55 protein-coding genes and 1 riboswitch (1 of these 56 running past the window's edge) are annotated in these 55,199 nt (G+C 59.8%); of the genes, 33 read left to right on the top strand and 22 right to left on the bottom strand.

Translation table 11 applies throughout. The annotated features are described in order from the left end of the window. From rplR to rplQ, 11 genes are all read left to right on the top strand, one after another. Positions 1-99 carry the 3' end of a 50S ribosomal protein L18 gene (gene rplR / locus BS627_RS14140; protein WP_003516127.1) on the top strand. Its footprint begins 264 nt before the window's first position, so only the last 99 of its 363 coding nucleotides appear in the window; the start codon falls outside the window, past its left edge; it ends in the stop codon at positions 97-99. Positions 100-218: 119 nt separating this feature from the next. Next, complete coding sequence (rpsE, locus tag BS627_RS14135; protein ID WP_003495208.1) at positions 219-788, top strand: 30S ribosomal protein S5; 570 nt, start codon at positions 219-221, stop codon at positions 786-788. A gap of 11 nt (positions 789-799) precedes the next feature. Continuing rightward, positions 800-1,006, top strand: a complete 207-nt coding sequence (gene rpmD / locus BS627_RS14130) for a 50S ribosomal protein L30 (RefSeq protein ID WP_003495212.1) — start codon at positions 800-802, stop codon at positions 1,004-1,006. A gap of 16 nt (positions 1,007-1,022) precedes the next feature. Continuing rightward, entirely contained in the window at positions 1,023-1,502 is a 480-nt protein-coding gene (gene rplO, locus BS627_RS14125; RefSeq protein ID WP_077983835.1) for a 50S ribosomal protein L15, read from the top strand. A gap of 218 nt (positions 1,503-1,720) precedes the next feature. Continuing rightward, positions 1,721-1,888, top strand: a complete 168-nt coding sequence (locus BS627_RS24585; RefSeq protein WP_165691255.1) for a hypothetical protein — start codon at positions 1,721-1,723, stop codon at positions 1,886-1,888. Then, positions 1,833-3,173 carry a preprotein translocase subunit SecY gene (gene secY / locus BS627_RS14120; protein WP_077983846.1) on the top strand — a complete coding sequence of 447 codons (1,341 nt, stop codon included), beginning with the start codon at positions 1,833-1,835 and terminating at the stop codon, positions 3,171-3,173. The genes BS627_RS24585 and secY overlap by 56 nt, the downstream gene beginning before the upstream one ends. Next, positions 3,170-3,760, top strand: a complete 591-nt coding sequence (locus BS627_RS14115; RefSeq protein WP_077983834.1) for an adenylate kinase — start codon at positions 3,170-3,172, stop codon at positions 3,758-3,760. The genes secY and BS627_RS14115 overlap by 4 nt, the downstream gene beginning before the upstream one ends. Before the next feature lie 302 nt (positions 3,761-4,062). Then, positions 4,063-4,431, top strand: coding sequence for a 30S ribosomal protein S13 (gene rpsM, locus BS627_RS14110; protein ID WP_035263425.1), 369 nt, complete (start codon positions 4,063-4,065; stop codon positions 4,429-4,431). A gap of 137 nt (positions 4,432-4,568) precedes the next feature. After that, entirely contained in the window at positions 4,569-4,958 is a 390-nt protein-coding gene (rpsK, locus tag BS627_RS14105) for a 30S ribosomal protein S11 (protein WP_003495225.1), read from the top strand. 195 nt (positions 4,959-5,153) lie between these two features. Continuing rightward, entirely contained in the window at positions 5,154-6,164 is a 1,011-nt protein-coding gene (locus BS627_RS14100) for a DNA-directed RNA polymerase subunit alpha (RefSeq protein WP_003495228.1), read from the top strand. A 118-nt stretch (positions 6,165-6,282) separates the two neighbouring features. After that, positions 6,283-6,708, top strand: a complete 426-nt coding sequence (rplQ, locus tag BS627_RS14095) for a 50S ribosomal protein L17 (RefSeq protein WP_003521014.1) — start codon at positions 6,283-6,285, stop codon at positions 6,706-6,708. Between the two features lie 305 nt (positions 6,709-7,013). On the opposite strand, the gene msrQ is transcribed toward rplQ, so the two are convergent. After that, positions 7,014-7,667, bottom strand: coding sequence for a protein-methionine-sulfoxide reductase heme-binding subunit MsrQ (msrQ, locus tag BS627_RS14090; RefSeq protein WP_077983833.1), 654 nt, complete (start codon positions 7,665-7,667; stop codon positions 7,014-7,016). Between the two features lie 2 nt (positions 7,668-7,669). Continuing rightward, positions 7,670-8,611 carry a protein-methionine-sulfoxide reductase catalytic subunit MsrP gene (gene msrP / locus BS627_RS14085; protein WP_077983832.1) on the bottom strand — a complete coding sequence of 314 codons (942 nt, stop codon included), beginning with the start codon at positions 8,609-8,611 and terminating at the stop codon, positions 7,670-7,672. Between the two features lie 313 nt (positions 8,612-8,924). Between msrP and ilvD the strand changes: the two genes are divergently transcribed. After that, the gene (gene ilvD / locus BS627_RS14080; protein ID WP_077983831.1) at positions 8,925-10,760 is read left to right on the top strand and encodes a dihydroxy-acid dehydratase; all 1,836 of its coding nucleotides are present in this window, start codon (positions 8,925-8,927) and stop codon (positions 10,758-10,760) included. A gap of 64 nt (positions 10,761-10,824) precedes the next feature. Here ilvD and BS627_RS14075 read toward each other — a convergent pair whose 3' ends face one another. Then, entirely contained in the window at positions 10,825-11,304 is a 480-nt protein-coding gene (locus tag BS627_RS14075; protein WP_077983830.1) for a GNAT family N-acetyltransferase, read from the bottom strand. A 230-nt stretch (positions 11,305-11,534) separates the two neighbouring features. On the opposite strand from BS627_RS14075, the gene BS627_RS14070 reads away from it, so the two are divergent. Continuing rightward, complete coding sequence (locus BS627_RS14070; RefSeq protein WP_077983829.1) at positions 11,535-12,536, top strand: serine hydrolase domain-containing protein; 1,002 nt, start codon at positions 11,535-11,537, stop codon at positions 12,534-12,536. Positions 12,537-12,551: 15 nt separating this feature from the next. Here BS627_RS14070 and BS627_RS14065 read toward each other — a convergent pair whose 3' ends face one another. After that, positions 12,552-12,902: a lysozyme inhibitor LprI family protein gene (locus BS627_RS14065; RefSeq protein ID WP_077983828.1), complete on the bottom strand. Its 351-nt coding sequence runs from the start codon at positions 12,900-12,902 to the stop codon at positions 12,552-12,554. 175 nt (positions 12,903-13,077) lie between these two features. On the opposite strand from BS627_RS14065, the gene BS627_RS14060 reads away from it, so the two are divergent. Continuing rightward, entirely contained in the window at positions 13,078-14,484 is a 1,407-nt protein-coding gene (locus BS627_RS14060; RefSeq protein ID WP_077983827.1) for a DegQ family serine endoprotease, read from the top strand. Next, entirely contained in the window at positions 14,481-15,797 is a 1,317-nt protein-coding gene (locus tag BS627_RS14055) for a replication-associated recombination protein A (protein WP_077983826.1), read from the top strand. Before BS627_RS14060 ends, BS627_RS14055 begins: the two co-directional genes overlap by 4 nt. Positions 15,798-15,909: 112 nt before the next feature. Here the strand turns inward: BS627_RS14055 and BS627_RS14050 are convergent, their stop codons facing one another. Further along, entirely contained in the window at positions 15,910-16,224 is a 315-nt protein-coding gene (locus tag BS627_RS14050) for a DUF1883 domain-containing protein (protein ID WP_077983825.1), read from the bottom strand. A gap of 242 nt (positions 16,225-16,466) precedes the next feature. Here BS627_RS14050 and BS627_RS14045 point away from each other — a divergent pair, with 242 nt between their 5' ends. The 5 genes from BS627_RS14045 to BS627_RS14025 all read left to right on the top strand — a co-directional run bounded on the left by BS627_RS14045 (position 16,467) and on the right by BS627_RS14025 (position 22,851). Continuing rightward, complete coding sequence (locus BS627_RS14045; RefSeq protein WP_077983824.1) at positions 16,467-18,281, top strand: methyl-accepting chemotaxis protein; 1,815 nt, start codon at positions 16,467-16,469, stop codon at positions 18,279-18,281. A 176-nt stretch (positions 18,282-18,457) separates the two neighbouring features. After that, positions 18,458-19,741 (top strand): extensin-like domain-containing protein, encoded by a 1,284-nt coding sequence (locus BS627_RS14040; protein WP_089153253.1) that lies wholly within the window; start codon positions 18,458-18,460, stop codon positions 19,739-19,741. Between the two features lie 498 nt (positions 19,742-20,239). Next, positions 20,240-21,061: a sulfite exporter TauE/SafE family protein gene (locus BS627_RS14035; protein ID WP_077983823.1), complete on the top strand. Its 822-nt coding sequence runs from the start codon at positions 20,240-20,242 to the stop codon at positions 21,059-21,061. A gap of 105 nt (positions 21,062-21,166) precedes the next feature. Beyond that, positions 21,167-22,093 carry an ABC transporter ATP-binding protein gene (locus BS627_RS14030; RefSeq protein ID WP_077983844.1) on the top strand — a complete coding sequence of 309 codons (927 nt, stop codon included), beginning with the start codon at positions 21,167-21,169 and terminating at the stop codon, positions 22,091-22,093. Then, entirely contained in the window at positions 22,090-22,851 is a 762-nt protein-coding gene (locus BS627_RS14025) for an ABC transporter permease (protein ID WP_077983822.1), read from the top strand. Before BS627_RS14030 ends, BS627_RS14025 begins: the two co-directional genes overlap by 4 nt. A gap of 156 nt (positions 22,852-23,007) precedes the next feature. On the opposite strand, the gene BS627_RS14020 is transcribed toward BS627_RS14025, so the two are convergent. From BS627_RS14020 to BS627_RS14000, 5 genes are all read right to left on the bottom strand, one after another. Next, positions 23,008-23,793, bottom strand: a complete 786-nt coding sequence (locus BS627_RS14020; RefSeq protein ID WP_077983821.1) for an SDR family oxidoreductase — start codon at positions 23,791-23,793, stop codon at positions 23,008-23,010. Between the two features lie 24 nt (positions 23,794-23,817). Next, entirely contained in the window at positions 23,818-24,777 is a 960-nt protein-coding gene (locus tag BS627_RS14015; protein ID WP_162520294.1) for a sugar-binding transcriptional regulator, read from the bottom strand. A 20-nt stretch (positions 24,778-24,797) separates the two neighbouring features. Next, a complete protein-coding gene (locus BS627_RS14010) occupies positions 24,798-26,267 on the bottom strand; it encodes an FGGY family carbohydrate kinase (RefSeq protein WP_077983819.1) in 1,470 nt (489 codons plus the stop codon). Between the two features lie 114 nt (positions 26,268-26,381). After that, positions 26,382-27,338, bottom strand: a complete 957-nt coding sequence (locus BS627_RS14005) for a transketolase family protein (protein ID WP_077983818.1) — start codon at positions 27,336-27,338, stop codon at positions 26,382-26,384. Next, entirely contained in the window at positions 27,338-28,147 is an 810-nt protein-coding gene (locus BS627_RS14000; protein WP_077983817.1) for a transketolase, read from the bottom strand. The genes BS627_RS14005 and BS627_RS14000 overlap by 1 nt, the downstream gene beginning before the upstream one ends. Positions 28,148-28,586: 439 nt before the next feature. Between BS627_RS14000 and BS627_RS13995 the strand changes: the two genes are divergently transcribed. From BS627_RS13995 to BS627_RS13980, 4 genes are all read left to right on the top strand, one after another. Further along, the gene (locus BS627_RS13995) at positions 28,587-29,567 is read left to right on the top strand and encodes an ABC transporter permease (protein WP_077983816.1); all 981 of its coding nucleotides are present in this window, start codon (positions 28,587-28,589) and stop codon (positions 29,565-29,567) included. Positions 29,568-29,700: 133 nt separating this feature from the next. Further along, entirely contained in the window at positions 29,701-30,630 is a 930-nt protein-coding gene (locus tag BS627_RS13990; protein ID WP_077983815.1) for a sugar ABC transporter substrate-binding protein, read from the top strand. Between the two features lie 119 nt (positions 30,631-30,749). Then, positions 30,750-32,228: a sugar ABC transporter ATP-binding protein gene (locus BS627_RS13985; protein ID WP_077983814.1), complete on the top strand. Its 1,479-nt coding sequence runs from the start codon at positions 30,750-30,752 to the stop codon at positions 32,226-32,228. A gap of 14 nt (positions 32,229-32,242) precedes the next feature. Continuing rightward, positions 32,243-33,031 (top strand): SDR family oxidoreductase, encoded by a 789-nt coding sequence (locus BS627_RS13980; protein WP_077983813.1) that lies wholly within the window; start codon positions 32,243-32,245, stop codon positions 33,029-33,031. Positions 33,032-33,227: 196 nt separating this feature from the next. Here BS627_RS13980 and ribB read toward each other — a convergent pair whose 3' ends face one another. After that, positions 33,228-33,869: a 3,4-dihydroxy-2-butanone-4-phosphate synthase gene (ribB, locus tag BS627_RS13975; RefSeq protein WP_077983812.1), complete on the bottom strand. Its 642-nt coding sequence runs from the start codon at positions 33,867-33,869 to the stop codon at positions 33,228-33,230. A gap of 120 nt (positions 33,870-33,989) precedes the next feature. Continuing rightward, positions 33,990-34,140: riboswitch (FMN riboswitch) on the bottom strand. Positions 34,141-34,423: 283 nt separating this feature from the next. Here ribB and BS627_RS13970 point away from each other — a divergent pair. Then, positions 34,424-35,026 (top strand): hypothetical protein, encoded by a 603-nt coding sequence (locus tag BS627_RS13970; RefSeq protein ID WP_077983811.1) that lies wholly within the window; start codon positions 34,424-34,426, stop codon positions 35,024-35,026. A 264-nt stretch (positions 35,027-35,290) separates the two neighbouring features. On the opposite strand, the gene BS627_RS13965 is transcribed toward BS627_RS13970, so the two are convergent. From BS627_RS13965 to BS627_RS13955, 3 genes are read right to left on the bottom strand one after another with little or no spacing between them, the layout of a single operon-like run. Then, positions 35,291-35,998: a TIGR02281 family clan AA aspartic protease gene (locus tag BS627_RS13965; protein WP_077983810.1), complete on the bottom strand. Its 708-nt coding sequence runs from the start codon at positions 35,996-35,998 to the stop codon at positions 35,291-35,293. Further along, positions 35,995-36,186, bottom strand: coding sequence for a DUF1289 domain-containing protein (locus tag BS627_RS13960; RefSeq protein WP_077983809.1), 192 nt, complete (start codon positions 36,184-36,186; stop codon positions 35,995-35,997). Before BS627_RS13960 ends, BS627_RS13965 begins: the two co-directional genes overlap by 4 nt. 19 nt (positions 36,187-36,205) lie before the next feature. Continuing rightward, positions 36,206-36,991, bottom strand: a complete 786-nt coding sequence (locus BS627_RS13955; RefSeq protein WP_077983843.1) for an adenosylcobinamide-GDP ribazoletransferase — start codon at positions 36,989-36,991, stop codon at positions 36,206-36,208. A gap of 152 nt (positions 36,992-37,143) precedes the next feature. Between BS627_RS13955 and cobT the strand changes: the two genes are divergently transcribed. Together cobT and BS627_RS13945 are read left to right on the top strand one after the other, a co-directional pair. Further along, positions 37,144-38,178 (top strand): nicotinate-nucleotide--dimethylbenzimidazole phosphoribosyltransferase, encoded by a 1,035-nt coding sequence (gene cobT / locus BS627_RS13950; RefSeq protein ID WP_077983808.1) that lies wholly within the window; start codon positions 37,144-37,146, stop codon positions 38,176-38,178. An 8-nt stretch (positions 38,179-38,186) separates the two neighbouring features. Next, on the top strand, positions 38,187-38,591 hold the full coding sequence (locus BS627_RS13945; RefSeq protein WP_077983807.1) for a diacylglycerol kinase: 405 nt from the start codon (positions 38,187-38,189) through the stop codon (positions 38,589-38,591). A gap of 13 nt (positions 38,592-38,604) precedes the next feature. Here BS627_RS13945 and pdhS2 read toward each other — a convergent pair whose 3' ends face one another. Beyond that, positions 38,605-40,140, bottom strand: a complete 1,536-nt coding sequence (gene pdhS2, locus BS627_RS13940; protein WP_077983806.1) for a two-component system sensor histidine kinase PdhS2 — start codon at positions 40,138-40,140, stop codon at positions 38,605-38,607. Between the two features lie 108 nt (positions 40,141-40,248). Here pdhS2 and BS627_RS13935 point away from each other — a divergent pair, with 108 nt between their 5' ends. From BS627_RS13935 to BS627_RS13925, 3 genes are all read left to right on the top strand, one after another. Beyond that, positions 40,249-40,842, top strand: a complete 594-nt coding sequence (locus BS627_RS13935) for a thermonuclease family protein (protein WP_077983805.1) — start codon at positions 40,249-40,251, stop codon at positions 40,840-40,842. After that, on the top strand, positions 40,835-41,479 hold the full coding sequence (locus BS627_RS13930) for a uracil-DNA glycosylase family protein (protein ID WP_165691253.1): 645 nt from the start codon (positions 40,835-40,837) through the stop codon (positions 41,477-41,479). Before BS627_RS13935 ends, BS627_RS13930 begins: the two co-directional genes overlap by 8 nt. A 70-nt stretch (positions 41,480-41,549) precedes the next feature. Continuing rightward, a complete protein-coding gene (locus tag BS627_RS13925; protein ID WP_003507846.1) occupies positions 41,550-42,038 on the top strand; it encodes an Lrp/AsnC family transcriptional regulator in 489 nt (162 codons plus the stop codon). A gap of 220 nt (positions 42,039-42,258) precedes the next feature. On the opposite strand, the gene BS627_RS13920 is transcribed toward BS627_RS13925, so the two are convergent. The 5 genes from BS627_RS13920 to BS627_RS13900 form a co-directional block, all read right to left on the bottom strand. Continuing rightward, positions 42,259-43,083: a class I SAM-dependent methyltransferase gene (locus tag BS627_RS13920; RefSeq protein ID WP_077983804.1), complete on the bottom strand. Its 825-nt coding sequence runs from the start codon at positions 43,081-43,083 to the stop codon at positions 42,259-42,261. A gap of 84 nt (positions 43,084-43,167) precedes the next feature. After that, positions 43,168-43,434 carry an usg protein gene (locus BS627_RS13915; protein WP_077983841.1) on the bottom strand — a complete coding sequence of 89 codons (267 nt, stop codon included), beginning with the start codon at positions 43,432-43,434 and terminating at the stop codon, positions 43,168-43,170. A gap of 169 nt (positions 43,435-43,603) precedes the next feature. After that, entirely contained in the window at positions 43,604-44,434 is an 831-nt protein-coding gene (locus BS627_RS13910) for an ABC transporter permease (protein WP_077983803.1), read from the bottom strand. Then, complete coding sequence (locus tag BS627_RS13905; RefSeq protein WP_077983802.1) at positions 44,431-45,234, bottom strand: ABC transporter permease; 804 nt, start codon at positions 45,232-45,234, stop codon at positions 44,431-44,433. Before BS627_RS13905 ends, BS627_RS13910 begins: the two co-directional genes overlap by 4 nt. A gap of 112 nt (positions 45,235-45,346) precedes the next feature. Further along, positions 45,347-46,120 carry an ABC transporter substrate-binding protein gene (locus BS627_RS13900; RefSeq protein ID WP_077983801.1) on the bottom strand — a complete coding sequence of 258 codons (774 nt, stop codon included), beginning with the start codon at positions 46,118-46,120 and terminating at the stop codon, positions 45,347-45,349. Between the two features lie 337 nt (positions 46,121-46,457). Between BS627_RS13900 and BS627_RS13890 the strand changes: the two genes are divergently transcribed. Continuing rightward, positions 46,458-48,674, top strand: a complete 2,217-nt coding sequence (locus tag BS627_RS13890) for an OmpA family protein (protein ID WP_077983840.1) — start codon at positions 46,458-46,460, stop codon at positions 48,672-48,674. A gap of 281 nt (positions 48,675-48,955) precedes the next feature. Here the strand turns inward: BS627_RS13890 and BS627_RS13885 are convergent, their stop codons facing one another. After that, the gene (locus BS627_RS13885; protein ID WP_077983800.1) at positions 48,956-49,879 is read right to left on the bottom strand and encodes a pseudouridine-5'-phosphate glycosidase; all 924 of its coding nucleotides are present in this window, start codon (positions 49,877-49,879) and stop codon (positions 48,956-48,958) included. Between the two features lie 29 nt (positions 49,880-49,908). Then, positions 49,909-50,850, bottom strand: a complete 942-nt coding sequence (locus tag BS627_RS13880) for a carbohydrate kinase family protein (protein WP_077983799.1) — start codon at positions 50,848-50,850, stop codon at positions 49,909-49,911. Between the two features lie 246 nt (positions 50,851-51,096). Between BS627_RS13880 and recA the strand changes: the two genes are divergently transcribed. Together recA and alaS are read left to right on the top strand one after the other, a co-directional pair. Next, entirely contained in the window at positions 51,097-52,185 is a 1,089-nt protein-coding gene (gene recA, locus BS627_RS13875) for a recombinase RecA (RefSeq protein WP_077983798.1), read from the top strand. A 234-nt stretch (positions 52,186-52,419) separates the two neighbouring features. Next, positions 52,420-55,083: an alanine--tRNA ligase gene (gene alaS, locus BS627_RS13870; protein ID WP_077983797.1), complete on the top strand. Its 2,664-nt coding sequence runs from the start codon at positions 52,420-52,422 to the stop codon at positions 55,081-55,083. The last annotated feature ends 116 nt before the right edge of the window (positions 55,084-55,199 follow it).

Below are 55,199 nucleotides of genomic sequence, written 5' to 3'. Positions count from 1 at the left end.
GGCGTCAAGGATGTCGTATTCGACCGTGGCGCGTTCATCTATCATGGCCGCATCAAGGCCGTGGCTGAAGCTGCCCGCGAAGGCGGTCTGAACTTCTAAGTTTTTTCCGCCCGGGCATCGATCCGGGCGGAATTTCACCGGACCATGCGGATCTCGTTCTCGAGGGCGCTGGTCTTTTCGTTTGCCGTTCCACCCGTAAAAGAAAAAGGACAAGGACAATGGCACAGGAAAAAAGAGGTTCTCGCGACGACCGCCAGAACCGTGAAGAGCGCGATAGCGAATTCGTCGACAAGCTGGTCGCGATCAACCGCGTTGCAAAGGTTGTTAAGGGTGGCCGTCGCTTCGGCTTCGCCGCTCTCGTCGTCGTTGGCGACCAGAAGGGCCGCGTTGGCTTTGGTCACGGCAAGGCTCGTGAAGTTCCGGAAGCGATCCGCAAGGCAACGGAAAGCGCAAAGCGCGATCTGATCTTCGTTCCGCTGCGCGATGGCCGCACGCTGCATCACGACGTCAATGGCCGTCACGGCGCAGGCAAGGTTCTGCTGCGTTCGGCCAAGGCCGGTACCGGTATCATCGCCGGTGGTCCGATGCGCGCCGTTTTCGAAACGCTCGGCGTTCATGACGTTGTTGCAAAGTCGACCGGTTCGTCGAACCCGTACAACATGGTTCGCGCTACGTTCGACGCTCTGAAGCATCAGGTTCATCCGAAGGACATCGCTGCACAGCGCGGTCTGAAGTATGCGACCCTTCAGGCTCGCCGTGCCGCTTCCGGCAACGCTTCTGAAGAATAAGGAGCTGGATCATGGCCAAGAAGACTACTGAAGCCAAGAAGACTGTTACGGTCGAACAGATCGGCAGCCCTATTCGCCGCCCGGCAATCCAGCGTCAGACGCTGGTCGGTCTGGGTCTCAACAAGATGCATCGTCAGCGCACCCTGGAAGACACTCCTGCGGTTCGCGGCATGATCCGTGCGGTCCAGCATCTCGTTCGCGTCGTTGACGAGAAGTGAGACGGAGTAACCTATCATGAAACTCAATGAAATCAGAGACAACGAAGGCGCCTCCAAGGATCGTATCCGCGTAGGTCGCGGTATCGGTTCCGGCAAGGGCAAGACCGGTGGTCGCGGTGTGAAGGGTCAGAAGGCTCGTTCGGGCGTCGCGATCAACGGCTTCGAAGGCGGTCAGATGCCCATCTACCGTCGTCTGCCGAAGCGCGGCTTTAACAACATTTTCGGTTCCGAATATGCTGTTGTGTCGCTCGGCCGCATTCAGACCGCCATCGACGCCAAGAAGCTTGACGCTTCCGCAACGATCGATGCCGCTGCTCTCAAGGCTGCTGGCGTTATCCGCCGCGCCAAGGACGGCGTACGCATTCTCGCCGACGGCGAGCTGAAGGCAAAGGTCGCTTTCGAAGTTGCCGGCGCTTCCAAGCCTGCGATCGAAAAGATCGAAAAGGCTGGCGGCTCGATCAAGCTTCTCGCTGTTGCAGCGGAAGCCGCCGAGTAATATATAAACTTCAGACGCCCGGTGCGCATGTCGCTCCGGGCGTTTGCGCTCCCTGGCCACTGTTGCTTTCGATCTAAATCGATTTATAGAGCATCAGGGCAATCTCTTCGCGGTGTGCTTTCTTGGCCCCGCTTGCGGCAGAAAGTGCCGCAGGGAGAGCCTCACAGTTCTTGAACTTCCGTAGGGGAGGGGATAGGACATAAAAAACAGGGTGAGGCATGATGGCGGCCAAGAGCTGCATTCGTCCGAAGCCCGGTTTTGACCAGTATCTTTTAGACCTTTCCGCATTGGCCGGTGTTGCTGGCTGGCAAGGGTCATTCGGAGAAATTTATGGCTTCAGCAGCGGAACAACTGGCTTCGAACCTGAATTTTTCGACCTTCGCTAAGGCGGAGGATCTGAAAAAGCGTCTCTGGTTTACTCTTGCCGCACTTCTCGTCTACCGTCTCGGCACCCATATTCCGCTTCCGGGCCTGAACCCCGAAGCCTATGCGCAGGCCTTCCGCGGTCAGGCCAACGGTATTCTTGGTCTTTTCAACATGTTTGCGGGTGGCGCTGTCGAGCGCATGGCGATTTTCGCCCTCGGCATCATGCCTTACATCTCCGCTTCGATCATCGTGCAGCTCATGACCTCGGTCGTGCCCTCGCTCGAAGCGTTGAAGAAGGAAGGCGAAGCCGGCCGCAAGATCATCAACCAGTACACGCGCTACGGTACGGTGCTGCTCGGCACGCTGCAGGCCTATGGTATTGCGGTCGGGCTTGAAAGCGGCAACGGTCTCGTGGTGGATCCGGGCATGTTCTTCCGCATCTCCACCGTCATCACGCTGCTCGGTGGTACGATGTTCCTCATGTGGCTCGGCGAACAGATCACCTCGCGCGGTATCGGTAACGGTATTTCGCTGATCATCTTCGCGGGCATTGCCGCGGGCCTGCCCAAGGCGCTGGCCGGCACGCTGGAACTTGGCCGCACCGGCGCGCTGTCGACCCCTCTCATTCTGATGGTCGTCATCATCGCTATCGGCGTCATCGCGCTTATCGTCTTCGTGGAGCGCGCGCAGCGCCGCCTGTTGATCCAATATCCGAAGCGCCAGGTCGGCAACCGTATGTTCCAGGGCGATACCTCGCATTTGCCGCTGAAGCTCAACACCGCCGGCGTCATTCCCGCGATCTTCGCATCGTCGCTGCTGCTTTTGCCGGCAACGGCTGCGGGTTTTGCCGGAAACACCAACCTGCCGGGCTGGGCGACGTCGATCATTGCGTCGCTGCAGCACGGACAGCCGTTGTTCATGGCGCTCTACGGCCTGCTGATCGCGTTCTTCGCGTTTTTCTATACGGCGATCGTCTTCAATCCGAAGGACACCGCAGATAACCTCAAGAAGCATGGCGGCTTCATTCCGGGCATCCGTCCGGGCGAGCGCACCGCGGAGTACATTGATTACGTCCTGACCCGCATCACGGTGGTCGGCGCGATTTATCTGGTCTTCGTGTGTATCCTTCCTGAGACACTTATCGCACGGACGGGCATTCCATTAGCCCTTGGTGGTACTTCGCTTTTGATCGTTGTCAGTGTAACTCTGGATACGGTTGCGCAGATTCAGGGTCACCTGATCGCCCAGCAGTATGAAGGCCTGATCAAGAAGTCGAAGTTGCGTGGAGGAAAGAGGGGACGATGAGACTGATATTTTTGGGTCCGCCGGGTGCGGGCAAGGGAACCCAGGCCAAGCGGCTGACGGACAAGTACGGGATCCCGCAGCTTTCCACCGGTGACATGCTGCGCGCTGCGGTCAGCGCGGGCACCGAAATCGGCAAGCGCGCCAAGGCCGTCATGGATGCCGGCGGGCTGGTATCCGACGATATCGTCAATCAGATCGTTTCCGAGCGCATCGAAGCACCGGACTGTGCCAAGGGTTTCATTCTCGACGGTTATCCGCGCACCGTTCCGCAGGCCAAGGCTCTTGCCGACAACATGCGCAAGAAGAACCTGGTTCTCGACGCCGTCATCGAACTCAAGGTGGACGAAGAGGCGTTGATTCGCCGAATCGAAAACCGCGTCGCTGAGACCATCGCGGCTGGCGGCACTGTCCGTTCGGATGACAATCCGGAAGCTTTCCGCAAGCGTCTTACGGAATATCGCGAGAAGACCGCGCCGCTGTCTGCCTATTACAGCGAGCAGGGCGAGCTTGTGGCGCTGGATGGCATGGCTGATGTCGATGCCGTCACTGAGGCCATCGAGCGCGTTCTCGAGAAAGCCTCTGCCTGATCGAGAGAATGAATGGGTAAGGGCCGTTACGTTCTTGCCCATCTTCCATTTCCGAAAGGCGGCTGATCCTCTGGATCGTAAAAGAATCTTGGCGGAGCCGGTTGCTTTTTTGCGCTGATTCCGTTAAACACCGCGCCAACTCGCGACATCCCAAGCGACTGGCGCGGATTTCCCTTAGGGAAGGGAGATCCGGGTTCAGTCGTTTTGACTTGTCACGGACACCAATTTGAACTGGCGGTCTTTCGGCCGCTCAAATGGAATCACCACTTGCCGGATGGCAACTGGAACCAAGGAGAAGAGACGTGGCACGTATCGCTGGCGTCAACATCCCGACTGCGAAGCGCGTTGTTATTGCGCTGACCTACATTCACGGGATCGGTCCGAAATTCGCGCAGGAAATCATGGACAAGGTCGGTCTTCCGGCTGAGAAGCGCGTTCATCAGCTGACGGATGCTGAAGTTCTTCAGATCCGTGAAGCCATCGACCGCGACTACCAGGTCGAAGGCGACCTGCGTCGTGAGACCTCGATGAACATCAAGCGTCTGATGGACCTCGGTTGCTACCGCGGCCTGCGTCACCGTCGTGGCCTTCCGGTCCGCGGTCAGCGCACGCACACCAACGCCCGCACCCGCAAGGGTCCGGCGAAGGCTATCGCTGGTAAGAAGAAGTAATTTTCCGGTTCTCCGGAAAGGGGAGGCTGGTGCAGTCCGCGCCAGCCTTTCTGAGTTTGGCGTAAGGCTCCAGAAGGGCTGATCGCCGGTGTAGCCGCTGGTGTTACGGCGGTGAAGAGATCAATGAAAGGTATAAAATGGCCAAGGAAGCCGCACGCGTCCGTCGTCGCGAACGCAAAAATATCACGTCTGGCGTCGCGCACGTCAACTCGACCTTCAACAACACGATGATCACCATCACCGACGCACAGGGCAATGCTATTGCCTGGTCGTCCGCTGGTGCCAAGGGTTTCAAGGGTTCGCGCAAGTCGACCCCGTTCGCTGCCCAGATCGCTGCTGAAGATTGCGCGAAGAAGGCTCAGGAACACGGCATGAAGTCGCTTGAAGTTGAAGTTTGCGGTCCGGGTTCCGGCCGTGAATCGGCACTTCGCGCTCTGCAGGCTGCCGGTTTCATGATCACCTCCATTCGCGACGTGACGCCGATCCCGCACAACGGTTGCCGTCCGCGCAAGAAGCGCCGCGTCTGACGCGACCGTGGTTCGGAAATTCCGCCTTTCCTTCGGTCTGGCGGAATTTTCGTGTATCTGGCGTGTGCGCGTCGATTTCGATCGACGGACTTGCGCTCAAGAACCCACCGATGAACCCCTGAATTTGGTTCCTCTCGGTGTTTTCATGCTCGGTCCGTCACGATTGGATGGTGGCGGCGAACGGAAGGTTTAAAGATGATTCAGAAGAACTGGCAGGAACTTATCAAGCCGAACAAGGTCGAGTTCACCTCGTCCAGCCGCACCAAGGCAACGCTGGTTGCCGAGCCGCTGGAGCGTGGTTTCGGTCTTACCCTCGGCAACGCGCTGCGTCGCGTTCTGTTGTCTTCTCTGCGTGGCGCCGCTGTAACGGCCGTGCAGATCGACGGTGTCCTGCACGAATTCTCCTCCATCCCCGGCGTTCGGGAAGATGTGACGGATATCGTGCTCAACATCAAGGAAATCGCCATCAAGATGGACGGCGATGATTCCAAGCGCATGGTCGTGCGCAAGCAGGGTCCGGGTGCCGTAACCGCTGGTGACATCCAGACGGTTGGCGACATCGAAATCCTGAACCCCGACCACGTGATCTGCACGCTGGACGATGGCGCTGAAATCCGCATGGAATTCACCGTCAACAACGGCAAGGGTTACGTACCGGCTGAGCGCAACCGTGCGGAAGATGCCCCTATCGGCCTCATTCCGGTGGACAGCCTCTATTCTCCGGTCAAGAAAGTGTCCTACAAGGTGGAAAACACCCGTGAAGGCCAGGTTCTCGACTACGACAAGCTGATCATGACGATCGAGACCAACGGTTCGGTTTCCGGCGAAGACGCCGTTGCCTTCGCCGCTCGCATTCTTCAGGACCAGCTGGGCGTCTTCGTCAACTTTGACGAGCCGCAGAAGGAAGCAGAAGAAGAATCGGTTACCGAACTTGCGTTCAACCCGGCGCTTCTCAAGAAGGTCGACGAGCTCGAGCTGTCGGTTCGTTCGGCAAACTGCCTGAAGAACGACAACATCGTTTATATCGGCGACCTGATCCAGAAGACCGAAGCCGAAATGCTTCGCACGCCGAACTTTGGTCGCAAGTCGCTGAACGAAATCAAGGAAGTTCTCGCTTCCATGGGTCTGCACCTCGGTATGGAAGTGCCGGCATGGCCGCCTGAGAACATCGAAGATCTCGCAAAGCGTTACGAAGACCAGTACTAACAAACAAGAAGGCAGACCTCAAAGACTGCCTTTCCCCGTCAAACAGCAGATAAGTCATCTGCATGTGCCAGGAAACGGCAGGCCTTAGAGAAGGAACCTGCGTAGAAGGAGAATAGCAATGCGCCACGGTAATTCAGGCCGCAAGCTCAATAGAACCGCCAGCCACCGCAAGGCAATGTTTGCCAACATGGCTGCTTCGCTCATCACCCATGAGCAGATCGTCACCACGCTTCCGAAGGCGAAGGAAATTCGCCCGATCGTTGAGAAGCTCGTCACCCTCGGCAAGCGGGGCGACCTGCACGCTCGTCGTCAGGCGATCTCGCAGATCAAGGATCAGGACGCTGTTCGCAAGCTGTTCGACGCGATCGCAGCTCGCTACGCAAACCGCAATGGCGGCTACCTGCGTATCATGAAAGCCGGCTTCCGCCAGGGCGACAATGCCGCTCTCGCCGTCATCGAATTCGTCGAGCGCGACGTTGACGCCAAGGGCGCAGCCGACAAGGCTCGCGTTGCTGCAGAAGCTGCTGCTGCCGAAGCTGCATAATATCTGACGCCTTTCCGGCGTCGCGAGTTAAAAAGCCGGGCGAGAGATCGCCCGGCTTTTTTTGTTTTGCGGTTTTTTGCATTGAGGGCGGTGCGTGCGGCTGACCCCCCTCTGCCCTGCCGGGCATCTCCCCCTCAAGGGGGGAGATCGAGACACCGCAAAGTCTCTAGTATCTCAACCGTCACGGATGAAGTGGCGGTAGAGCGTCTTGCGGATCTCCCCCCTTGAGGGGGAGATGCCCGGCAGGGCAGAGGGGGGCAGGCCCCACGCAACTCCATTCGCCATGAGCCCCCTTAAATTTTGGACTATTGATGCACGGGCCTGCCAGCGGCCTTCCTGCTGCGTTTCCGAGCCATGATCGTCGGCCGTACCAGCCGATACCCGAGCAGCAGCACCATCGTCGTGATATAAAACACCGGTTCCAGCGTGATCGACTTCCGCGCCAGCACGAAATGCAGCACGCCGACGATGAGGACGAGGTAGACAAGCTTGTGCAGCGTGTTCCAGCGGCTGCCGAGTTTGCGGATCGACCAGCGGTTGGAGGTGAGCGCCAGAGGAATGAGCATGAGTAAGCCGGCCATGCCGAGCATGATATAGGGGCGTTTCAGGATATCGCCTGCGATGGAGCTGAGGATCAAGCCGCGATCCAGCACCAGATAGACGGTGAAATGGGCGAGCACATAATAAAAGGCGATCAGCCCCAGAGCGCGACGATAGGCGATGAGGTTGATGTTGAAGAGATCGCGCATCGGCGTCACCAGTAGGCCGATACACAGGAAGCGCAGCGCCCAGATGCCGAGCAGGTGCTCGAACTCCTTGACCGGATTAAAGCCGAGGCCGCCGGTTGCGGCGAGATAGAAATACCAGACACCGGGAGAAAGGCCGGCGATATACAGCGCCCAGATGGCTGCCGGTTGGTAACGCTTCGGCAGCGAGGGAAGAGGCAGCGCTAAGGCCATGGTCAGTAATTCGCTTTCAGGTCCATGCCGGCATAGAGGCTTGCCACCTCGTCGTAACCGTTGAACATCAGGGTCGGGCGGTTCTGCGTGCCAAAAAAGCCGCCTTCGCCGATGCGTTGTTCCGTCGCCTGGCTCCAGCGGGGATGGTCTACATGCGGATTGACGTTGGAATAGAAGCCATATTCGCGGGCATTGGAGTTTTTCCACGTCGTTTCCGGCTGTTTCTCGACAAGCGAAATACGGACGATGGATTTGATGCCCTTGAAACCATATTTCCACGGGACCACGAGGCGGATCGGCGCGCCGTTCTGGTTCGGCAGGGTTTCGCCATAAAGCCCAACGGCGAGGATGGTGAGCGGATGGCGCGCTTCATCGAGACGCAGGCCCTCGACATAGGGCCATGAAAGAGGCTGGAACAAGCCGCTCTGGCCGGGCATTTCCTCCGGCCGCACAACCGTCTCGAAGGACACGTATTTCGCGCTGCCAAGCGGCTCCACCTTGTCGAGAAGGGCGGCGAGCGGGAAGCCGATCCACGGAATGACCATCGACCAGCCCTCGACACAGCGCATGCGATAGGTGCGCTCTTCCAGCGGATATTTCATCAGCTCTTCTATGCCGAATTCCTGCGGTTTGGAAACGAGGCCATCCACCTTCACAGTCCAGGGGGTCGGCTTGAACTTGCCGGAATTTTCCTTCGGGTCGGATTTTCCGACGCCGAATTCGTAGAAATTATTATAGCTGGTGACGGCGTCGAGCGGGGTGAGCTTCTCATCGAGCTTGTAGGCGCCGGGTTTTGCGGAAAGCGGCGCGGCAACAGCCTCACGCCCGGCCAGCCCGATTGCCGCCAGCCCCGCCGCCGTGCCGAGGAAGCCACGTCTGGACAGGTAGATATTCTTCGGCGTGATTTCATTTGCCGAGATGATGGGCGGACGATAGGCGGGCATTGGAACCTCCACAAAAGCCGGGTGCATCGGCGATAAATCGACTATGATAGCCAATACGGCCGCTGCACAGTTATGTTTCAGCGATCTGCGGAAAAACAACGGTGGAGCGGCGGAAATCGCGCATTTGTGATGAAAGGCGCGGCCCGATAGCACGCTGAAGAGAAAGCGTACCGTACCGAACCGTACTGTTTTGCCTCAAGGTGACAGTGACAGGGCTCACGGTTTGCGCTAGAAAAACCGCAAATTAGGGCAGAGGCCGTTTTGACCGCGCTGCGGAAGACGCGTCTTTGCCCAAGAGATCGAGGAAAACACCATGCCAGCCTATCGCTCCAGAACGACAACCCACGGCCGCAACATGGCGGGCGCGCGCGGCCTTTGGCGCGCCACCGGCATGAAGGACAGCGATTTCGGCAAGCCGATCATTGCTGTCGTCAATTCCTTCACGCAGTTCGTGCCCGGCCATGTGCATCTGAAAGATCTCGGCCAGCTGGTTGCCCGCGAAATCGAGGCGGCCGGCGGTGTTGCCAAGGAATTCAACACCATCGCGGTCGATGACGGTATCGCCATGGGCCATGACGGCATGCTCTACTCGCTGCCGTCGCGCGAGATCATCGCTGACTCGGTTGAATATATGGTCAATGCCCATTGCGCCGATGCGATGGTGTGCATTTCCAACTGCGACAAGATCACCCCCGGCATGCTGAATGCGGCGATGCGGCTCAACATCCCCGCCGTTTTCGTGTCCGGTGGTCCGATGGAAGCGGGCAAGGTGGTTCTGCATGGCAAGACAGTGGCGCTCGATCTGGTCGATGCGATGGTGGCTGCTGCCGACGACAAGATTTCCGATGAGGACGTCAAGGTCATCGAGCGCTCTGCCTGCCCGACCTGCGGTTCCTGCTCCGGCATGTTCACCGCCAATTCCATGAACTGTCTGACCGAGGCGCTGGGCTTGTCCCTGCCAGGCAACGGTTCGACGCTCGCCACCCATTCGGATCGCAAGCGCCTGTTCGTCGAGGCCGGTCACCTGATCGTCGATCTGGCGCGCCGTTACTACGAGCAGGAGGACGAAACCGTCCTGCCGCGCACCATTGCCAACAAGGCGGCGTTTGAGAACGCCATGTCGCTTGATATCGCCATGGGCGGCTCCACCAACACGGTTCTGCATATTCTGGCGGCCGCCCATGAAGGCGGCGTCGATTTCGGCATGGAAGACATCGACCGTCTTTCCCGCAAGGTTCCCTGCCTTTCCAAGGTCGCGCCCGCCAAGCAGGACGTGCACATGGAAGACGTACACCGCGCCGGCGGCATCATGCGTATTCTCGGTGAGCTGGAGCGCGGCGGTCTCATCAATCGCGATACCTATACGGTGCACGAAGCGACGCTGGGCGACGCCATCGACCGCTGGGACATTACCCGCACCAACAGCGAGACGGTGCGTGAATTCTTCAAGGCTGCCCCCGGCGGCGTACCGACGCAGGTTGCCTTCAGCCAGTCCTCGCGCTGGGACGATCTGGATACCGACAGCGATAATGGCGTCATCCGCTCGGTCGAAAAGCCTTTCTCCAAGGATGGCGGTCTCGCCGTGCTTTATGGCAACATCGCGCTCGACGGCTGCATCGTAAAGACGGCGGGTGTGGACGAATCCATTCTGAAATTCACCGGTCCGGCGGTCGTTTACGAGAGCCAGGACGCGGCCGTGAAGGGCATTCTCGGCAACGAGGTCAAGGCGGGCGACGTCGTTGTCATCCGTTACGAAGGGCCGAAGGGCGGGCCTGGCATGCAGGAAATGCTCTATCCGACCAGCTACCTGAAATCCAAAGGCCTCGGCAAAGCCTGCGCGCTCATCACCGACGGTCGTTTCTCCGGTGGCACGTCAGGCCTGTCCATCGGCCATGCCTCGCCGGAAGCGGCACAGGGCGGCGCCATCGGCCTCGTGCGTCAGGGTGACCTGATCGAGATCGACATTCCGAACCGCACGATCAACCTTAGCGTACCGGATGCCGAACTAGCATCGCGCCGTGCCGAGCAGGAAGAAAAGGGCTGGAAGCCGGAAGCACCACGCAAGCGCAATGTCACGACGGCACTGAAGGCCTATGCGGCCTTTGCGTCGAGCGCGGACAAAGGTGCTGTGCGGATTCTGCCGGAGTGATTTCCGGATTTGCGGGATAATAAAAAGCCGCCGCTGATAAACGGCGGCTTTTTTATGCCTGTCATTATTTATCGAGCCGATAACGTCGAATTGGCACGATTTTCCCACGTTGTGTGCAAAAGGCATTTCCGCGGCCGGTTGCGGCAAAGCCCAGCTTTTCCAGCAGGCGATGCGACGCCCTGTTGTCAAACAGGGGATTGGCTAGCAGGGTTTCGATACTCATGTGCTGAAAAGCATAATCGATGACGAGGCGTCCGGCTTCTTCTCCGTAGCCTTTTCCCCAAACACGACGATCAAGCCAAAGGCCGAATTCGCCTGAAAGGCCGATGAGACCGAGCAGCCTGCCATCATCCACCGCCCATACCGGTAGCCGACGCTCAGCAATGCGCCTGATGAGGCGCCGGGCATCATCAGGTTCGAAAGGGTAGGCCGTGCGCAGCAGATTGCGCAAAATGAGTGGGTCGTTCGTCAACCGGGCAAGCGGTGGCGAGTCCGTCATTTTGAAAAATCGCAGGATAAGGCGTGACGATTTCAGTTGCTGCATCTTTCTCCAGTCTTTTGTATTTATGGCAGGGCGATAGTCCTCAAGATCAGAAACTGATTCAAGCGCTTCGCATCTCGATTCCGGAATGCGTGGCAACACATTGTTTTCATGGGGATTCTGCGATATTTACGAGTGACAGTCTGCAAATCCGGCGCTTGAAGTAAGGTCACATTGGAGTGATTGGCGGCGTTTCCTCTTTTCATCGCCGTATTGCTTCCTAGCTCAGCATCATGAAAAGACGAACCGCACTCACCCTTATCGCGTCGCTGCCTTTTGCTCGGCTTGCCCAGGCGCAGGACGCCGGAAACAATATCCGTTTCGATCCTTTGCTGAGGCAGGCGGAGGCGCTTTCCAGCCTCAAGGCGGTGATCGTCAGCATCGATGGCGCAGAGGTCGCGAGCCGCGCCTATCACGGTGCCAGCCTCAACGGCTCCACCAATATCAAGTCGGCCTCGAAATCGGTCATCTCGGCGCTGGTCGGCATGGCGATCGACCGCAAGATTCTGTCGGGCGCCGATCAGCCGGTCGCAACCATACTGCGCGGAGATTTTCCTCCTAACCCCGATCCACGGCTGCAGCGGATCACCATTGGTCATCTCCTGTCCATGCAATCCGGTCTGGAGCGCATGTCCGGTCCGAATTACGGCCGCTGGGTCGCCAGCCGCAACTGGGTGAGGATGGCGCTGGGTTCCGGTTTTGCCGGGGAGCCCGGCGGCGGCATGCTCTATTCCACGGCATCAACACATCTGCTCTCGGCGATATTGACCAAGGCTTCCGGCCGCTCGACGCTTTCTCTCGCCCGAGACTGGTTTCGGCCACTTGAGGGGTTCGCGATCGGCGGGTGGGAGCGCGATCCGCAGGGCATCTATCTCGGTGGCAACCAGATGGCGATGACGGCGCGTTCCCTGCTGGCCTTTGGCGAGCTTTATCGTCTTGGCGGCGTAACGCCTGATGGCGAGCGGCTCATCTCACAGGAATGGATCAGCCAGTCCTGGCAGCAGCGCACCAATTCCGTCTTCAATGGCGATGGTTATGGGTATTGCTGGTTCATCAAGGAGATGGCGGGGGAGATTGTCTATTACGCCTGGGGTTATGGCGGGCAGATGCTCTATATCGTGCCCGCCAGACGACTTTCCGTGGTCATGACCTCGCGGGAAGATGCTCCTTCCGCCAGAACCGGCTATCGCGACCAGCTGCATGGCCTCCTGGAAAACATCATTCGTGCGGTCTGAGGGCAGGCTTAACGGTCAGAGCGGTCGATTGATGCTCTGGAAGGCTTCCCCGAGGCGCTTCATACGTTCCTCGTAAGAACGCGTCAGGCAAGCCACATCGGCTGCGCATTCCTGGCGTTGCTTCAGCCATTGGCTCTGTTCGTCGCGCAAAGTGTCACGCGCGCCCATCGCCATCAACTGGGTCAGAATGTCGAAGGTGGTGGCCATCTTCACATCCTGGTCGTTCAGCGCGCGGTTGTCACAGATCGCTTTTTCATCCGCCGCCAGATCGGGCTTGGCGCAATCGAAGCTTGCCGCGCTGGCCGGTGAGACGAGGGAGGATGTGAAAAGGATGCCGCAGGCAAGGAGGATCGGTTTCAGATGCATGGGTCGTCTCTTTTAAAGGGCAGTCAGGTGCCGGTGAAACCGAAAAGGGGCGCTGTTGGTTCCAATGTCGCCCGCCGATACCATGCCTGGAAAAGGACGGCCATCATCTTGCCGCTCTTTGCTTTACAGGCTTTGACGTTATAACTCCATCATACTGATGACGATGAGGAATCACATGCGAAGCGTGTTGAAGTATCTGTCCACCGGCTTTCTCGCCGCGCTCATTCTCCTGCCCGTGGGTGCTGCGGCGCAGGATAACAGGACCGTGCCGTCGAGCCACACGGAAATGCAGCTTTCTTTCGCGCCGCTGGTCAAGCGCACCGCAGGCGCGGTGGTGAATGTTTATGCCGAACGCGTCGTGCAACGGCGTCTGTCGCCGTTTGCTGGTGATCCTTTCTTCGAACAGTTCTTCGGCCAGCAGATGCCGAACCGTACGGAGAAGCAGTCATCGCTCGGCTCCGGCGTCATCGTGACCGCCGGCGGCCTCGTGGTGACCAACAATCACGTCATCGACGGCGCCGATGACATCAAGGTGGCGCTGGCGGATGGGCGTGAATTTTCGTCAAAGGTGCTGCTAAAGGATGATCGCGTCGATCTCGCCGTTCTGCAGATCGATGCGAAGGAACAGTTCCCGGTACTGTCGCTCGGAAATTCTGACAAGATCGAGGTCGGTGATCTGGTGCTCGCCATCGGCAATCCCTTCGGTGTCGGCCAGACGGTGACGAGCGGCATCGTTTCCGGCCTTGCGCGTAACCAGGTGACGCAGGGCGATTTCGGTTTCTTCATCCAGACCGACGCCTCCATCAACCCCGGCAACTCCGGCGGTGCGTTGATGAACATGGCGGGTGAGCTGATTGGCATCAACACGGCCATCTTCTCCAAGGGCGGCGGCTCGAACGGCATCGGTTTCGCCATTCCCGCCAATCTTGTCCGAGTTTTCGTCGCTGCCGCCGAGCGTGGCGATGCAAGCTTCCAGCGGCCCTATATCGGCGCAACTTTCGATCCGGTGACATCGGATGTCGCCGAGGCGCTTGGTCTGCATCGCGCCCGTGGCGCGCTGGTCGTCAGCGTCATCAAGGGTGGGCCGGCGGAGAAGGCGGGCATTGAGCCGGGGCAGGTGGTTACCGCCGTCAACGGCTTCGAGGTGGAGCATCCGGATGCGCTGGGTTATCGCCTGACGACCGCCGGCATCGGCAAATCCGCCGAACTGACCGTCATGGACAAGGGGAAAGAGAAGAAGGTGACCATCGCGCTCGATACCGCGCCGGAAACCGCACCGCGCGATGAACGGCTGATTGAGGGGCGCAATCCCTTCGCCGGCGCGACTGTCGCCAATCTTTCGCCAAAGCTTGCCGATGAATTGCGTATGCCGTCGCAGGTGACCGGCGTTGTCATTACCGATGTGAAGCGCGGTTCCCCGGCTTATCGTGTCGGTTTCCAGCCGAAAGACGTGATCCTGTCGCTGAACGGCGCGGATATCGGCACCACCGCCGCTGTCGAGAAGGCGCTGGACGACAATCCCGGCTTCTGGCGGGTGGAAATCCTGCGTGATGGGCAGCGCATCCGGCAGTTCCTGCGATGAGCGACGATCTCTTCGCCCCGCAAGTGCCCGTCGAGGTCGCCAACCGGCGGCCTCTTGCCGATCGTCTGCGTCCCAAGACGCTGGCGGAGGTGAGCGGGCAGCCGCATCTGACGGGCGAGGAGGGCGTGCTGCGCCGCATGATCGATAGCGGCTCACTGGGGTCGATGATCTTCTGGGGGCCGCCCGGCACCGGCAAGACCACGGTTGCCCGGTTGCTTTCCGGCGAAGCGGGGCTGGCTTTCGAGCAAATCTCGGCGATCTTTTCCGGTGTCGCCGATCTCAAGAAGGTTTTCGAGGCGGCGCGAACACGGCGGATGAATGGCCGGCAGACGCTGCTTTTCGTAGACGAGATTCATCGCTTCAACCGCGCCCAGCAGGACAGTTTTCTGCCTGTCATGGAGGACGGTACCATTATTCTGGTGGGCGCCACCACCGAAAACCCGTCTTTCGAACTCAATGCCGCTCTGTTGTCGCGGGCGCGTGTGTTGACATTCCGCTCGCATGACGAGGATAGCCTGAGCGAGCTTCTCAAGCGCGCCGAGGAGGCGGAGGGCAAGTCCCTGCCGTTGACGGAAGAGGCACGGGCCAGCCTGATCCGCATGGCCGACGGCGATGGCCGCGCCGTGCTGACGCTTGCCGAGGAGGTCTGGCGCGCGGCGCGCAAGGACGAGACCTTCGATACCGAAGGGCTGACGCGCATCGTGCAGCGCCGTGCGCCCGTTTACGACAAGAGCCAGGACGGCCATTACAATCTCATCTCCGCGCTGCATAAGTCGGTGCGCGGTTCGGACCCGGATGCGGCACTTTATTATCTCGCGCGCATGTTCGATGCCGGCGAGGACCCGCTTTATCTTGGGCGGCGGCTGGTCCGTATGGCCGTTGAGGATATCGGCCTTGCCGATCCGCAGGCTTTGACCGTCTGCAACGCCGCCAAGGACGCCTATGACTATCTCGGCTCACCCGAGGGTGAGTTGGCGCTGGCGCAGGCTTGCGTCTATCTCGCGACCGCGCCGAAATCGAACGCCGTTTATACCGCCTTCAAGTCGGCCATGCGGGCGGCCAAGGAAAACGGCTCGCTGGTGCCGCCGAAACATATTCTGAACGCGCCAACCAAGCTCATGAAGGGCGAGGGTTATGGCGATGGTTACCGTTACGACCATGATGAGCCGGATGCTTTTTCGGGGCAGGATTACTTCCCGGAGAAGATGGGGCGCACGACCTTTTACGATCCGCCGGATCGAGGCTTCGAAAGGGAAATCCGCAAGCGCCTCGACTGGTGGGCGAAGCTGCGTCGCGAGCGCGCGACGCGCTAGGGTTTGCGGCGTCCCGGCCGGAAAGTGCGCCGCGGGCGATCTTGAGAAAGAGATTCAAGTCGCTGGTAGATTGAGTCGGAAAATGGGCGTAACTGATTGTTTGTAAATGCGATCAGGACGCCTTGCGATGTGGCGCCGCCTGGGGCTGCGCGGGCAGCATCTTGACCGAGGATTCCGCCAGGCCGCTATGGCCTTCGGCATCGATCACCAGATGCCAGTGCAATGTCTCGGGAACGGCGATGCGGATCGGCGATTTTTTCGCGACGCCGCCGAGATATTTGAAATCGAGCAATTCGGTGAAACGCTGAAAATTGGCGCCCGTCATCAGCCGGACATTGTTGACGGCGGACAGGGATATTTCAAGGGTGGTGCCTGCCCGCAATTCCTTCAGGTCATAATGCGTATAGCGAAAATTCGGCCGGGCCATCGCGCGCCTCCCTGTAAAGTAATTTCGGTCAAAGAAGATAGGAGTCACACGGTTAACGGTGTCTTTAAATGCCGCCAGCTGGTTTGAAAATTCACGCGTGCTGTGCCTGTCCGGCATAAAAACGCCAAGGAATGTGAGGATAGAAGAATAATACCGACGTATAATAGGTGTATTTAATAATAATAAAGTTTTTCCCTTTAACATCAGCTGGTCGAAGTGCATCAGCGACGTCGAGGGGGAACATGAAAAACGTAACGATATCTATGCGCCTTTATGCGCTGGTCGCATTGTTTCTGGCAATATTGGTCGCGGCGCTGACATTCAGCCTGTTTGAGGGCTACAGTGAAATGGAGCGCGAGCGGAAATCCGGGCTCGCGGCCATGAACGAAACCGCTGTTGCCATTCTCGATCAATATTATCGGCTGGAGCAGGGCGGAAGCCTGACGCGGGAGGCGGCGCAACAGCAGGCCAAGACGACCATTGCAGCCATGCGCTATGGCAATGGCAGCGGCTATTTCTGGATCAACGACATGCATCCCAAAATGGTGATGCATCCGATCAAGCCCGAGATGAACGGCACGGACCTTACCGCCAACAAGGACCCGAACGGCAAGGCGCTGTTTGTCGAGTTCGTGAACACGGTCAAGGCGGGCGGCAAGGGCTTTGTCGATTATTACTGGCCGAAGCCCGGTGCGCCGGAGCCGGTCGAGAAATTTTCCCATGTCGCCGGTTTTGCTCCCTGGGGCTGGATTGTCGGCACCGGTGTTTATGTTGACGATCTTGAAGCGGTGTTCTGGCGCGAGGTCTATTTTAACGGCGGTCTGTGCATCGCCGCGGGTCTTCTGGTTATTGGCGTGGCAGCAGCCGTCGTGCGGAGCGTAACGCGGCCGATCGACCTCATCCGCCAAAGCATGCGGCGGATCGCCGATGGTGACGGCGCGGCAGATATCCAGTTCGCCGACCGTCGCAATGAAATCGGCGCGATTGCCAAGACGCTGCTGGTACTGCGCGACAGCGTCAATGAGCGCAGCGCGCTGCAGGCGCGGGAGGCGGATCAGCAGCGGGCGCTGGAGGAGGAGCGGCATGGTAACGAGATGGTTCTGCGCTCCGCATCCGAACGGCAGGCGCATGCCATGGAGCAATTGGGCAATGCGCTCGAAGCGCTTGCCAATGGCGATCTGACCGTCTCACTCAGAGATATTGGCGAGGATTACGAAAAGCTGCGCATGGACTTCAATCGTGCCGTCGGTGCGTTGCACGGTGCGATCGAGGCGATCGCCAGAACCGGGCATGTGGTCAATGACAGCGCCTCCGACATCAGCGGTGCGACCGGCAATCTTTCCCGCCGGACCGAACAGCAGGCGGCGGCGCTGGAGGAGACAGCGGCTGCTCTGGACGAGATCACCGCCACGGTGCGCACCGCTTCCGAGCGTGCCAACGAGGCCCGGCAGATGGTGCAGGACACGAAAACCAGCGCCGGCCGCTCGGGCGAGATCGTGCGCAATGCCGTCGACGCCATGGGCCGTATCGAGGAATCTTCGAAACGCATCGGCCAGATCATCTCGGTCATCGATGAAATAGCCTTTCAGACCAATCTTCTGGCGCTGAACGCCGGTGTGGAGGCGGCGCGTGCCGGCGAGGCCGGGCGTGGTTTTGCCGTGGTGGCGCAGGAGGTTCGCGAACTGGCGCAACGCTCCGCCAATGCGGCGAAGGAAATCAAGACCCTTATCAACCGTTCGGCCGAAGAAGTCGGCGGCGGTGTCGCACTCGTGCGCTCGACGGGCGATGCGCTGGAGGAGATCGTGGCGCTGGTCAATCGTGTCGACGGCCATGTGAACTCCATCGCCACGGCCGCGCGCGAGCAGGCAACGGGCCTGCAGGAGATCAACACCTCCGTCAACCACATGGACCAGATGACACAGCAGAATGCCGCCATGGTGGAAGAAACGACGGCGGCCAGCCAGACGCTCGCCGAGGAAAGCCGCCAGCTGCGCTCGCTGCTTTCGCGTTTCGAACTTGGACATGGTGCGGGGCGGGAGGTTTCGCGGGCCGCGTAATGTCAGGCATCTAGATCTGATTGAAAGGCGCGGTCCTGGCCGCGCCTTTTTGTTTTGAGCCTTCAGAACCAGCCATTCGTTATTTCCGGCAACCAATAAGGTTTCGTTTACCTCATTTCTTTAAAATTTATCCTGTATTGCCGCGAATTGCGGCCGCTGAAGGTACAGGTTCTCGTATGGCGTATGTTTCCCTTCCGCGTCGTCTTGTGACGTTGCTGATGATTTCCACGGTCATGGTGTCGTGTTCGGCGGAGGGCCTCGTGCCGCCGGCGGAGGTGGATGGCACCACGCGCGTCAGCGCCATCCGTTCCTCGCGGCAGCAAGGTTACAGCGCGCCGGCTGGTGCGGTGTATCAGGCCGAGCGGGCCGGGCAGGGTACCGATTATCCTGCCGCCGTCTCACAGCCGATGCCGGAGCCTTACGCTTCGCAGGACCCCCTGTTGCAATCGCCGCAGGGCGGGCAGGGTTATTCGACACTCGATTCCCAGCATCAGGCGCGCATGGCGGCCAGCGGCCATACAATTGGGCCGGCGCAGACCATGCAGGACCAGGCGATGCCGGCGCAGCAGATGGCCAGCAACCAGATCGCCGAAGGTGAAGGCGGCGTGAATATGGATTCCATGCTGGGCGTGGAGCCGGTTCGCGGACTTGCCGAAGAACAGGATGCGGATATCGCCGAAGGCGCTTCAGCGCAGCCGGTGGTGGATGGTATCGGTACGGATAATCCCGTGGCCGTCTCTCCGGCCCGCCAGACGCAACGGGCCAGCCAATCGCGGCTCGTCCCGCCGCCGCCGCTCGGCTCCTCTTCCCGTCGCCAGCCGGTGGAAGAAGTGGCCATGCTGATGCCTGATAATCCGATGGCGGGCGGCGGGCTGCAAAGCAACCGGTCCATGCCGCCCGGCGTCATGCCGCCTTCCGAAGTTGCCTGCCGCTCCGAACTTCGCCGTCTCGGCGTCGCTTTCCGTGATGTCGCGCGTATTGCTGACGGTCCGACCTGCGGTATCGACTATCCGATCGAACTCAGTGGCCTCGCCAGTGGTGTCGCCGTCCGGCCGGCAGTGAAGCTCAATTGCCAGGTCACGCTTGCCTTTGCGAAATGGGTGAAGTTCGAGCTCGTGCCATCCTCCCGCTTCCGTTACCTCTCCGGTGTCGGCCGCATCACGCCGATGGGCGGTTATTCCTGCCGCAAGATGAATTCGCGCTCCAGCAACCCGTGGTCAGAACATGCACGCGGTAATGCCATCGATATCGGCACCATCACGCTGAAGAACGGCAAGGAAATCGATGTTCGCAAGAAAAGCTTCTTCGCCTTCCGCGAAAAAGCGCTGCTGAAGGCGGTGAGGTCTGACAGCTGCAAATATTTCTCGACCGTTCTCGGACCGGGCAGCGATCCCAATCACTGGAACCATTTTCATTTCGACTTGCGCACGCGCAAGTCAGGTTACAGGCATTGCGATTAGGCCGCGCTGGTGGACGTTAACGGCTGAGTTTGAAAGCGTCTCCGCCGTCATGCTCGGGCCTGTACCGAGTAACTGCAACGTCGTTATTGGCGATATGTTGGCAGATCCTTGGCACAAGGCCGAGGATGACGTCGAATACGGAGTGCGGCTTGTTATCGGGCTGCCGCCGATGACATAGGCGGCGGATTTTTGGATCAGGCCGTAATGACGACGGTTGAGGATGCTTCTCTACCCGCTAACTCGATAATCGCCCGTCACACCCCCAAAAAAAAGACCGGCCCGAAGGCCGGTTGAAAAAGACAGCCTTATCGGGGGGATATCGGCGTCTTTGCAAGGGCATGCAATGGGAAAACGATCCCATAGAGTGGTCCATCCGGCGCGGATAGCGGCAAAAGACATCGCACCGTACTGACCTGCGGCCAACATGGCTTGCCGCACCTTTCAGATACGCTATGAGGGTCACATGTTTGTGACAACGGCCTTCGGGAGCCTGCCTTTATGCCCCCTGTTTCAGAGCTGATGGTCTTTGTTGCGGCGCTTGCGGCAGCGGGTGTGGTCGCCGGTCTTCTGGCGGGGCTATTCGGCATTGGTGGCGGCGCGGTGCTGGTGCCCGTCTTCTACCAGGTCTTTGGGCTGCTGGATGTGCCGGAGGCGGTGCGCATGCATCTGTCGCTTGGCACGTCGCTTGCCATCATCGTGCCCACTTCCATTCGTTCGTTCCTGGCGCATCGTCAGAAGGGCGCGGTCGATGTCGATCTGCTGAAGGGCTGGATTGTCGCCGTGCCGCTCGGCGCCATCCTCGCATCCGTGGTTGCTGCCCATGCCTCGAGCGTCGCGCTGCGGCTGATCTTCGCCTTCATCGCGCTGGTGCTCGCCTTCCGGATGATCTTCAACCGGGCGAGCTGGCATCTCGGCTCCGACCTGCCGAAAAATCCGGGCCGTTTTCTTGTTGGCACCGGCATCGGGCTCTTTTCCGGCCTGATGGGCGTGGGCGGCGGGGTGATGAACAATACCTTCATGACGCTTTACGGACGCACGATCCATCAGGCGGTCGCAACCTCTTCCGGTGTCGGCGTGCTGATTTCGCTGCCGGGGCTTCTGGGTTACATCTGGGCTGGCTGGGGTGATGCGGGCCTGCCGCCGTTTTCCACCGGTTTCATCAACTGGATCGCCGTGGTGTTGCTGATCCCCATCACGCTTGTCGTTGCGCCCTATGGCGCTAGGCTCGCCCATGCGCTCAGCAAAAAGCAGCTGGAGCGGGCCTTCGGGGTATTTCTGGTCTTCGTCGCAGCGCAGTTTTTCTACAGCATCTACAGCTGATTTTCCGTCTCTGCCGAACGCAGTGTTCGGTCCGCTGGGGTGGCATTTGCAACCTCTGCGGTCTATATGGCGATCATCTTACTCGGTTTTTCGAAAGAATTCGCCATGAATGCCATTGTTTCGATACGGAATCTGACAAAATCCTACGCAAACGGCTTTCAGGCGCTCAAAGGTGTCAGCCTCGATATCAAACAGGGGGAAATCCTCGCTCTTCTCGGTCCGAACGGTGCTGGCAAGACGACATTGATCTCGATTGTCTGCGGTCTCGTCAATCCGGGTGAAGGTTCGGTGCTTGTCGGCGGGCACGATGTGGTGAAGGATTTTCGCCAGACCCGCGCCCTGATCGGCCTCGTGCCGCAGGAGCTGACCACAGACCAGTTCGAGACGGTGTGGAACACCGTCAGCTTCTCGCGCGGCCTGCACGGGCAGAAGAAGAACCCGGAGCTGATCGAGCGTATCCTGAAATCCTTGTCGCTCTGGAACAAGAAGGACAATATGCTGCGGGAGCTTTCCGGCGGTATGAAACGGCGCGTGCTGATCGCCAAGGCGCTGGCGCATGAGCCGAAGGTTCTGTTCCTTGACGAGCCGACGGCCGGTGTGGATGTGGCGCTGCGCCGCGACATGTGGAATGTGGTTTCCGAGCTGCGCGCCAAAGGCGTCACCATCATCCTCACCACACATTACATCGAAGAGGCGGAAGAAATCGCCGACCGGGTGGGCGTCATCAATGGCGGCGAATTGCTGCTGGTGGAAGAAAAGACGGCGCTGATGAAAAAACTCGGCCGCAAGCAGCTTTTCCTGGAGCTTGCCCAGCCCGTGGAGCAATTGCCTGACAGTCTTGCGCCCTTCGGTCTGACGCTTTCCGATGACCGCTCCACCATCACTTATGAAATCGAGGATAATGGCGAGCAGGTCCGCATCGCGGATGTTCTGAATGCCCTTTTCGCCGCCAACATCCATTTCAGGGATATTTCCACGCGGCAGAGTTCGCTTGAGGATATTTTCGTTTCGCTGGTGGGAGGCCAGAAATGAACTTCGAAGCCATCAAGGCCATCTATCTGTTCGAAATGGCGCGCACGCGTCGCACCCTGCTGCAAAGCGTGGTCTCGCCCGTCATTTCCACCTCCCTTTATTTCATCGTCTTCGGAACCGCGATCGGTTCGCGGATTCAGGAAGTTGGCGGAGTTTCCTATGGCGCCTTCATAACGCCCGGTCTCATCATGCTGACGTTGCTGACGCAATGTATCGGCAACGGGTCCTTCGGCATTTATTTCCCGAAATTCACCGGCACGGTCTATGAGATATTGTCCGCGCCCGTATCGATGACGGAAATTGTCGCCGGCTATGTCGGGGCGGCGGCGACCAAGGGCCTGATGATCGGGACGATCATTCTGATAACGGCGACCTTCTTCGTGGATATCACGATTGCTCATCCGTTCATGATGGTGCTGTTTTTCGTGCTGACGGCTGTCAGTTTCAGCCTGTTCGGCTTCATCATCGGCATCTGGGCGACGAATTTCGAGCAGCTGAACCTTATTCCCATGCTGGTGGTGCCGCCTTTGACTTTCCTTGGCGGCAGCTTCTATTCCATCGACATGCTGCCGCCCTTCTGGCAGACGGTCAGCCATTTCAATCCGGTGCTTTATCTCATCAGCGGTTTCCGCTGGAGTTTTTATGAGATCGCCGACGTCAATCCCGCCATCAGCCTTGCGATGATCACGCTGTTTCTGGCGCTGTGCCTCGGTGTTGTTAGCTGGATCTTCAAGACGGGGTATAGGCTGCGCAACTGACGGCTCAATCGTTAGAGATAGCGGAAAGCTTCCCCTCACACGCTACGTCATCCTCGGGCTTGTCCCGAGGATCTGCAACCGATTGATTTTATTGGACGTGATTAGATCCTCGGGACAAGCCCGAGGATGACGGAGGAGAGGCTTTAGCAAGCCCCTTTACGACATGATCAAGCCACCATCGACATTGATGGTCTGGCCGGTGATATAAGCCGCATCGTCCGACGCCAGAAATGCCACCAGTGCGGCCACTTCGGCGGGGGTTCCGGCGCGGCGCATGGGGATGTTGCGCACCCATTCGGCCATCAGTTCGCCGGGCTTGTACTCACCCAGCATCTGGCCCCAGACGCGGTCGTTATAGTCCCACATTTCGGTGTGGATGATGCCGGGGCAGATGGCGTTGACGGTAATGCCCTCAGGCGCGAGCTCCTTGGCAAGACTTTGCGTCAGGCCCACAACGCCGAATTTTGAGGCGGCATAATGCGGTGTATAGATGAATCCCTGACGCGCCTGACCCGAGGCGGTGTTGACGAGGCGGCCTTTGGTGCCGCTTGCGCGGAAGCGGCGGATCGCTTCCTGGCAGCAGAGGAACGCGCCCTTGGTGTTGACGTCAAGATTGAAGTCCCACTGTTCCTGCGTCAGCTCTTCGATTTTCGAAATGGTGATGACGCCGGCATTCTGGACGGAAATGGAAAGCGGGCCGATCGCCTCTTCGGCGGCGCCATAGGCCTCGCGCACCGCTGCCGCGTCGCGCACATCGAGGATGACGCCATGGGTAACGGTGCCGGTTTCGTCCGCCAGTTTTCTGGCGGCGTCATGCGTGTCCTTGTCGACTGAGGCGATGGCGACTTTTGCGCCTTCATCGGCAAAACGGCGGGCTATGCCGTAACCGATGCCCTTGTTGCCTCCGGTCACGAATACGGATTGACCTTCAAAGCGCCTCATGTCTCCTCCTTTATGGGAACTTGGCTATGTTTCCTGACCGACGAGTCGTTCGGCAGTGAATTTGTCGGTGACGAGCACATCGATCACACCGGTTCTGAGCGCCCCGGCAATGGCCTCTGTCTTCTTCGAGCCGCCGGCGAGCGCAATGACACGGTCGACATTCGAGAGGTTTTCCAGCGGCAGGCCGATGACCCGGTCATCGAGCGGCGTCTTTACCGGTTTGCCTTGCCTGTCGAAGAATCGTAGAGATATGTCGCCCACGGCGCCTGCCTGGGCGAGATCGGCCAGTTCCTTGGCGGAAAAGATGTTGCCGGAGCGGGCGAGAAGTTCCGATGGCTCCACCGCGCCGACGCCGACGATGGCGAGAGTGATGGACCCGAAGAGATCGATGGTTTCGCGCACGAAGGGGTCTGCGAGCATCAGAAGCTTGGCTTCCCGCGAAGTGGCGACGCCGGGTACTGGCAGCAGCTTTGGTTCGGCCTCCGTCAGCCGCGCCAGCCGGGTGGTGATCTGGGTCGCATGAGTCTGGACCGAGGGATCGCCCATGCCGCCCAGCGTCTGGACGATATAACGTGCCTTGGCGCCTTTAAGCGGGTGGATGTTTTCCACCATCTTGAAGATCGTCTGGCTCCAGCTGGAAACGCCGATGATCTCGTTCTGCGACAGCGTCACTTCGAGAAAGTGCGCGGCCGCTTCACCGATGCGAGCCATGATGGCGCCGTCACGGTCCTCGCTGCAATCGACAACGATGGCCTCCGGCAGGTCGAAACGTTCGCGCAGCTGCGCCTCCAGATCGCTATAGGTGCCGGGTGGGGGAATGATGCTGGTGCGGACGATGCCTTCCGCCTCCGCACGCTTCAGCATGCGCGAGACGGTGGCTTGGGAAAGGTTGAGATGCTGGGCGATTTCCGCCTGACGTTTATGCTCGCTGAAATACATCTGCGCCACGCGGGAAATCATTCGAAGTTCGTTTAGCCTGCCCATAAGCCCTCCAGGGTGAATTTTTATTCACCATTACCCGAGGTTACAGGCAAGGTCGAGCGGGCAATCGCATCGCGCCAGATGCCAAGCCGCTGCCGGCTTTCGCCGTTTGCCGGCGCGATCGTGTTGCCTTGGCTGGCAAGGGCGGCGATGGCCGTAAGATCGCTCCAGAAACCGAGGGCGAGGCCGGCGAGATAGGCCGCACCCAGCGCGGAGGCTTCCGGCGCATCGCGCTGGATGACCGGGTGTTCCAGCATATTGGCGACGCACTGCATCAGGAAACGGTTCTGGCTCGGCCCGCCATCCACGAACAGCCGTCCAAAGCCCGAAGGCGATTGCGCGCGCATGGCGGCGAATACGTCGTGGACCTGAAAGGCGATGGAATCGGTGACGGCGCGGGCCATCTGGGCGCGGGTGGTGCTGAAATTGATCTGAGAGAAAAGCCCACGTGCATTCGTATCCCAATAGGGCGCACCGAGACCCACGAAGGCCGGCACGAAACCGGGGCCGTTTGGCTCGGCAGTGGCGGCAAGCTCGACAAGGGCCGCGACATCGGGCAGGCCGAGGATATCCGTCATCCAGGGCAGGGAGGCGGCCGAGACGAGAATATTGCCTTCGAAGGCGAAGGTTGGTTTGCCGCCCAGCCGCCATGCGACGGTCGTCGTGATGCCGCGTTCGGGCGCGATGAAATGCGGAAGCGTCGTCATGACGGAGGAACCGGTGCCGAAGGTCACCTTGCCGTCGCCGGGGTTAAATGCGCCATGGCCGAAAAGGGCGGCGTGGCTGTCACCGATGGCGGCGAGGATCGGCGTACCATCCTTGATGCCGGGAACGCCTGATGTGACGCCAAAATCGCCGCTGCTGTCGCGCAGGTCTGGCAGTGTGTTGATGTCGATGCCAAAGAGCTCGCAAAGCTCCTCGCTCCAGACTTGGCGGTTGAGATCGAGCACCTGGCTGCGGGCGGCGTTGGAGGCATCGCAGGCATGGACCTTGCCGCCTGTGAAGCGATGGATGAGCCAGCTATCGATGGTGCCGAGGCGGAGCTGGCGCCCTTGCGGCGCGCGCTCCAGCAGCCAGCGCATTTTTGCGCCCGGAAACATCGGGTCAATCGGCAGGCCGGTCAGCGCCATCACACGCTTGGAATGGCCCTTTTCGATCAGTTCGGCGCAGTCCTGCGCCGTGCGGCGGCATTGCCAGCTGAGCACTGGTCCGAGCGGCTCGCCGGTTTCGCCGTCCCAGATGGTCACGGATTCGCGCTGGTTGGAAATGGCGATGGCTACGACATCGACGTCAGAGGGTGCGGCGGCAAGGCAGGCGGAGATCGCTTCACAGACCGAGGCCCAGATGCGCTGCGGTTCCTGTTCCACCCAGCCGGGCTGCGGATAGGCGATGCCGACGGGCGATGAGCCGCGCGCCAGCAATTCGCCGGTTTCTGAAACAAGAATGGCCTTGGAATTGGTGGTGCCCTGATCGATGGACAAAATAGCGCGCATGATGGGTCTTTCGTCGGCAGTTTTTCGTTTCTGCCTTGCGGCGATTCAACGACGATATTGCAGAAAGGGTGTCACCGCGCATCCGAAGACACGCGACGACTCTGGGAGGAGACCTTATTTTCTCTTGATCAGCGCTTCAGCGGCATCGGCAATGGCGGACGGTGCCATGCCGAATTCATCGAGCAGCCATTCGGCTGAACCGGTATGGGCGAAGACGCCGGGAACGCCGAGACGCTTCATCGGCACAGGTGCATGATCGACCACGACTTCGGCGACGGCTGAACCGAGGCCGCCGAAGATCGAATGTTCCTCGGCCGTCAGGATCGCGCCGGTTTCCTTTGCTGCTGCTACGATGGCCGCCTCATCAATGGGACGCACCGTTGCCATGTTCAGTACGCGCACCTTGACACCGCGGCTGGCCAGAATATCGGCGGCCTTGACGATACGGTGCGTCAGCGTGCCGTTGGCAATCAGCGTCAGGTCGGAACCCTCGCGCAACAGGTTGGCGCGGCCGAGTTCGAAGACGTGACCTTCCGGCAGCAGGTCCGGCACGCCGACACGCGACAGGCGCAGGAAGCAGGGGCCGGCATAGTCCGCCGCCCATTTGACGGCGGCTGCCGTTTCGATACGGTCGCAGGGGGCGATTACCGGCAGGTTCGGCAGAACGCGGGTCCAGGCGAAGTCCTCGATGGAATGATGCGTCGGGCCGAGTTCGCCATAGGCCATGCCGGAGGAGATGCCGACCAGCTTCACATTGGCGTTCGAATAGGCAAGGTCCGCCTTGATTTGCTCCAGCGCGCGGCCGGTGAGGAAGCAGGATGCGCCGCAGACGAAGGGCAGCTGGCCGCCATTGGCGAGGCCGGCGCCAACGCCGACCATGTTCTGTTCAGCAATGCCGACATTGACGAGGCGCTCGGGGAATTTCGACTTGAAGCCGCCGAGCTTCGAAGAGCCGACCGAATCGTTGCAAACGGCGACGACCTTGTCATTGTTGGTAGCCAGCGCTTCCAGTGTCTCGGCGAAAGCGTCGCGGCAGTCATACAGCTTGGCGGCGGTTACGGGCGCGTTCATCACAATGTCTCCGAAAGTTCTTTGACGGCGATTTCATATTGTTCCCTGCTCGGAACCTTATGGTGCCAGTCGACACGGTCCTGCATGAAGGAAATGCCGTGACCCTTGTTGGTGTGGGCGACGATGCAATGCGGGCGGTCGCCGCGATGCTCCAGCGCCGGCACGACGTCCGCCATGGCGTTGCCGTTGATTTCGCTCACTTCCCAGCCGAAAGCCTCGAGCTTCGGGCGGAGCGGCGCGATATCATTGGTTTCCGAGAGCGCCGCACCCTGCTGGAAGCGGTTGTGGTCGACGATCAGCGTCAGATTGTTCAGGCCGAACTGCGCTGCGGACATGATGGCTTCCCAGTTGGAGCCTTCCTGCATCTCGCCGTCGCCGGTCATGACATAGGTGTGATAGTCCGCACCGGAAAGCTTGGCCGCCTTGGCCATGCCGACGGCAACAGGCAATCCATGGCCGAGCGGGCCGGTATTGGTTTCCACACCCGGCACCTTGTTGCAGTTCGGATGGCCGTTGAGACGCGAATTCGGCTGCAGGAAGGTCGAGATTTCCTCTTCCGGAATGAAGCCGCGCTTGGCCAGTGTCACATAAAGCGCACAGGCCGTATGGCCCTTGGAAAGCACGAAACGGTCGCGGGTAGGGTTCTTCGGATCATCCGGCCAGATGCGCAGGACGCGGAAATAAAGGGCTGTCATGATGTCGATAGCCGACATTTCGCCGCCGACATGGCCCGCACCCGCTTCAAAAACAGCCTGTACGTCGCGAAGGCGAATCTGGCGCGCAATGCGCTCTAGCTCCTGGGGCTGCATGGAATCCTCTTCAAAACATGCGTGTGAATATTTATACAGATGTTTATATAATTGCAGAGATGGCGTTTCTGTCAAGCCGGAATTGTGGATTGTCTTGTTTCGGTCGAGCCGTTCTGTTCCGGTGTCGCAGAATTTTTCTTACGGAAGGATATTCGCGGCGTCCTCATCCCCGAATTTGTAACAGGGATTCCGCCAGCCAAAGTCCTGGGGTCGAAAGGACTCCTTCCGCCTCTTAGACGCGCGTCGGCTGGTTTCCTGTGACAGGCACAGGAATGAGGACAGGAACGTAAGTCGACCGCCTTGCCATCCTCCGCAGGGTCCCTTCTGCCATTAACGCCCTATTGACAAGCTTCGCGGAACTGGCTTATGCATGTTTCACCGGTCATGAATAATTATTCTAATCGGTTTAAAAAGTGCAAGGCAGTCACCGGGAGGAGCCATGTCCGCGATTGAACGCAACGAGGGGGTCACGCATACCAGGAGCCCGCTTGCCTGGCTGAGCGGCGCGACCGGACCTCTTTTGGGCCTGCTGCTGCTCTGCGTGTTTCTGACCTTCGCCAGCGAGAATTTCCTCTCGCTCAGAAATGGTCTCAACATTCTCGACCAGATCACCGTTCTCGGCATCATGGCCGTTGGCATGACCTTCGTGATCCTGCTCGGCGGCATCGATCTGTCCGTCGGCTCGGTGCTGGCGCTGTCGATGATGATCATGGGCTGGACGGCCAATGTCGCGGGCATGCCGATGGGCATGGCCATCGTGCTGGCGCTGATTGCCTCTGCCGCCTGCGGCCTTGTTGTCGGTATTCTGGTTACGGCCTTTCGGGTGCCGGCGTTCATTGCTACGCTGGCCATGATGTCTGTGGCGCGTGGTCTCGCCAACATGATCACGGACGGACAGCAGATCGTCGGGTTTCCCGACTGGTTCATGATGCTGGCGATTGAGCGCCATTTCGGCGTGCTGACCGCGACCGTGCTACTGATGCTGATCGTGGTGCTGGTTTCCTGGGCTTTCCTGCGTTTCCGCTCCGAGGGCCGTACCGTCTATGCGGTGGGCGGTAATCCGGAAGTGGCGCGTCTTGCCGGCATCAACGTGCCGCTAGTGACGATTTGCGTTTATGTCGCCTGCGCGGTTCTTGCCGGTCTTGCCGGCATCGTTCTTGCCGCACGTCTCGACTCGGTTCAGCCCTCCAGCGGCTTCGGTTACGAGCTGGATACGATTGCGGCCGTTGTCATCGGTGGAACCTCGCTTTCGGGCGGTGCGGGCGGCATCGGCGGAACGCTGATCGGCGTGCTGATCATCGGCGTGCTGCGCAACGGCCTCAACCTGCTCAACGTCTCTCCCTTTCTCCAGCAGGTCATCATCGGTGTGGTCATCGTGCTGGCCGTGGGTGCTGAAACATTGCGTCGCCGCAGAAGCTGAATTTGCCTGCGGACGGTGCTGAGCCGTCCGCGCAATAAACGACCCTCCCGGCATGGGAGGCGTGAAAAAACGGCCGGAGGGGAGGAGGTTTGATCTGCCCGAAGGTCAAAAATCAACAAATGGAGGAATAATCATGAAATTTTCACGCATTCTGCTGACATCCGCCGCACTTCTCGCCCTGTCGCTTGGCTCTGCCAATGCCGCAGAAGTCAAGAAGATCGGCCTTGCCGTCGCCAATCTGCAGGCGAACTTCTTCAACCAGATCAAGCAGGCCGTCGAAGCCGAAGCCAAGACGCGCGGCATTGCCGTCGTTACCGTCGACGCCAAGGGCGACGGCCCGACGCAGGTCAACCAGATCCAGGATCTGCTGACCCAGAATATCGATGCGCTGATCTATATCCCGGCCGGTGCCGCCGCCGCGACCGTTCCGGTGAAGCTTGCCAAAGCCGCCGGCGTTCCGGTCATCAATATCGACCGCAATGCCGATGGCGCGCCGGGCGATACCTTCCTCGCCACCGATTCCGTCGCTTCCGCCAAGGCGGTTTGCGATTACATCATCAAGCAGGCTGGCGGTTCGGGCAAGATGGTCATCATTCACGGCCAGAAGGGCACGACACCGGAAGTCGACCGCACCAAGGGCTGCATGGAATCGGTAAAGGCCAATTCCGGCGTGAAGATCGTTGCCGAACAGTGGTCCAACATGTGGAGCCAGGACGAAGGCTTCCAGATCATGCAGAACATGCTGCAGGCCAATCCTGATGTCTCGATCGTCTTTGCGCAGGCGGACGGTCTGGCGCTCGGCGCGGCACAGGCGATCAAGGTCGCCAACCCTTCGCAGAAGATCGTCGTCGGTGGCTTCGATGGTGACACGGCCGCGCTTGAGGCGCTGAAGAACGGTGTGTTCGACGTGACCGCGACACAGCAGACCCAGAAGATGGGCCGCATGGCTGTTGACATGGCGGTCAAGATCGTCGGCGGCGAGAAGGTTCCGGCGGTGCAGCTCTCCGATGCGACGCTGACCACCAAGGAAAATGTCGAAGGCTTCATCGCCAACCATCCTTGATCCCTATGCCCCGCGCGTCCGACTGGATGCGCGGGGCATTCATTGGTTTGTCTTTACGCAATTTCGGACACGGAGCCGTGGTGTATCGCCACTGCGATTATGTCCTGGGAGGTCCCGTCATGCGCGAGCCGGTTCTTTCGCTCCGTGGCATCAGCAAACGTTACGGTCCGCTCGAGGTTCTGAAAGCCGTCGATCTCGACGTCTATCCGGGCGAGGTGGTCGCGTTGCTGGGTGAAAACGGTGCGGGCAAGTCCACGCTGTCCGGCATCATCGCCGGTTCGCGCGAGCCGTCCGAGGGCAAGATGACGTGGCTCGGTGAGCCCTTTGCGCCGTCGTCGCCACGCGAGGCGATCGACAAGGGTGTCGTCCTCATTCATCAGGAATTGAAGCTTCTGCCGGAGCTTTCCATCGCCGAAAACGTCTTCATTGGCCGCTGGCCGATGAAAAACGGGGTTGTCGACCGCGCCGAGATGGTGCGCAGAGCCCAGCAGCAGCTGGCGCGCCTCAACCTCCACATTCCCGCAACCCGCAAGGTGGCGGGTCTCTCGACCGCGAACCAGCAACTGATCGAAATCGCCAAGGCGCTGGCGCTGGATGCTAAACTCCTGATCCTCGACGAGCCGACGGCCGCACTTGGCGGTGCGGAAACGCAGGCGCTGTTCGAGCAGGTGCGCAAGCTGCGCGCCGAGGGCGTGGGCATCATCTATATTTCCCACCGCATGGAAGAGATCAAACAGATTACCGACCGTATCGTCGTGTTGCGCGACGGCGAGCGGGTGCATGAATTTGCCGACAGCGCGACGCCGGTGCGCACCATTGTTGAAAGCATGGTCGGCCGCTCGCTGGAACGCCTGTTCCCGGCGCTGCCGGAGCCGCAGGACAAGACGGTGCTGGAAGTGAAACGGTTGACTGGCGCGGACAATGCTTTCCGCGACATCAGCTTCAGCGTCCGCGCCGGTGAAATCCTTGGTATTGCCGGTTTGATCGGCGCGGGACGCACCGAGTTGGTGCGGGCCATTTCCGGTGCCGATCCGACTTGTGCGGGTGAGGTCCTGCTTGACGGAAAGGTGCTGACGCTGAAAAGCCCGGCAGACGCTATCGCCAAGGGCATCGTCATGGTGCCGGAAGACCGCAAGTTGCAGGGGCTGGTGGTGGAGCACGAGATCGGTGAAAACCTGATCTATGCCAATCTCGACCGTGTCGGCACCGGCTGGATCACGCCGCGCATCAAGCGCGCCTTTACAAAAGAGGCCATCGCCAGATTTGGGGTCAAGGGCCGTAGCGAACAGCCTGCCTCCGATCTTTCCGGTGGCAACCAGCAGAAGGTGGTCATCGCCAAATGGCTTGCCCGAAATCCGCGCGTGGTGGTGCTGGACGAGCCGACGCGCGGCATCGATGTCGGCGCGCGCGCGGGAATCTACGATATCATTGTCGGTCTGGCGAAAGACGGCGTGGCCGTCATCGTCGTCAGCTCCGATCTGGAAGAGGTGCTGGGCGTTTCGAACCGCATTCTCGTGCTCGCGCAGGGAAAACAGGCCGGCATCCTCAACCGCGACGAAGCAAACGATGTCTCGGTCATGGAACTGGCGACGATCTGAAGAAGGAAATAAAAATGTCCACCATCACCCTCAACGCGCCGAAATTGTTCGATCTTTCCGGTCAGGTGGCGCTTGTCACCGGCGCCGGCTCGGGCATCGGCCAGCGTATTGCCATGGGGCTTGCCCAGTCGGGCGCCAATGTCGCGCTGCTTGATCGCTGTACCGATGACGGTCTGGCGCAGACGGCTGATTTCATCGCCAAGGCCGGGCGCAAGTCGATCCAGATTGCTGCCGATGTCACCAGCAAGCAGGCGCTGACTGAAGCGGTTGCCCGCACGGAGGCAGAACTCGGCGCACTTTCGCTCGCCGTCAATGCGGCCGGCATCGCCAATGCCAATCCGGCCGAGGAGATGGAAGAAAGCCAGTTCCAGACGATGATGGATATCAACCTGAAAGGCATTTTCCTCTCCTGCCAGGCGGAAGCCAATGCCATGCTGAAAAACGGCCGCGGCGCAATCGTCAACATTGCCTCCATGTCGGGCGTCATCGTCAATCGCGGGCTGATGCAGTGCCATTACAATGCCTCGAAGGCAGGCGTCATCCACATGTCGAAATCCATGGCGATGGAGTGGGTGGGGCGCGGCATCCGCGTCAACACCATCTCGCCGGGCTACACGGCGACGCCGATGAATACGCGGCCGGAAATGGTGCACCAGACCAAGCTGTTCGAAGAGCAAACGCCAATGCAGCGCATGGCGGGCGTGGATGAGATGGTCGGTCCGGCGATCTTCCTGCTGTCAGATGCGGCTAGTTTCGTGACGGGCGTGGATCTGCTGGTGGATGGCGGTTTCTGCTGCTGGTAGGGTTTTCGACGCGGAAGTATTGAGCTTCCTGGTCTGATAAACATGGACGTCCGTGCCAACCGACGGTTCACCACACTCCACGTCATCCTCGGGTCAAGCCCGAGGATGACGGAGCTGGGAGGTTTCAGCACTTCAGTTACCGATTTCACGCCCGGCTTGCGCCGGGCGTTTTCGTACTCACAACACGAGCAGCAGCTCACGCAACCTGCTTCTGCGCCACTTCCTCGACAACCTCGCCCTTGAGGTAAGCGACAAGGTCCTTGATGGTCACGACGAGCAGGCCGTGGCGTTCGGCGAAAACCTTGAGCTGGGGCAGGCGGGCCATCGTTCCGTCGTCATTGGCGACTTCGCAGATGGTGCCGGAGGGGTATTTTCCGGCGAGGCGGCAGAGGTCCACGGCGGCTTCGGTATGACCGGTGCGGCCAAGGACGCCCTGAGGGTTGGCACGCAGCGGGAAGATGTGGCCGGGACGGGCGAAATCTTCCGGGCGCGATTCCTCGGAGACCAGCGCGCGAACAGTCTTTGCCCGGTCGGCGGCGGAAATGCCGGTCGTGGTGCCTGGAATATAGTCCACCGAGACGGTGAAGGCCGTTTTGAGGGATTCGGTATTGCGCGACACCATCAGCGGAATGTCGAGCGCATCAAGACGCTCGCCCGGCATGGCGACGCAGATCAACCCGCGCGCATGGTTCATCATGAAGGCGATCTGTTGTGGGGTGATGCTGTCGGAGGCGGCGATGATATCGCCTTCATTTTCGCGGTCTTCGTCGTCAACGACAATCACCATCTCGCCACGGGAAATGGCTTCGATGGCGTCTTCAATTCTAGCAATGGTCATTTTCTTTCAAGCCTTTCAAGGGTTATGCCGTTTTGCGGCATTTTCGCGCTTAGAGAAGCGCCAAATATCCCTTGGGCGAACAATGCAATGCGGAGCCCGCTCACGCGCGTGCGTCCTATGCCTTGTCCTCTTCCATCCGGACTATACCGTCGGCTCCGGCCTCTCACCGGATCTGCTGACCTTCCGGCTTTGGAGACCGGAAGCGCTCGCGGGCTCCGGGAAAAATCCCGATACCGCCGGTGGGGAATTGCACCCCGCCCTGAGAACGGAACCAACATAATTTATCCAATGGGGAGGAATCAAGGGGCGATGGTTCGTCGAACAAGAATCGCACAGAAAGAAATCTCTCGGAAAATGGTTCCTGCGAGCATTTTATTTCAGCGTGGTTCAGGTCGAGTTCCTGCTCAATATTTCCGTCGAAACAGGCCCGATATTGGTGTAAAAAATCGTTGCCCGCCATTTGAATTGTTATATTTATATTGTTAATTTTGTTTGTGATTTTTATATTTCATTTATTAAAAGTAAATATAATTTATATTTAAAAGGATTTTTGCATGTCAGCGACGCAGCAAATATCTGAAAGTCCGCAATTGCTCGCCGCGATGGTCGCGGCGTCCACTGATTTTACACTGTGGATACTTGGACAGTTTGTAGCGGTTGGGGTAGGATTCTGGAAAAAGTCCCGAGAAAAAGAGAAATTTATTAGGTCTCTCTATGCTGAGATCGACTTTAATACAGCCGATATGGCGATCTTTCTTGTCGCGCCTATTTCCTATGTGACTTTCAGGGAGCGTATCATGGAAAACAAAGATTTCGTTCCGCACATTACAGATGCACGACACACCCATTTCTATCTGAAGAATATCGATTCAATATCGGCCACTGGAAGAGAGTATATTGGCGATGTCGTCTATTTCTATGGTGTTCTGGATAAAATTCGCGCCAAGATAGATGGAATATACCGGAAGAGTTTCACCAATATTTCACTCGAGGGTCGAGAAAGTGCCATTCGCAGCCTCTACGAACACGCGGAAGAGGCAAAGAAAACCGGCGAGAATCTTTTGCAGACGATGGAACGAAAATACAGGGGATACAAACTAAAGCGAAAAATCCGTTCGCCGGGCATCTCAAAAAAACAAAAAGCGCCGAAACCATAGTTCGACGCTTCGCTTCTTACAGTGGAAGCACGCTTAGATCAAAGTAGGATAGGATCTGGACCGATCATGTTGAGAACTCCCGCGTTGAATATGTAATCTTGTCTCATGATCAGTGTGGCATGTCAATGATTTGCCGAAGTGACAAAATTTGCGAGTAAGCCGCCGGTTTCAGCGGTCAGTGTCGGCCAACCTTTCCCTCGTTACTTCACATATATTGTGATGAAAGCGTTTGATCGCAAGATAGGGGCCTTCTCCGAGAGAAGCTTACCGATCCCGCAACCGCAATTCATCGGTCTGCATCTGCAGTGAGCCGAGCGTCGACAGGAAGCTCATGCCGAGCAGGCTCTGGCCCAATTGGCCATCCTGCGCGACGAGGGCGGGGATGTTGCGTCTGGCTATGGGGCCGATGCCGATTTCGGAGAGCGTAACGGGGGCAGCCGCCGTGCGGCCATTCGCGGTCATGACAGGTACGGTATAGCGGAGGTTTGTGGTGTCGATGCCGATTGCTGCCGCATCCGCATTGGCGAGGACCACCGAGCTTGCGCCGGTATCGACCAGCATATGGATCGTCTTGCCCTCGACGGTGACATTCGCCTCGAAATGGCCGCTCATCGATTTATGCAGCACGATCTCCTGTTCACCGCCTGATGTCGTCACCACCACGGCACGACCGGGCATCAGGCCGCCGAGCAGCCGGTCGCCGAAGGATTGCAGATCGTAGCGATAGAGATAGAGCGAGACGAGGCCGAGAATGATGACGAGCCAGACAGCGAGCTGGCGGATGACGGTACTGAGGCTGCCGCGTCTTCCCGCCAGAATGCCGGCGGATAACAGGCCGGCAATCGGCAGAAGATAAAGCACGTGGGCGAATTGATCATTGTCGATGCCGAGCGTTCGGCCGCCGTCGTGATTGATGAGAAGCAGGCCAAGGCCGACGGCCAGCAGAAGGAGAACGATGGTCAGCCTGTTCATGCGGTATGTGTCTCCTTGGCGGTCTTGGGCAGGTTTGCCAGTCTTTGCGGCAGCAACATCATGATATCGCGCCTCTTCTCGTCGCTATATCCCGCCCAGCCGCCGATTTCATCCAGCGTACGGCCGCAGCCGATGCAGAGGCTCACGGTTTCATCGAGGCGGCAGATATGAATGCAGGGTGTTTCCATGATGATTTATATCAGGCCGTCACGCTGCAAGGGCAAGGGCGACGAGAATCACGATCTCCGTGATCTGCTGGCAGGCGCCGATGGTGTCGCCGGTATGGCCGCCGATCTTGCTGTCGCAGAGCCTGCCGAAAAACGCCGCCGCCAGAAAGGCTGCCGCCAGCACAAGGGCAATCGACAGAAGAGGCAGGGCGTGCAGCGTGAAGAGTGTGAAAAGCAGCAGCCCGATCACCAGCGCAATGTTGCGCTCGTTTTTTCCCGGCTGGCCGGCGCCGGCAGCGATGCCGGAGGTTTTGGCAGCGGGCAGGGACTGCCAGTGCCACACCATCGGGGCGCGGCTGAGGACGAGTGCGGCAATCAGGCAGGCGGCGGCGGTTTTTCCCGGCAGGGTCTCGACCAGCGATGCGAGTGCCGTGGCGCGCAGCGCGAAGGACAGGACGATGGCGATGGTGCCATAGCTGCCAATGCGGCTGTCTTTCATGATCTCAAGGGTGCGGGCCTTGTCCTTGCCGCTGCCGAAACCGTCAGCCGTGTCGGCCAGCCCGTCCTCATGCAATGCGCCTGTGATGAGCGCTGTCAGGCCGATGGCAAGCCAGCCCGTGAGCTGCGGTGACGCGTCGAAACCGGCGAAAACCACCACCAGGAAAGCGGCGGGCAGGGCGATCAGCAGGCCGGCGGCTGGAAAGGCGCGGGCAGTGCGACGCATCGACACGCCGTCGGTATTGTCGAAAAACCGTGAGGGAACCGGCAGGCGGCTGAGAAAGGCAACGGAATGCATGACATCTGTTATAAAATCCCCGGCCCTCATGCTCTCTCCGTTGCAGTCGCTGCATTTCCGGTTGTTCCGCGGCGCATCCGCGATTATGAGAGGCGCAACAAAGACCGATTTGCCGGAAAACACAAGTTCCGGACGCATGAGCCGATGCGAAAGCCAACCCGGCGATGAGAGAGACAGATATCATGAGCATGAGCGGATTGCCCTTCGACGATTTTCGCGCGCTGCTGCGCGAGCTTCCCGGCCCGGATACCCATGCGCTTGTGGCGGCCAAGGAGCGCAATGCGCAGCTGACCAAGCCTGCCGGTTCGCTCGGACGTCTGGAAGAAATCGCCATGTGGCTCGCCGCATGGTCCGGCCGTTCGCCCGCCGTCACCCGTCCGCTGGTGGCGATCTTCGCCGGCAACCACGGCGTCACCCGGCATGGGGTTACGCCCTATCCGACATCGGTTACCCAGCAGATGGTGGAAAATTTCGCCGCAGGTGGCGCGGCGATCAACCAGATCTGTGTTGCCAATGATCTCGGCTTGAGAATCTTCGACCTGGCACTCGATTATCCGACCGGCGACATTACCTGCGAGCCGGCACTTTCGGAGCGCGACTGTGCCGCCACCATGGCCTTTGGCATGGAGGCGATTGCCGGCGGCACCGATCTTCTCTGCGTCGGCGAAATGGGTATCGGCAACACGACGATTGCCGCCGCCATCAATCTGGCGCTCTACGGCGGCACGGCGGAAGAATGGACCGGTCCCGGCACCGGCTCGGAAGGCGAGGTCATGGCCCGCAAGATCGCCGCCGTGAAGGCAGCGGTGGAGTTCCACAAGGACCATCTGTCCGATCCGCTCGAAATCATGCGCCGCCTCGGCGGGCGTGAGATTGCGGCGATTGCCGGTGCGATCCTTGCGGCGCGCGTGCAGCGCATCCCCGTCCTGATCGACGGTTATGTGGCGACGGCTGCTGCCGCTCTCCTCAAGGCTGCCAATCCTTCGGCGCTCGACCATTGCCTGATCGGCCATGTCTCGGGTGAGCCGGGCCATCTGGCCGCCGTTGAAAAACTTGGCAAGACGCCGCTCCTGGCGCTTGGTATGCGTCTCGGTGAAGGCACGGGGGCAGCGCTTGCCGCCGGTATCGTCAAGGCCGCCGCCGCCTGCCATTCCGGCATGGCGACGTTCGAAGCGGCGGGTGTGGACACCCGTATCAGCTCCCGCACCGACCACTGAGGCCGAAGATGGACGCGACGCCGCAAAGCCCGAAACCGGAACCCGTCTTTCGCAAGGAAAAAGGCTGGCGGCATCTTCTTGCCGCCGCGCGTTATTCCGTGCAGGGGCTTGGCCGTCTGTGGCAGGAGGCAGCGTTTCGTCATGAGGTTCTCGCCTTCGGCGTCGGGCTTGCCCTGCTTCTTGCGGTCGGCTCACCCTTTGCGCATCTTCTTGTTTTCACGGTGCTGATGCTGCTGCTGTTTTCGGTGGAGGCGTTGAATACGGCTATTGAGGAGCTGGTGGACCGCATTTCGCCGGAAATCTCCTCCGTTGGACGGCATGCAAAGGACCTTGGCTCCTTTGCCGTCTTCTGCCTGTTGATGGCGAACGGATTTTTCGTGCTGTATTCGCTGGTGACGACGCTGTTCTTCTAAGGTCTCTTCAGCCTTATGCGAAGGACCGGCGGCGCGGCTGGATGGCGTGGGTTTCTTCCACGGCCGGCAGGCTCTGCAACACACGTTTTGCCGGCAGGATGGCGATCCCTTCGGTGCCTTCGCGCAACTTCGATTTCAGGATGAACTGGCCATCATGCTTGGCGAGGATGGCCTGGACGATGGGCAGGCCAAGGCCGGTTCCCTGTTCCGCGCTCTTGATCGCAATCGATCCTTGACCGAAGGCGGACAGCACCACCGGAATTTCATCTTCGGGAATGCCGGGGCCGTTATCCCTGATCGAAACATATTGCCCGCCGCCCGCCGTCCAGCCGGCCTTCACCAGAATCTCGCCGCCCTGCGGGGTAAATTTCACCGCATTGGAGAGCAGGTTGAGAATGACCTGACGGATGGATTTCTCGTCGGCCCAGACCTGCGGCAGGCTGCTTTCGAACTGCTGGGAAATCCGGATATTCTTGGCGCGGGCGCGCAGCTGGATCATGCCGATGCAGTCCTCGGCGATTTCCAGCATGGAGATGGATTCCTCGTTGAGATCGTAACGGCCGGCCTCAATGCGCGACAGGTCGAGGATTTCGTTGATGAGGTCGAGCAGATGCTGGCCGGAGCGGTGGATATCGCCGGAATATTCCTTGTAGAGCGGATTGTTGAGCGGACCGAGCACCTCTGAAGACATGACCTCGGAGAAGCCGAGAATGGCGTTGAGCGGGGTTCTGAGTTCATGCGACATGGAGGCGAGAAAGCGCGATTTCGCCAGATTGGCTTCTTCCGCACGTCGCCGCGCCTCGTCGGACATCGAATTGGCGACTTCGAGTTCGGCGATCAGGTCGTCTTTCTCCGTCTGAGATGACAGGAGCTTGATGCTGGTCTGGTAAAGCCGGCTGGTGATGCGATGACAGAAGAGGATGGCCATGCCGAACATCAGCGCGAGACCGACATCGAAAGGATTGCGCGAGATTGCCGAAGTCATGCAGAGAGCCGCAAGCACCGGCAAAAAGGTCATGAAGGTCGCCCGCCGCAGCATGAAATTGGCCATGGCGGTGAGCGAAAGCGCGATCAGCAGCGTCGAGCCCTTGAAGAAAAGGACGAGCGTCGGGTCGTTGCGAACCGGTTCGGTCAGCGCAAACATCGCCCAGGCGCAGCCGATGAGGATCTGCATGCCGAGGAAGAGGCTTTTCCAGCGCTTAAGATTGTCGGCCGTGATTTCCTGTTTTGCCGCACGCTTGGCCAAGAGCAGAGAGAAAGCGTGGAAGCTCAGCGCCATCAACGACCAGATGATCAGACTGATGTCGCGGGTGATGTAAAGGCCGATGATGGAGGCGAGCACGATGAAAAGCGGCATGATCATCGCGCCCTGCAGGGTTTCGGCGATGTGCATGGTCAGCATTTCGCGTTCATAGGCGTCGCTTGCGCCGGCCCCTTGTTGCAGGCGTTCACGCGTCGTCTTCACCGTGTCGAAAACCGCCTTGTTGCGGTGTTTTTTCGACCGGTCGACGATGATCTTGTCGGTGGACGTGCTGACGCTTTTACTCATTGTTACAACGCAGGGTGACATGAACCCTTGCAGACTACGCGCAAAATCTTAAGAAGATGCTGCCGTGAAAGGATTTGTTTGCCATTTCTGACAAGGGTTTGTTGTTACATGAGACGAAATGGAGGCAAGAGCAGGCGTTTTTCTGCATTTCGCGATGGCGGACTTTTTGTCGCCACGGTTTTTCTCGGCATTCTAATTGCCGCCAAGCTCGACCAGATCAACAGCGAAACCTATAAGGGCCGCTTCTTTGTGATCGACGGCGATACGCTCTCGATGGGTGAGGAACGTTTCCGGCTGCTTGGCATCGATGCGCCCGAGCTTGCGCAGACATGCCTGCGTGGCAGCGAAAGTTGGCCGTGCGGCGAGGAGGCGCGTCGTGTTCTGCAAAGGCTGGCCGGGGTGGCCGACTTTTCCTGTTCCGGCAGTTCCAGGGACAGTTACGGGCGGCGGCTGGTTTATTGTTCCGCCGGCGGCAGGGATGTCTCGTCGGAAATGGTGTCGGCGGGTTTTGCCGTCGCATCCGGTTATTTCCAGTTCTCCAGCGAGCAGGCGGCGGCGCGCAGGCGGGAACGCGGAATCTGGGCGGGAGAATTCGAAAAACCGTCGCAATGGCGACGGGAGCATCGCGGCGCGGATCTGGAAACGCCGCCGTGGGGTTTTCTCACAATTGTCCGTCATCTTCTGGGGTGGGATCATGGTTGAGCTGGCGCCGGTGCGTGATGACGGGCTGGACGGATTACGCGGCGAAATCGCGCGCTGTCGGCTCTGTCGCGACAAGCCGCTTAAGGGAATGGCCGATCGCCTGCCGCACGGACCCAGGCCGGTGGTCGTCATGTCGACCAAGGCGCGCATCCTGATTGCAGGGCAGGCGCCGGGGCTTCGCGTACATGAAACAGGGCTGCCGTTCAACGACGCCTCGGGCGACAGGCTGCGCCTGTGGCTGAACGTCGATCGGCAGACGTTCTACGATCCGGATCGTTTCGCCATCGTGCCCATGGGCTTTTGTTTTCCCGGTTATGACGAGAAGGGCAGCGACCTGCCGCCCCGGCGCGAATGTGCGCCGCAATGGCGTGAGCGGGTAATGGCGGCGATGCCGCAGGTGGAGCTGATCCTCGCTGTCGGCCAATATGCGCAGGCGTTTCACCTGGGGGAAAGGCGGCGCAAGACCATGACGGAAACGGTGCAGGACTGGCGCAGCTATCTCCACGCGAATTCCGGTCCCGGAATTCTTCCCTTGCCGCATCCAAGCTGGCGCAATACCGGCTGGCTGAAGAAGAACCCGTGGTTCACGTCGGAACTGCTGCCAGTTCTGCGGCAATATGTGGAAATGCGGCTTTAGTGAAACAATTTTCTGTTTTTTTGCGAAAATTAGTGTATTGAAAGGAAATTAATTCAGGAGGATAGACGCATTGGATCGCCTTGACCGTAAGATTTTGCGCATTCTGCAAGAGGATTCCACGCTGGCCGTTGCCGATCTGGCGAAAAAGGTCGGTCTTTCCACGACGCCCTGTTGGCGGCGTATCCAGAAGATGGAGGAAGACGGCGTCATCCGCCGGCGCGTGGCCTTGCTCGATCCGGTCAAGGTCAATACCAAGGTCACGGTATTTGTTTCCATCCGCACAGCCTCCCATTCCATTGAGTGGCTGAAGCGTTTCTCCGAGGTGGTTTCCGAGTTTCCGGAAGTCGTCGAATTTTACCGCATGAGCGGCGATGTCGATTATCTGCTGCGCGTGGTAGTGCCCGATATTGCGGCCTATGACGCCTTCTATAAGCGCATGATCGCCAAGATCGAAATTCGCGATGTCTCCTCCGCCTTCGCGATGGAGCAGATCAAATATACGACCGAGCTGCCGCTCGATTACATGCTGCTGGACAATCCAAAATCCGGCGAGGAGTGATCCGCCGCAAATCCGGTTTTGGAGCAATGCCCTTTCCGGTAGTCGGGGAGGGCATTTTTCGTTTTGCGGGTTTAGGTGACGGAAAATCGAATCTCTTCAAGCCGCTGGGTGGTCTTGATGAGATATTGATTCAGAAAAGAAGCAGACGTGGCGTTGAAACGAGCGTCCGCCGCTTGTTTCTTCTCCCCGGCGGAGAGAAGAAAGATGCCGCGACGCTGCCTCAGCCTTTGAGCTTGGCGATAATCAGATGGCCGGGCGTCGGATTGCCGTCCTGCATGCGCACGTTGATGTCGGTCACTTCAACGACCTCGAAACCGGTCGCGGCCAGTCTTTCCCGAACATAGGTTTCCGCATGGGCGAAACGCTGGTGCGGGCCGACCATATAGGGACGTCCGGCCAGGGTATCTTCGGGCAGGGTTTCCGACGAGAAGATCAGCAGGCCACCGGCGTTGAGGTTTTCGGCGGCGCCGAAAAACAGTGGCTCCAGCGCGCCGAGATAGGGCAGCACATCGGTGGCAGTGATGATGTCGAAAGGTTCGTCGTCATTGTCTTCAAGAAAATCCTCGGCTTCGGCGACGTAGAGCGTCTCGTAGAGGTCTTTCTCGTGGGCGATTTCGACCATGTTTTCGGAAATGTCGATGCCGGTGATGTCGTCTGCCATATCGCGCAACGCTTCGCCGGTGAGGCCGGTGCCGCAGCCGAGATCGAGCAGGCGCTTGAAGGGACCGAGGTTCAGCGTCTGCAGCCGCTGGCGCACCATCATCGGCACGGCGTAACCGAGCTGCTCGACAAGAATGTCCTCGAAAGCTTCGGCGTGCTGGTCGAACAGGGTTTCGACATAGGCGTCAGGCGCTTTCGGCGGGGTTTCGCCGCGGCCCATGGCGGCGATGCGCACGGCCGCGCCGCCGTGATCGTCCGGATCGATGGCCAGAACCTCTTCATAGGCCTTGACCGCCGCGTCCACATCGCCGGCTTTTTCAAGCGCGAGCGCACGGTTATAGGCCTCGGCAAGCGCCTCTTCGTCGATTTTCTGGTTCTTCGTCATCGTGCCTTATCCGTCAGCATCTTCAGTTGAGGTTTGCTGTAAGCCGCATCGGGGACGGGCGCAATGTTTATGTGGTGCGACGGCTCAGTGGATGATGAACTCCCCTTTGAGCGCGCGCCATTCCTGCGCCGAGATTACCTGCCGGTGCACGTAGCGGACGGAGTGCAGCGGTCCGTCGAGCTTTTCCTTCCAGAATTGGAGGAAGCCATGCATTTCGGGGAAGTCTGGGGCAAGATCATAGTCCTGCCAGACATAGGTCTGGAGAACCAGCGGATGATCCGGCAGGCGATAAAATATCTGGGCGGTGGTGAGGCCGTAGCCCCTCAGCATCATTTCCATGTCCTTGTTCATGACGACGGTTCCCGTTTCCATGATTGCCGATCACAGCGTTGCCGCTGTATCGAATATGGGAACACGTCATGGTTAACCCAAGCTTGCCAAAGACATGGATACGTCACAAATTTGTTATATTTTTCAGAGTGTTGGCAGCCTCTCCTGATGAGTGCTGCCAACTTTGCGGCTAGCGCTTGAGGTGACGGGTCAGGCGTGCTTCCAGCCATGCCCAGACATGCCGCAGCGTTTCGACGATCGCCAGGTAGAAGATCGCGGCCCAGAGGTAGGCCTGATAGTCGAAGGTGCGGGAGAAGGCGTAACGGGTCTGGCCCATCAGGTCGAAGACCGTGACGATCGAGACCACGGCCGAACCCTTGATCATCAGGATGATCTCGTTGCCATAGGGACGCAGCGCCACGATGAGCGCCTGCGGCAGGATGATCTTGCGGAAAGTGACGAGTTTCGACAGGCCGAGCGAGGCGGCGCCCTCATGCTGGCCGCGCGGTACGCTGCGGATCGCGCCGCGCAGGATTTCGGCCTGATAGGCGGCGGTGTTGAGTGTGAGCGACAACAGGCCGCAATACCAGGCCTCCCGGAAGAACCACCACAGGCCGACGGTTTCCAGCCCCTGGCGGAAACTGCCGAGGCCGTAATAGATCAGGAAAAGCTGCGCCAGTAGCGGCGTGCTGCGGAAGACATAGACATAGGCATAGGCCAGCGCGCCGACGATGCGGTTTTCCGACATGCGGCCGAAGGCGATCGGCACGGAAAGAATGGCGCCGAGAATGATCGAGCTGCCGACGAGGGTGATGGTGGTGATGAGACCGTCGATATAGCGCGGTCCGTAGCGCTGGAATTTGTCCCAGTCCCAGCCCTCGATCATGGCGAAGATCAGCGCGGCGGCGAGCAACAGCCAGAGCGTGATGACGGCGACGCCGACGATGCGCGAAATATTGAGCGGCTTGTCCGCGACGGCCGGTGCGGGGCGGGGCGGGATGAGTTCCTGAATATGGCTCATCTGCTCGCCTCCGACTTGCGCGACCAGCGATCGATGAAGCCTATGCCAATGGAGGATAGCAGCGCGAGGATGAGGTAGAGCAGGCAGGCGATGCTGTAGAAGAAGAAGGCTTCCTTGCTGACGCGGGCGGCGATGCCCGTCTGGCGAACGATATCGGCAAGGCCGATGATCGACACGTAGGACGTGTCTTTGAGCAGGATGACCCAGAGATTGGTCATGCCGGGCAGGGCGATGCGGACAAGTTGCGGAATGATGATGAGCACCATTGTGCGGCCCCGCGAAAGCCCCAGCGCCGCACCTGCCTCATATTGTCCCTTCGGTATGGCCTTGAAGGCGGAGAGCAGCACTTCAGACGCATAGGACGAAAACACCACCGAAAGCGCCACCATGCCGGCCACGAAGGCGTTGATCTCGATCGGACCGGTGAAGCCGACATAACCGGCCGCCGATTGCAGCAGCATCTGGATGCCGTAATAGACGATGAAGAGCGTCAGCAGTTCCGGCAGGCCTCGGAAGATGGTGGTGTAGATGCCGGTCGCCAACCGCAGCGATTTTTCTTCCGATTGTGCGGCGAGCGCGATGAGAAAACCGATCAGCAGCCCCACGGGCAGGGTGGCAAGCGCCAACGAGATGGTGACCTTGACGCCGAAGGCGATTTCATCGCCCCAGCCCGCATCGCCGCAGGCGACGAGAGTGCCGTTTCCGAAAAGCGAGAAGAGACCGACCGGCCCGCAAAAGGGATCGAGAAGTGTCGAGACATAGGTCCAGAACGCACCTATGGCGGAAAATGCTCCGCTCATGCCAATTTTCCCCTGCGGTCTTAAGCCGCCGTGATTGTTATTGTGACGTTTTCAAACAAAAATGGCGGAAGGGCAACCCTTCCGCCACGAGATTTCAACAGGCCGAACGGGCTTACTCGCCGTAAACGTCGAAATCGAAGTACTTTTTGTTGATCTCCTGATACTTGCCGCTGGCACGAATGGCGGCGATGGCGGCGGTGAACTTGTCGGCGAGCGCCGTGTCACCCTTGCGCACGGCGACGCCCGCACCATTGCCGTTGATCTCGACATCGACCGGAAGCGGCGTCAGGATCTTGCAGCAGGCGCCTGCATCCGTCTTCAGCCATTCCGACAGCACGACGATATCGTCGATGACGGCGTCGATACGGCCATTGGCGATGTCGAGCTTATATTCGTCGGCGGTCGGATACATCTTCACGTCGGCATCCGGGAAATGCTTTTCTGCATAGTTGGAGTGGGTGGTGGAACCCTGCGCGCCGAGCGCCTTGCCCTTCAGATCGTCGACGGACTTGATCGGAGAATCCTTCGGCACGGCGATGGCCGGCGGGGTGTTGTAATATTTCTTGGAGAAGTCGACCTTCTCGAGACGCTCGGGCGTGATCGACATGGACGCGATGATGGCGTCGAACTTCTTGGCCTGAAGGGCGGGAATGATGCCGTCCCAGTCATTGGTGACGAAGGTGCACTCGGCCTTCATTTGCTCACACAGAGCCTTGGCGATGTCGATGTCGAAGCCGGTCAGTGTGCCGTCGGCTTCGAGATTGTTGAAGGGCGGGTAGGCGCCTTCCGTGCCGATGACGATCTTGTCCTGCGCAAGCGCAGCGCCCGAAAACAGCGAGATGGCGGCAATCGATACGGCTGCGAGCAGACGGGTGGAAATAGGCATTTCGATCCTCTCTTTTGGTCGTTCATCCGCGGTCTGTTGTTGTTTTCAGTGCGGACGCCATGGGCGCCGGGCGCAGCGGTGTACCGCCTGCCGCCTGAGCGCGATTGGGATTATTCATCCGGTTGGTCAAAAAATGCAACTGCAATATTAGTGATCGCGTTTGTGCCGCAGAGCTTCCACGAAAAGGCCTTGATCTGTTCATTTCCGGTACAGAAGCATCTGGTCATCATGGGAACCGGAGCGTGTGTTAGGCGTTGAACAGCGCCTGAGTGCCAAGCCGGGCCCACGACGTCGCATAATTTGCGACCCATAAATGACGGCAGATGAGGAAGCACTGATGCTGAAGAAGAAAAACACATTGCTGACCGGGGTGGTTTTTCCGCTCATGTCTCTCGCGATCGCGGTCGAGCCAGCAGCGGCGGGCTTTGCCGGTGCGTCCCGCGCGCAGGCGCCGATCTCGCAGGTAGCGCCCGGACAGATCATTCTGGCGCAGGCTGAGCCGGCACAGGAAAACCCGGAAGAGGAACTCAAGAAGAAGCGTCAGCAGGCGGAGGAGGCGCAGCCCCAGGCCGAGCCCAAGCGTGAGGAACGCGCCCCGGAGCCCCAGCGCGAGCCGGAGCCAAAGCGCGAGGCGGCCCCGGCCGAACCTCGCCCCGAGCCCAAGCGCGAGGCGCCTCCAGAACCGCAGCAGCGTGAGGCGCGTCCCGAACCGGCACCTGCCGAGCAGCCGCAGGAGCGTCCCCGCACGCCTGAGCGCGCGAAGGAACCGCAGGGCGAGGGCGAACAGCGCCCGGCCCGCCAGCGCGAAGCAGCCCCGGAAGCAGCGCCTGCCGAACAGCAGCCGCAGGAACGCCCGCGCAAGCCCGCCCGCGCTGAACAGCCGGCCGCAGAGGGCGAGCAGCGACCCGAGCGCCCGCGCAGGGAGCCAGCGAAGGAACCGGCCGCCGAGCAGCAGCCTGCCGCGCGGCCTGAAAATTCCGAGCAGCCTGCCAAGCCCGCGCCCGAGAAGAAGCCGGTAGAAGAAAAAGCACCGGAGCAGAAAGCGGCACCGGCCGAAAAACCCGTGCCCGAGAAGAAACCCGCAGCGCCCGAGCCGGCTGCGAAAGAAGCACCGGTTCCGACAGAGGCGCCCACGCCCGCACGCCCGCCTGCGCCCGAAGCACAGCCCAACCCCGCTCCCGGCCAGCAGCCTTCAGAGCAGCCACCGGTTAAGGGTGAACCCGCAGCCCCACTGCCGGGCACACCGACGCCGCCGCCAAGCGGTGCGACAACCGGACAGGCGCCGGCCGGAGAAGCCGTTCCCAATCAGGTCGCTATTCCACAAACGGAAGCGCCGCCGATGACGAAGGAAGAGCTGGACAAGGCCAAGGCAATCGCCAAGGACCCGTCCAAGACCGCCGATACCGTCATTCTGCCGGTCGACAAGGGCGCCGCCGTTCTCGACAGCGACAAGGAAGTGGAACGTTCCGGCAATCGCCAGACCCGCGAGGAGCGCCGCCGTGAACGCGAACAGGCGGGTGACGTGAAGGTTCCGACCTCCGACGCGGAGGCGCAGCGCGCCGGCGCGGCCGAAGGCAAGGCTCCGCCGCCGCCTGTCAAGATGGAGGCCATCACCTCGCAGCAGGGCGAGCGTGTCGACCGTCGCCCGCAATATGAGCGGCCGGAAGGCGTGCGCGAATGGCAGCCACGCGAAGGCCGCCCGCGTGATCGCGACCGCAATGCGCCGATCATCCTGCAATTCGGCGACCGCGTCGTGGTGCGCGGCGACGACAACCAGCGCTTCATCCGCGATGGTGGCGAGCCCTATTACGAGCGTCTGCCTGGCGGCCGTGTCCGCGAAACCGTGGAGCGCCGTGACGGAACGCAGGTGGTGACGATCCGCAACCGTTATGGTGACGTGATCCAGCGCTCGCGCATCGACGATCGCGGCCGCGAATATGTGCTGTTCTATGCGCCGGAACTGATGGAAGATCCCGACCGCGACTACGTCTATCGCGATCCGGGCCTCGACCTGCCGCCGATGCGCCTGCGCATTCCCGTGACGGACTACATCATCGACACCTCGAGCGATCCGGACCGCGATTATTATCGCTTCCTGGAACAGCCGCCGGTCGAGCCGGTGGAGCGGGTCTATTCGCTGGATGAAGTGCGGTATTCGGCCCGTATCCGCGACAAGGTGCGCCGTATCGACCTCGATACCATAACCTTCGCCACCGGCAGCGCCGAAATTCCGATGGCGCAAGCCCGTTCGCTGCGCAAGGTGGCGGATGCAATCAACAAGGCGCTGGATAAAAATCCGGGTGAAACCTTCCTGATCGAAGGTCATACCGATGCCGTCGGTTCGGATGAAAGCAACCTCGTTCTGTCCGACGAGCGCGCCGCCTCCGTCGCCAATGTGCTGACCGATGTCTACGGCATTCCGCCGGAAAACCTCGCGACGCAGGGCTATGGCGAGCGCTACCTGAAGGTCCAGACGCTCGGCCCGGAACAGCAGAATCGCCGCGTCACCATCCGCCGCGTGACGCCGCTGGTGAAGCCGGTCGCTCAGAACTGATTGGGTTCTGATGAAAAAAAGGGCCCGGAAGGCGTAAGCTCTCCGGGCCTTTTTGTTGTCGTGACGGGTCTTTCCTGCAACTCGACGTCATCCTCGGGCTCGTCCCGAGGATCCAATCACGTCTCACCGGGCGAGGCGTCGCAGATGCCCGGGACAGGCCCGAGCATGACGGAGGAGAAGTTTGCGACCTGCGACTTCCGGGAAGTCAAAAGCTCGCGACTCTTCTTTATTTTGACGAAGCCTCTCTGCTGTCAAACGGAACGAAGAGGGCAGAAATAGCCTCAGCTCAACGCCACGGCGATTTCCGCAGCAAGCTGCGCATTGTTGCGCACCAGCGCGATATTGGTTTCCAGGCTGCGGCCATCCGTCAGGCGGAAGATGTCGCCAAGCAGGTAGGGGGTAACTTCCTTGCCGGTCACTTCGTCGCGTTCGGCGTGGGATATGGCACGGTTGATGTAGATTTCCATCTCCTCGCGCGGAATTTCATCCTCTTCCGGCACGGGATTGGCCACCAGCATTCCGCCATCGATACCCAGCTGTTCGCGGGTCGCCTGGAAATTGGCAATGGCTGCGGGGCTGTTGAGCGAGAGCGGGCTCGGCAGGCCAGAGGAGCGCGACCAGAAAGCCGGGAATTCTTCCGAGCCGAAGGTTACGACCGGCACGCCGTTGGTTTCGAGGACTTCAAGCGTCTTCGGGATGTCGAGGATAGCCTTGGCACCAGCGCACACGACGATCACGCCGGTCTTGGCAAGCTCGGTCAGGTCGGCGGAGATGTCGAAGGTCTCTTCAGCACCCTTGTGCACGCCGCCGATGCCGCCGGTGGCAAAAACGCGAATGCCGGCGCGGGCGGCGGCGATCATGGTCGCTGCAACCGTGGTCGCGCCTGTCCGGCGCTCGGCGATCGCAAAGGCGATATCGGCGCGCGAGACCTTCATGGCGTCGGTGGTCTTCGCCAGCGCCTCGAGCTGGTCTTTCTCAAGGCCGATATGGAGGGTGCCGTGAATGACGGCGATGGTGGCCGGAACCGCACCCTGATCGCGGATGATCTGTTCGACGCTTTCCGCCATTTCGATATTGCCGGGGTAAGGCATGCCGTGGGTGATGATGGTCGATTCGAGCGCGACGATCGGCGCGCCGCGCTGCTTGGCGGCGGCGACTTCCTGAGAATAGACGATGGGCAGGAGCGGGGAGATGGGGCGGGTCATTTCATCTGTTCCAGTTTTTAAAAGCGGGTTCATGCCAGCATTTCAGCCTGGGGAACAAGCCCCAACATGGCATCGACACTGTCTTTTGATAGGTCGTGGGATGTCGCAAAGGGCGATTGCACGGTGATGGCGGCCGCCGCGGCCCCCCGTCTCAATGCCTCCGAGATTGTTTTTCCCTCGGCAATGGCGGCGAGATAACCGGAGGCCATGGCATCACCGGCGCCGGTGACATCCTTCACCTCGCGGATAAGGGGTGGGTGGAGGATTGCCTTTCCCGTCCCGTTGAAGGCCACGACTTCGCTTGCGCCGCGGGTGACGACACCGCCGGAAAGCCCGGCCTTGCGCAATATATCCGGCCAGTCACGGACATTCTGTGCCGTCTCGCCGGTCAGCGCGCGGGCTTCCGCTTCGTTCATGAAGAGGATGTCGATATCGCCGAGCGCCGCCTTCAGCTTCACAGCCTTGGCCGGCGAAATGGCTATGGCCGCCAGCGGCTTCTCACAGGTGCGGGCGATGAGGCCAAGCGCCGTCAGCGTATCCTCGGGCAGGTTGGCGTCGCAGAGCAGGATATCGCTCGTCCTTATCGCCTCGCGCACGGCGCGTATCTTGAGGCGGCGCGGGGTGAAGAGTTTGTAGAGATCCATATCGGCAAGCGCGATGACGAGGTTGCCATCGCGCTCCAGAATGGCCGTGTAGCTTGGCGTGCGCCGGTCGAGGAAGGTGAACGGCGTGTCTTCCACGCCCGCCTGACGTGCGGCCTCCGCCACCGCTTCGCCCGTCACGTCGCCGCCCCGCGGCGCGATGATGCGGACCTGAAAGCCGAGCCGGGAAAGATTGCGCGCGGCGTTGAAACCGCCGCCGCCGGCCTCTTCCATCCACGAGCCGGGGTTGCTGGCGCCCGGCGCCGTTTCAGTCTCGATCATGCCGCGTCTGTCGATATGCGCGCCGCCCAGAACGAGTATTTTCTTCACGCTTGCGTTTCCCTCTCTGGCGGATGGAAAGACCGGACGATTCGGCCTAAACTGACGTCTTCCTGACCTCGCCTCCGGTTTGCGGCTATGGGCCACGCACAGAAAAACGAAAGCAGAACAAACGACTTATCACTATTTGTTTTCAATATGCTGGCTCAGCCTTGTGAAATGAGAACAAATAGAGTACATACCGTTTCCATACTGCTTCATTGCCTGTGCGGCTTCAATAACCTAAAGGTGGTTCGGATGGCACAAAATTCTTTGCGTCTCGTAGAGGATAAATCGGTGGATAAAAGCAAGGCACTGGAAGCGGCGCTCTCCCAGATCGAACGGTCGTTCGGCAAGGGATCGATCATGAAGCTCGGTTCCAATGAAAATGTGGTTGAGGTGGAGACCGTTTCGACGGGTTCGCTCAGCCTGGATATCGCGCTCGGCATCGGCGGTCTGCCGAAGGGGCGCATCATTGAAATTTACGGTCCGGAAAGCTCGGGTAAAACGACGCTGGCGCTGCAGACAATCGCGGAAGCCCAGAAGAAGGGCGGCATCTGCGCCTTCGTCGATGCCGAACATGCGCTCGATCCGGTCTATGCCCGCAAGCTTGGCGTGGATTTGCAGAGCCTGTTGATCTCGCAGCCGGATACGGGCGAGCAGGCGCTTGAGATCACCGATACGCTGGTGCGCTCCGGCGCGGTGGACGTTCTTGTGGTCGACTCCGTTGCGGCGCTGACGCCGCGGGCGGAAATCGAAGGCGAGATGGGCGACAGCCTGCCGGGCCTTCAGGCGCGTCTGATGAGCCAGGCGCTGCGCAAGCTGACGGCTTCGATCTCCAAGTCGAAGTGCATGGTCATCTTCATCAACCAGATCCGCATGAAGATCGGCGTCATGTTCGGTTCGCCGGAAACGACGACCGGCGGTAACGCTCTCAAGTTCTACGCCTCGGTGCGTCTCGACATCCGCCGTATCGGCGCGGTCAAGGAACGTGAAGAGGTTGTCGGCAACCAGACGCGCGTCAAGGTCGTCAAGAACAAGATGGCGCCGCCCTTCAAGCAGGTGGAATTCGACATCATGTATGGCGAAGGCGTTTCCAAGACCGGTGAGTTGGTCGATCTCGGCGTGAAGGCCGGCATCGTTGAGAAATCCGGCGCATGGTTCTCCTATAATAGCCAGCGTCTGGGGCAGGGGCGTGAAAACGCCAAGACTTTCCTGCGTGACAATCCGGATACGGCAAACGAGATCGAACTGGCGCTGCGCCAGAATGCCGGCCTGATTGCGGATCGTTTCCTGCAGAATGGCGGTCCTGATGCCGGCGATGACGGCGACGGTGACGAGGGTTGATCCTGTCGTTGAGTTTCAGGAATCCGATGCAGGTTCGCCTGTCTTGATGTGAATTGATTGAACAAAATGGGCCGTGCGATTTCTGTCGTGTGGCCCTTTTTGTTTGTCGCTACGCCTTCACCGGTCTCCATGGCTGGACAGGGCTGGATACGGACGATAAAAGCCATTGATTTTGCAATATAGCCATCGTTGCCGATGGCGGTGATGGACTCCAGTTGTGAGCGGTGTGTGGGCATGAGCGGTGTAAATGAAATTCGGTCGACCTTCCTCGACTACTTCAAGAAGAACGGACACGAGATTGTGCCCTCCAGCCCGCTGGTGCCGCGCAACGATCCGACGCTGATGTTCACCAATGCCGGCATGGTGCAGTTCAAGAACGTCTTTACCGGTCTTGAAAGCCGTCCCTATTCCACCGCGGCATCCGCGCAGAAATGCGTGCGCGCTGGCGGCAAGCATAATGACCTCGACAATGTCGGTTATACTGCCCGCCACCACACTTTCTTCGAAATGCTCGGCAATTTCTCCTTCGGCGATTATTTCAAGGAAGAGGCGATCACGCATGCCTGGAACCTGATCACCAAGGAATACGGCATCGACCGCAACCGTCTGCTGGTCACGGTCTATCACACCGACGACGAGGCCTTTAACCTCTGGAAGAAGATTGCCGGTTTCTCCGACGACCGCATCATCCGCATCCCGACCAGCGACAATTTCTGGGCGATGGGCGATACCGGTCCGTGCGGCCCCTGTTCGGAAATCTTCTATGATCACGGCGATCATATCTGGGGCGGCCCGCCCGGCTCGCCGGATGAGGATGGTGATCGCTTCATCGAAATCTGGAACCTCGTCTTCATGCAATATGAGCAGGTGACGAAGGAAGAGCGCATCGACCTGCCGCGCCCGTCGATCGACACCGGCATGGGGCTGGAGCGTATTTCCGCGCTGCTGCAGGGCAAGCATGACAATTACGATACGGACCTGTTCCGGGCGCTGATCGCCGCTTCCGTCGAAGCGACCGGCGTTGCCGCCGAAGGCGAAAAGCGCGCCAGCCACCGCGTCATCGCCGACCATCTGCGCTCGTCCGCCTTCCTCATTGCCGATGGCGTGCTGCCGTCCAATGAAGGGCGCGGTTATGTTCTGCGCCGTATCATGCGCCGCGCCATGCGCCATGCCGAACTTCTCGGCGCGCGCGAGCCGCTGATCTACAGGTTGCTGCCGTCGCTGGTGCAGCAGATGGGCCGCGCTTACCCGGAACTGGTTCGCGCCGAGGCGCTGATCTCCGAAACGCTGAAGCTTGAGGAAACCCGTTTCCGCAAGACGCTGGAGCGCGGCCTGTCGCTGCTGTCCGATGCCACTTCGACGTTGCACAAGGGCGACATGCTGGATGGCGAAACCGCCTTCAAGCTCTATGACACCTACGGCTTCCCGCTCGATCTGACGCAGGACGCGTTGCGCGCCCGCGAAATCGGCGTCGATATTTCCGGCTTCACCGATGCGATGGAGCGTCAGAAGGCGGAAGCCCGCTCGCATTGGGCCGGCTCCGGCGACAAGGCGACTGAGACAATCTGGTTCGAGCTCAAGGAAAAGCTCGGCGCCACCGAGTTTCTCGGTTACGACACGGAAACGGCAGAGGGCGTTGTGCAGGCGATCGTCAAGGACGGCAAGGCTGTCGAAAGCGCTGCGGATGGTGAGGCCGTTCAGGTCGTCGTCAACCAGACGCCGTTTTATGGCGAGTCCGGCGGCCAGATGGGCGATACCGGCGTTATCACCGGCGATAATGGCGCCTTTGCCGTTTCCGATACCCAGAAGCGGGGCGAAGGCCTCTTCGTCCACATGGGCACCGTTTCCAAGGGTGGCCTGAAAGTGGGCGATGCCGTTCAGCTGACGGTCGATCATGACCGCCGCTCGCGCTTGCGTGCCAACCATTCCGCCACTCACCTGCTGCATGAGGCGCTGCGCGAAGTGCTCGGCACCCATGTCGCGCAGAAGGGGTCGCTGGTCGCGCCCGAGCGCCTGCGCTTTGACGTCTCGCATCCGAAGCCGATGTCGGCCGAGGAGTTGAAGGTCGTTGAAGAAATGGCCAACGAAATCGTGTTGCAGAACTCGCCAGTCGTCACCCGTCTGATGAGCGTCGATGACGCCATTGCCGAGGGCGCTATGGCGTTGTTCGGCGAAAAATACGGTGATGAAGTTCGTGTCGTTTCGATGGGCACTGGCCTGCATGGCGCAAAAGCCAACCGTCCTTATTCGGTCGAACTCTGCGGCGGTACGCATGTGGGCGCGACCGGCCAGATCGGTCTCATCCGCATCCTCGGTGAAAGCGCCGTCGGTGCTGGCGTTCGTCGTCTCGAGGCTGTCACGGGGCAGGGCGCGCTTGCCTATCTTTCTGAACAGGATGAGCGAGTGAAGGCGCTGGCCTCGTCGCTGAAAGTTCAGCCGGGCGATGTTCTGTCGCGCGTTGAAGGCCTGCTGGACGAGCGCAAGAAGCTTGAGCGTGAGCTTGCCGATGCCCGCCGCAAACTCGCCATGGGCGGCGGCTCGGCGGATGCCGGCGCAAGCGACGTCAAGCAGGTCGCGGGCGTCAACTTCCTGGCAAAATCCATGTCCGGCATCGATGCCAAGGATTTGAAGGGTCTTGCCGATGAGGCCAAGGCTAATCTCGGCTCCGGCGTCGTGCTGCTGATTGCCGTTTCCGAAGACGGCAAGGCAAGTGCTGTTGCGGCCGTGACCGAAGATCTGACGGGCCGTTTCAGCGCCGTCGATATCGTCCGCACCGCTTCGGCAGCGCTTGGCGGCAAGGGTGGCGGCGGACGCCCTGATATGGCGCAGGCCGGCGGCCCTGACGGCGCCAAGGCGCAGGAGGCCATCGAAGCGGTGGCAGCAGCACTGGCTGCCTGATGCGAAAAAATTAAAAAAGGCGGGGCTTTTACCCCGCCTTCAGACTGCTGACAAACCCCTGGCGTGAGCTGGGGGTTTATGATTCATTGGGACATGTTGAAGAAACCTGCTCCTGA

Origin of the sequence: Agrobacterium salinitolerans (assembly GCF_002008225.1) — a bacterium.
GTDB lineage: Bacteria > Pseudomonadota > Alphaproteobacteria > Rhizobiales > Rhizobiaceae > Agrobacterium > Agrobacterium salinitolerans.
Note: the sequence above shows the minus strand (reverse complement) of the source record. Positions and strands in the feature narration are given on the sequence as shown.

What these genes read in the sequence shown, in the direction of transcription:
- BS627_RS14015 (WP_162520294.1), bottom strand. Translation starts at nt 24,777, where the DNA reads ATGGGCAGGCTAAACGAACTTCGAATGATTTCCCGCGTGGCGCAGATG.
- BS627_RS13995 (WP_077983816.1), top strand. Translation starts at nt 28,587, where the DNA reads ATGTCCGCGATTGAACGCAACGAGGGGGTCACGCATACCAGGAGCCCG.
- BS627_RS13970 (WP_077983811.1), top strand. Translation starts at nt 34,424, where the DNA reads ATGTCAGCGACGCAGCAAATATCTGAAAGTCCGCAATTGCTCGCCGCG.
- BS627_RS14065 (WP_077983828.1), bottom strand. Translation starts at nt 12,902, where the DNA reads ATGCATCTGAAACCGATCCTCCTTGCCTGCGGCATCCTTTTCACATCC.
- BS627_RS13990 (WP_077983815.1), top strand. Translation starts at nt 29,701, where the DNA reads ATGAAATTTTCACGCATTCTGCTGACATCCGCCGCACTTCTCGCCCTG.
- rplQ (WP_003521014.1), top strand. Translation starts at nt 6,283, where the DNA reads ATGCGCCACGGTAATTCAGGCCGCAAGCTCAATAGAACCGCCAGCCAC.
- BS627_RS14050 (WP_077983825.1), bottom strand. Translation starts at nt 16,224, where the DNA reads ATGGCCCGGCCGAATTTTCGCTATACGCATTATGACCTGAAGGAATTG.
- BS627_RS14020 (WP_077983821.1), bottom strand. Translation starts at nt 23,793, where the DNA reads ATGAGGCGCTTTGAAGGTCAATCCGTATTCGTGACCGGAGGCAACAAG.
- ribB (WP_077983812.1), bottom strand. Translation starts at nt 33,869, where the DNA reads ATGACCATTGCTAGAATTGAAGACGCCATCGAAGCCATTTCCCGTGGC.
- recA (WP_077983798.1), top strand. Translation starts at nt 51,097, where the DNA reads ATGGCACAAAATTCTTTGCGTCTCGTAGAGGATAAATCGGTGGATAAA.
- BS627_RS14060 (WP_077983827.1), top strand. Translation starts at nt 13,078, where the DNA reads ATGCGAAGCGTGTTGAAGTATCTGTCCACCGGCTTTCTCGCCGCGCTC.
- BS627_RS14040 (WP_089153253.1), top strand. Translation starts at nt 18,458, where the DNA reads ATGGCGTATGTTTCCCTTCCGCGTCGTCTTGTGACGTTGCTGATGATT.
- ilvD (WP_077983831.1), top strand. Translation starts at nt 8,925, where the DNA reads ATGCCAGCCTATCGCTCCAGAACGACAACCCACGGCCGCAACATGGCG.
- BS627_RS24585 (WP_165691255.1), top strand. Translation starts at nt 1,721, where the DNA reads ATGATGGCGGCCAAGAGCTGCATTCGTCCGAAGCCCGGTTTTGACCAG.
- BS627_RS13945 (WP_077983807.1), top strand. Translation starts at nt 38,187, where the DNA reads ATGGACGCGACGCCGCAAAGCCCGAAACCGGAACCCGTCTTTCGCAAG.
- pdhS2 (WP_077983806.1), bottom strand. Translation starts at nt 40,140, where the DNA reads ATGAGTAAAAGCGTCAGCACGTCCACCGACAAGATCATCGTCGACCGG.
- BS627_RS14035 (WP_077983823.1), top strand. Translation starts at nt 20,240, where the DNA reads ATGCCCCCTGTTTCAGAGCTGATGGTCTTTGTTGCGGCGCTTGCGGCA.
- BS627_RS14005 (WP_077983818.1), bottom strand. Translation starts at nt 27,338, where the DNA reads ATGAACGCGCCCGTAACCGCCGCCAAGCTGTATGACTGCCGCGACGCT.
- BS627_RS14075 (WP_077983830.1), bottom strand. Translation starts at nt 11,304, where the DNA reads ATGCAGCAACTGAAATCGTCACGCCTTATCCTGCGATTTTTCAAAATG.
- BS627_RS14000 (WP_077983817.1), bottom strand. Translation starts at nt 28,147, where the DNA reads ATGCAGCCCCAGGAGCTAGAGCGCATTGCGCGCCAGATTCGCCTTCGC.
- BS627_RS14115 (WP_077983834.1), top strand. Translation starts at nt 3,170, where the DNA reads ATGAGACTGATATTTTTGGGTCCGCCGGGTGCGGGCAAGGGAACCCAG.
- msrQ (WP_077983833.1), bottom strand. Translation starts at nt 7,667, where the DNA reads ATGGCCTTAGCGCTGCCTCTTCCCTCGCTGCCGAAGCGTTACCAACCG.
- alaS (WP_077983797.1), top strand. Translation starts at nt 52,420, where the DNA reads ATGAGCGGTGTAAATGAAATTCGGTCGACCTTCCTCGACTACTTCAAG.
- BS627_RS13955 (WP_077983843.1), bottom strand. Translation starts at nt 36,991, where the DNA reads ATGAGGGCCGGGGATTTTATAACAGATGTCATGCATTCCGTTGCCTTT.
- BS627_RS13960 (WP_077983809.1), bottom strand. Translation starts at nt 36,186, where the DNA reads ATGGAAACACCCTGCATTCATATCTGCCGCCTCGATGAAACCGTGAGC.
- BS627_RS14070 (WP_077983829.1), top strand. Translation starts at nt 11,535, where the DNA reads ATGAAAAGACGAACCGCACTCACCCTTATCGCGTCGCTGCCTTTTGCT.
- BS627_RS14025 (WP_077983822.1), top strand. Translation starts at nt 22,090, where the DNA reads ATGAACTTCGAAGCCATCAAGGCCATCTATCTGTTCGAAATGGCGCGC.
- BS627_RS13885 (WP_077983800.1), bottom strand. Translation starts at nt 49,879, where the DNA reads ATGACCCGCCCCATCTCCCCGCTCCTGCCCATCGTCTATTCTCAGGAA.
- msrP (WP_077983832.1), bottom strand. Translation starts at nt 8,611, where the DNA reads ATGCCCGCCTATCGTCCGCCCATCATCTCGGCAAATGAAATCACGCCG.
- BS627_RS13890 (WP_077983840.1), top strand. Translation starts at nt 46,458, where the DNA reads ATGCTGAAGAAGAAAAACACATTGCTGACCGGGGTGGTTTTTCCGCTC.
- BS627_RS13915 (WP_077983841.1), bottom strand. Translation starts at nt 43,434, where the DNA reads ATGAACAAGGACATGGAAATGATGCTGAGGGGCTACGGCCTCACCACC.
- rpmD (WP_003495212.1), top strand. Translation starts at nt 800, where the DNA reads ATGGCCAAGAAGACTACTGAAGCCAAGAAGACTGTTACGGTCGAACAG.
- BS627_RS13935 (WP_077983805.1), top strand. Translation starts at nt 40,249, where the DNA reads ATGAGACGAAATGGAGGCAAGAGCAGGCGTTTTTCTGCATTTCGCGAT.
- secY (WP_077983846.1), top strand. Translation starts at nt 1,833, where the DNA reads ATGGCTTCAGCAGCGGAACAACTGGCTTCGAACCTGAATTTTTCGACC.
- BS627_RS13920 (WP_077983804.1), bottom strand. Translation starts at nt 43,083, where the DNA reads ATGACGAAGAACCAGAAAATCGACGAAGAGGCGCTTGCCGAGGCCTAT.
- BS627_RS14010 (WP_077983819.1), bottom strand. Translation starts at nt 26,267, where the DNA reads ATGCGCGCTATTTTGTCCATCGATCAGGGCACCACCAATTCCAAGGCC.
- BS627_RS14030 (WP_077983844.1), top strand. Translation starts at nt 21,167, where the DNA reads ATGAATGCCATTGTTTCGATACGGAATCTGACAAAATCCTACGCAAAC.
- rpsK (WP_003495225.1), top strand. Translation starts at nt 4,569, where the DNA reads ATGGCCAAGGAAGCCGCACGCGTCCGTCGTCGCGAACGCAAAAATATC.
- BS627_RS13900 (WP_077983801.1), bottom strand. Translation starts at nt 46,120, where the DNA reads ATGCCTATTTCCACCCGTCTGCTCGCAGCCGTATCGATTGCCGCCATC.
- BS627_RS13905 (WP_077983802.1), bottom strand. Translation starts at nt 45,234, where the DNA reads ATGAGCGGAGCATTTTCCGCCATAGGTGCGTTCTGGACCTATGTCTCG.
- rplO (WP_077983835.1), top strand. Translation starts at nt 1,023, where the DNA reads ATGAAACTCAATGAAATCAGAGACAACGAAGGCGCCTCCAAGGATCGT.
- BS627_RS14045 (WP_077983824.1), top strand. Translation starts at nt 16,467, where the DNA reads ATGAAAAACGTAACGATATCTATGCGCCTTTATGCGCTGGTCGCATTG.
- BS627_RS14100 (WP_003495228.1), top strand. Translation starts at nt 5,154, where the DNA reads ATGATTCAGAAGAACTGGCAGGAACTTATCAAGCCGAACAAGGTCGAG.
- BS627_RS14055 (WP_077983826.1), top strand. Translation starts at nt 14,481, where the DNA reads ATGAGCGACGATCTCTTCGCCCCGCAAGTGCCCGTCGAGGTCGCCAAC.
- cobT (WP_077983808.1), top strand. Translation starts at nt 37,144, where the DNA reads ATGAGCATGAGCGGATTGCCCTTCGACGATTTTCGCGCGCTGCTGCGC.
- BS627_RS13980 (WP_077983813.1), top strand. Translation starts at nt 32,243, where the DNA reads ATGTCCACCATCACCCTCAACGCGCCGAAATTGTTCGATCTTTCCGGT.
- BS627_RS13910 (WP_077983803.1), bottom strand. Translation starts at nt 44,434, where the DNA reads ATGAGCCATATTCAGGAACTCATCCCGCCCCGCCCCGCACCGGCCGTC.
- BS627_RS13930 (WP_165691253.1), top strand. Translation starts at nt 40,835, where the DNA reads ATGGTTGAGCTGGCGCCGGTGCGTGATGACGGGCTGGACGGATTACGC.
- BS627_RS13985 (WP_077983814.1), top strand. Translation starts at nt 30,750, where the DNA reads ATGCGCGAGCCGGTTCTTTCGCTCCGTGGCATCAGCAAACGTTACGGT.
- rpsE (WP_003495208.1), top strand. Translation starts at nt 219, where the DNA reads ATGGCACAGGAAAAAAGAGGTTCTCGCGACGACCGCCAGAACCGTGAA.
- BS627_RS13965 (WP_077983810.1), bottom strand. Translation starts at nt 35,998, where the DNA reads ATGAACAGGCTGACCATCGTTCTCCTTCTGCTGGCCGTCGGCCTTGGC.